We start from the raw sequence: 56,746 nt of genomic DNA, 5'->3' as shown, positions 1-56,746 counted from the left end.
GGCGCCGGTTGCAGGACGATCCCGGTCTGATCGACAGCGCCGTGGAGGAGATCCTGCGCTGGGTCACCCCCGTGGTGGGCTTCCGCCGCACGCCCACATGCCCGGCGTCGATCGGCGACCAGCACGTCGAACGGGGCGACAAGGTGATCGTGTACTACCCGAGCGCGAACCGCGACGAGGAGGTCTTCGACGACGCGCACGTCTTCGACATCGGGCGCGAGCACAATCCGCACGTCGCCTTCGGGGGGACGGGTGTGCACTTCTGTCTCGGGGCACATCTGGCGCGGCTCGAACTGCGGATCATGTTCGAGACCCTCGTTGCCCGTATCGACCGGGTCGAACCGGCCGGCGAACCGCGGCGGTTGCGGTCGAACTTCATCAACGGTGTCAAGTCCATGCCCGTCCGTATCCACCCACGAGAGCACTGAATTCGCCGAATGAACGCGTTGCGGGCATTGCCGCCCCCCTCCAACCGTAGTAATGTCCAGACACGTGTCCAGAAACGTGAATCTCGAATCGACCCGTCGCCGCCTGACCGAGAAGCAGGCCGACACGGTTGCGAGGCTCACGCAGGCCGCGGTCGAGGTGCTCCGCGAGGAGGGATTCACGGGGTTGACGGTGCGTATGGTCGCCGCCCGTGCCGGTGTCGCCCCGGCCACCGCCTACACCTACTTCTCGTCCAAGGAACACCTCGTCGCCGAGGTGTTCTGGCGTCGCTTGGCCAACGCTCCCACGGCCGACGCCGAGAGCACGAGCCGTGCCGATCGGGTGGTCGCGGTGCTGAGGGGAATCGCGCTGCTGTTGGCCGACGAACCCGAACTCGCGGCCGCCGTCACCAGTGCGCTGCTCGGTCACGACCCCGATGTCGAACACCTGCGTGCGCGCATCGGACTCGACATCCGTCACCGGATCTCGGCAGCGCTCGGCGCCGACTCCGATCCCGACGAACTCGAAGCACTCGAACTGCTCTACGCCGGCGCGCTGGTCCGGGCCGGTATGGGCTACGGCACCTACGAGAAACTCGCCGACAGGCTGGAGACATCCGCCCGACTTCTATTGGAGTGATCCATGATCCAGGCATCCCCGGGCTCCGCGTCGCACGCAGGGCCCGCTTCGCCCGATCCACCGACGCTCGGCCCCGTGATCTTCAACCCGTACGACTACGCCTTCCACGAAGATCCGTATCCCACCTACCGCCGCCTCCGTGACGAGGAACCGGCCTACCACAACCCCGACCTCGGGTTCTGGGCCCTGTCCCGCCACGCCGACGTCGTCGCGGCCTTCCGCGACAACACCAGGCTCTCGAGCGCCAACGGTGTCTCGCTCGATCCGTCCGCCTACGGGCCCAACGCGCACAAGGTGATGTCCTTCCTCGCGATGGACGACCCGCGCCACATGCGCATGCGTCGGCTCGTCTCCAAGGGATTCACTCCGCGGCGCGTCGCCGACCTCGAGGAACGCATTCTCGAACTGACCCTGCGCTATCTCGAACCCGCGGTGGAGGCAGGGGAATTCGACTGGATCTCGGAGTTCGCGGGCAAGCTGCCCATGGACGTGATCTCCGAACTCATGGGCGTACCCGAATCCGACCGCAGTGAGATCCGCCGCCTCGCCGACCTCGTCGTCCACCGCGAGGAGGGCGTGCTCGACGTGCCGGTCGCCGCGATGGAGGCATCGCTGCACCTCGTCGGCTACTACGCCGACATGCTCGCCGAACGCCGGAAGAAGGACACCTCCGACCTCACGTCGGCGTTGCTGGCCGCCGAGATCGACGGAGACCGGCTCACCGACGACGAGATCATCGGCTTCATGTTCCTCATGGTGGTCGCAGGCAACGAGACCACCACGAAACTCCTCGGCAACGCCCTCTACTGGGGAGCGCACAACAAATCCGAGGTGGCGCAGGTACTCCGCGATCCCGTTCGCGCACCGCAGTGGGTGGAGGAGACCCTCCGCTACGACACTTCGAGCCAGATCGTCGCCCGCACCGCCGTCGCCGACATCGAACTGCACGGCGCCACCATCCGGTCCGGCGACAAGGTACTGCTGCTCATCGGATCCGCCAACCGCGATTCCGACGTCTTCGACACCGCCGACGACTTCCGCATCGGACGCGACAGCTCCCAGAAGATCGCCAGTTTCGGTGGGGGAGTGCACTTCTGTCTCGGCGCACATCTCGCCCGCCTCGAGGCGAACATCGCGCTGGAACAGTTCGCCCGGCGCGTCGCCGACTACGAGATCGACGAGGACCGCTGTGAACGTGTCCATTCCACCAATGTCCGAGGCTTCGCGGCCCTTCCTGTAGAGGTCACCGAACGACATGCCTAGATTCGAACCCCATCCCGAACGCCGTCCCGCGCTGGTCGCCGGAGCCTCCTCCGGAATCGGTACCGCCACCGCCTACGCGCTCGCCGAGGCCGGGCACCCCGTCGCGCTCGGGGCGCGCCGCGTGGAGGAGTGCGCGGCGATCGCGGAGAAGATCCGCGGCGAGGGTGGCGAGGCCTTCGCCCACTTCCTCGACGTGTCGTCCACCGAATCCGTCGACGAGTTCGTCACCGCGGCCGAGGAGGCCCTCGGCCCCGCCGAGATCGTCGTCTCGGGAGCGGGCGACATGGATTTCGCGTTGCCGCACGAGATGGATCCCGACCGGTTCGCCTTCCAGGTGAACGTGCACCTGATGGGCACACAACGTCTGGCCCATCGTGTGCTGCCCGGCATGATCGACCGGAAACGCGGCGACTTCGTCGTGATCGGATCCGACTGTGCCGTGCTTCCCCGGCCCTGGATGGGTGCCTACAACGCCGCCAAGACCGGCCTCGAAGCGCTCGTCCGCGAAATGCGGATGGAACTCGAGGGTACGGGTGTCCGCGCATCGGTCGTGCGCCCAGGGCCGACGCAGACCGGTGCCGGCATGACCGCGCCGGCGGAGGTCCTCGAACCGATGCTCGAGGACTGGGGCACATGGGGTTTCGCCCGACACCCCTACTTCCTTCGTGCATCCGACATCGCCGCGGCCGCGCTCTCGGTCGTCTCGGCCCCCCGCGGCGCCCACATCGTGCTCATCGAGGTTCAACCCGAAGCGCCCCTGCGGAAGGACAATCCATGACCACACTCGTCGAGCCCCGGCGTGTGTCCGGCGGCGAACACGAACACGGCCACCTCGAGGAACTGCGCACCGATCCCATCGCGCTCATGCGCCGGGTGCGCGAGGAGTGCGGCGACGTCGGGGTCTTCCAGCTCGCCGACAAGAAGGTCGTACTACTCTCCGGTGCGGAGGCCAACGAGTTCTTCTTCCGTGCCGCGGACGAGGATCTCGACCAGCAGGCCGCCTATCCGTTCATGAAGCCGGTCTTCGGTGAGGGCGTCGTCTTCGACGCCAGCCCCGAACGCCGCAAGGAGATGCTGCACAACTCGGCGCTGCGTGGCGAACAGATGCGGGGCCACGCGGCGACCATCGACCGCGAGGTGCAGGACATGGTCGCCGGCTGGGGCGACGAAGGCGAGATCGACCTGCTCGAATTCTTCGCCGAAATGACGATCTACACGTCGTCGGCCTGCCTGATCGGCAAGAAGTTCCGCGACCAGCTCGACGGACGATTCGCCCACCTCTACCACGATCTCGAGAAGGGCACCGACGCACTGGCCTTCGTCGATCCCTACGCGCCGATCGAGAGTTTCCGGCGACGCGACGAGGCCCGCCGCGGACTCGTGGCACTCGTGCAGGAGATCATGGACGGACGCATCGCGAACCCGCCGCAGGGCAAGGAGGACCGCGACATGCTCGACGTCCTCGTCTCCATCAAGGACGAGGACGGCAAGGAACGGTTCAGTGCCGACGAGATCACCGGCATCTTCATCTCGATGATGTTCGCCGGCCACCACACCACCTCCGGCACGGCGGCCTGGGCGCTCATCGAACTGCTGCGCAACCCCGAGTACATGCAGCAGGTCACGGCAGAACTCGACGTCCTGTACTCCGACGGTGAGAGCGTGAGCTTCCATGCACTGCGGCAGATCCCGGTGCTCGAAGCGGTGCTCAAGGAGACACTACGCCTGCACCCGCCGCTGATCCTGCTTCTTCGGGTCGCGCGCGACGACTTCGAGGTCGCCGGATACCGGATCTCGGAGGGCGATCTCGTGGGTGCGACACCGGCGATCTCCAACCGGATCCCGGAGGACTTCCCGGATCCCGATGCCTTCGATCCCGGCCGCTACATCGACCCCAATCAGGAGGACATCGTCAACCGGTGGACCTGGATTCCGTTCGGGGCGGGTCGGCACCGCTGTGTGGGAGCGGCGTTCGCGCTCATGCAGCTGAAGGCGATATTCTCGGTTCTGCTGCGCGACTTCGAGTTCGAACTGTCCCAGCCGCCCGAGACCTACCGCAACGACCACTCGAAGATGGTGGTCCAGCTCGAACAGCCGTGTGCTGTGCGGTACCGACGTCGCACCCGGGCGGCGTCCGGCACCGGCACAGCGACGCAGGAGTGAGGTTCGGATGAGGATCGAAGCAGATCTCGATCTGTGTCAAGGACACGCGATGTGCTCGATGGAAGCCCCGGACGTCTTCGCCGTCGCCAAACGGGGTGAGGTGGAGGTCCTCCTCGATCCCGTGCCGGAGGAGATGCATGCCGACGTACGAGCAGCTGTGAAGTACTGCCCCACCCAAGCCCTTCGCATCGTCGAAGACTGAGGACCAGGAGACAGGATGGCCACGTTCGATCGTGCCGAGCTCGACGAGATGATCACCCGCTGGGTCGACGCCAACAAGCGCGCCGAGGCCGAAGGCGACTGGAAGCCTTTGGCCGACATGTACACCGAGGACGCCACCTACGGCTGGAACTACGGCCCGAAGGACGAGTTCATGGCCGTGGGACGCGAGGAGATCCGCGACCTCGCGCTGGGCCAGGAGATGGACGGGCTCGAAGGCTGGCAGTATCCCTACCAGCAGTTCGTCGTCGACGACCGCTCCGGCGACGTGATCGGCTTCTGGAAGCAGATCGCCGACAGGACCCGCGAGAACGGCGAGCACTACGCGGTGCACGGTATCGGCGGGAGCTGGTTCCGGTACGGCGGCAACTTCCAGTGGTCGTGGCAGCGCGACTTCTTCGACTTCGGCAACGTCTCGCACCTGTTCCTCGAGATGATCACGGCGAACGCGCTCTCCGACGGCATGCAGAAGCGGATCGAACGGTCTACGGGGAAGAAGCGGCTCCCCGGTTGGTACCGGGTCGGCGAGTCGCCGGTTCCGTTGTGGTGACCGGCGTGGACACCGGCGGATCGTTCGCCGCGCTCTCCCGCACCGCTCTCGCTGTGCTCGTCCCCGAACTGTTGCTGTGCGGTCAGCTCATCGACCGTTCGGGGATGGCGCATCTGATCTCGGCATTCGGTCGGGAGGACATGGCGGAGGTGGCCATCGAGGAATGGCAGGCGTCCTCACCGTGGTACACGCGCCGCATGCAGCGTGCCCTGAAGTTCGAAGGCGACGACGTCGTCACGATCTTCAAGGGCATGCAGCTCGACATCGGGGCGCCCCCGCAGTTCATGGACTTCCGTTATCGCGTCCACGACCGCGACCACGGCGAGTTCTGGCTCGACCACTGCGGGGCGCTGATGGACGTCGAGCCGCTCGGCGACGCCTACGTGACCGCGATGTGCCACGACATCGAGGACCCGACCTTCGACGCCACCGCGCTCGCCACCAATCCGCACGCCCGGGTCCGGCCGATCCATCGGCCGCCCCGTGCGCCGGCCGACCGGCACCCGCACTGCGCGTGGACGGTCACGATCGACTCCTCGTACGACCCACCGGCTGTCGAACCGCACACCGAAGCGCTCGGCCGGACCGCGGCCGTGGCACTCGAGCTGAGCCCGATCGACCACGATGGAGAGGGGAGACACGACTATTCGGGTCCCCTCCTCGCAGACCTCCGGTTCGACGAGTTCTCGAAGCCGGCCCTGGTACGCATCGCCGAGGAGGTGTGCCTGCAGCATCACCTGCTCGCTCTCGGCTTCCTCATGAGTGTGCGCAAACGAACCGACGAGCAGTCTGCGATCGAGCTGACCCGCAAGCAACTCACGGGTATCGCCGGCATCACGTCCGAGCGCATCCGTACCGCGCTGGGATTGCCGCGCTCGTTCGCCGGCCTGTCGGTGGTGCTCGATGTACACCCGATGCTGGCACCGGACCGGTATGTCGATCGGGTGATCTGTTTCGACGACGACGCGCTGGGTCTCCGGATCAATCGGCGAGGTGGCGCCTTCGACGACGGGTCCTGGCCCACCTTGATCGACGCCGAACACCTCGGCCCGCTCGACGCCCTGGTGCGCGGTGTGGACCCGCACTTCACCACCCGCCTGGTCTCTGCGACCGACGAGGCTCTCGTCGTCGAGGTGTTCCGTGACGAATCCCCGGCGAAGGAGTGCGACGAGGTCGCCATCACGCGCTTCAGTACGGGTTCGTCCTTCGTCTTCGAAGATCGGGGAATCCCCCTCCCGCTCACCGTTGTCTGACCACGCTCCAGGAGAGCCCTTCGTGAATAGTGCGCTGTCCCGCCGTACCTTCCTGCGGGGAACCGTCGTCGGCGGTGCGGCCGTTGCCGCGTTGTCGTTGTCCCCGATCCCACGCGCACGCGCCGAGGTCACCGAGGAGCGCCATCGGGCAGTCGTCGTGGGCAGCGGATTCGGCGGTGCGATCACCGCGCTGCATCTCGGCCGGGCCGGTGTGCAGACGCTCGTCCTCGAACGTGGGATCCGCTGGCCCACCGGGCCGAACGCCGAGACGTTCCCTCACATGCTGCAACCGGACCGGCGGATGTCGTGGTTGTCGCCCGCCCCGGTGATGACCGGTACTCCGCCGATCCCGACCGAACCGTTCACCGGGCTCATCGAACGGGTTCCGGGGAACGGTATGGACGTCATGTGCGGCGCGGGGGTCGGCGGGAGTTCGCTGGCCTATCACGGCATGACCGTGCAACCCGACGGGCAGCGATTCTCCGATTCGGTGTCCTCGCGTATCGACTACGACCTGCTGGCCTCCGACCACTATCGGCGGGTGGCACGGGTGCTGAGGGTCGCGACCATTCCGGACGATCTGCTCGACCACGATCGGTACCGGTCCTCACGCCAGTTCCTGGACCGTGCAGGTTCGCAGGGCTACGACACCTTCAGAGTGCCGATGTGCATCGACTGGGACTTCGCGCGACGGGAGCTGACCGGGGAACTGAAACCGTCCTACACGACGGGCGACGTCATCTACGGAGTCAACAACGGCGGTAAGTTCTCGGTCGACGTCACCTATCTCGCCGAGGCGGAACGCACGGGGCACGTCACGGTCGCGCCGCTGCACCGGGTCGGCGACATCGAGCGTGCTCCGGACGGCACCTGGATCGTGCACGTGGACCGGATCCACACGGACGGAATGGTTCTCGAACGCAAGCGGATCCTCGCACAGTCGCTGTTCCTCGGTGCCGGATCGGCCGGCACGACCCGTCTCCTCGTGAAGGCGAAGGCGAAGGGGCTCGTCCCCGATCTTCCCGACGGCGTCGGAACGGGATGGGGCAACAACGGCGACCGGGTGTTCGCCGTGACGAGCCCGCTCGTCAGTCCCGGCGACCATCAGGGCGGGCCCGCCTGTGTGGGTATGCGCGACTACACCGATCCCGCCGGCCCGTTGATGATCGTCACCGGCCCGGTGCCGTTCCCCGTCGATGTGGGAACGACCACGATGATCGGTCTGGGGATCGTCGACGGCCGAGGAGTCTGGCACTACGACGCCGGCCGCGACGATGCGGTCCTGAACTGGGATCAGGCCTACGACCGGGAACTCACCCGCGCCATCGAGGCCCGCATCCGGCGGATCGCGGGACCGGCCTCGATCGTCGTCGACGTCAACGCCGTCGACATCAACACCTTCCATCCGCTCGGTGGTGCGCCGTTCGGGACGGTGTGCGACGACGCCGGTCGCGTGCACGACCAGCCCGGCCTGTATGTGGTGGACGGCGCGAAGATTCCGGGATCGACCGGGGCGTGCAATCCGTCGATGACGATCGCGGCGCTCGCCGAGTACGGCGCCGATCGGATCGTCTCTCGCGACCTGGATCGCGTGTTCTGACCCGATGGGTGGTTCCGGTGGCCCCGATGGGTGGTTCCGGTGGCCGGGCCACCGGAACCGTTCCGGCTGTCAGCCTTTCGCAGCCGACAGGCCGGCGCGACGCCCGAAGAAGCTTCCGTCGCCCAGCGACGTGCCGCTCGCATACCCCCACGCGCACACACCCGACGTGCAGCGACCCGCAGCGAACAGGCCGGGGATCGGATCGCCGGACACGTGCAGCACCTCCGAGTTCACCGAGGTGCGCAGACCGCCGAGCGTGAAACCTGCTGTGCAGTTGCGCAGATCGAGCGCCGCGATCGGGCTGCCGATGGGCTTGACCCACTCGCTCTTCTTGCCCAGCACCGGATCGCTGCCGTTCTCGGCGTGCCTGTTGTAGACCTCGACGGTCGCCTGCAACGTCCCCACCGGCAGCTCCATGTCGGATTCGAGTTCGGCGACGGTCTCTGCGACCCACTTCGGACGGAACCGGAAGAAGGGCGTCGAACTCGTTGCCGCACAACCCTCCTCGTACGCCTGTTCGTCGATGATCAGATAGGCCTGGTTGTCGTTCTTCAGCAGCGTGAGCTGACCGATACGGCCCGGATAGGTGTCCTCGGGGACGTACCGCTGACCGCGGCCGTTGACGAGGATGCCGCGGGCCATCAATTGCGGGTCGCCGAAGAAGGCGACCTCGGTGGCGTCCATGTGCGCGAGATCGGCGCCGAGTGCCTGCGCCATGCGGATCGCGCGGCCGTCGTGCTCCTCGATCGCCGCACCCGGGCGACCGCTGAGTTGCGGCGCGTACGACTCGACCATCTCCTTGTTGTACGCGAAACTGCCGGTCGCGAGGACGACGCCGCGGCGGGCCCGGATGTGGACGTCCTTGCCGTACTGCTTGGCCGTCAGGCCCACGACACGTCCGTCGCCGTCGACGATCAATCGCTGCACCCGCACGTCGTATTCGGCTCGTACACCGAGGCTTTCGGCGACCTGCGAGAGCGGCTGCATGAGCATGTACCCGCCGCCCTTCTCTCCGGTGCGCTTGTCGGTCATCTGCGGGACGTGCCCGCGCGGGGCGGGCGTGGCGATCTCGTTGAAGGGCGCGGAGTTCTCGCCGCCGGAGTACATCAGGCCGTCGTCACCGGGGATCTCCCACCCGGGTTCGCCCCAGAAGCTCTCCTTGAACACCACACCGTTGTCCACGAGCCACTCGTAGTGTTCGACGCTGCCCTCGCAGTACTCGGTGATCTTCGCTTCATCGGCGCCCGGCCCGAGCGCGGCGAGCATGAACGCCTTCATGTTCTCGGGCGAGTCGTCGAATCCGAGGGCCTTCTGCAGCGGGGTGCCGCCGCCGAGGTAGACGATGCCGCCCGACAGCGAGGCCGCACCGCCCCAACCGCCGGTCCGTTCGAGCACGAGCACGTCGGCACCGGCGCGGGCGGCCTCGATGGACGCCGAGACACCGGCGATGCCGTAACCGGCGACGACGACGTCGGCTTCGTGGTCCCAGGTGGAGACGCTGTCGGCGGGAAGGGGATGGAGATCGGTGCTCATCGGGGTCCGTTCGGGTCGGTGATCAGTGGTCGAGTTTCGAGGCGAGTCGGTCGATGTACGCGACGACGTCGTCCTGGGGACGGTCGGGCAGGCCGAAGATCACCTCGGTGACCCCGGAGTCCTCCCAGATCCTCAGTTGCTCGGCGTCGTGACGGCCTGCCAGGGCGAGGATCTCGGGAGTCCCTGCACGGCCGGCATCGGCCCAGGCCTTGTGGAGGCGCGCGACGTTGTCGACGACGTTGTTCTCCGTGGGTGTGGTGATCCACCCGTCGGTGTGGCGGACGATCCAGTCGAAGTTGCGGTCGGTGGAACCGGCGCCGAGGAAGATCGGGGGCCGTGGCTGCTGCACAGGTTTCGGCCACGCCCAGCTCGGCCCGAACGCGACGAAGTCTCCCTCGTAGGAGGCCTCTTCCTCGGTCCACAGCGCCTGCATCGCTTCGAGATACTGGCGCATCGCGGTGCGCTTCTTCTTCGGCGGTACGCCGTGGTCGGCGAGTTCCTCGGCGTTCCAACCGAATCCGACACCGAAGTTCACCCGGCCGCCGGAAAGGTGATCGAGGCTCGCGATGGTCTTGGCGAGCGTGATGGGGTCGTGCTCGAGGGGCAGTGCGACGGAGGTGCCCAACTTGATCGTCGACGTCACCGCGGCTGCGAGTCCGAGCGCCACCCACGGATCGAGGGTGCGCATGTAGCGGTCGTCGGGAAGGGTCTCGTTGCCCGTTCCCGGATGCGCGGATTCGCGACGGATCGGGATGTGAGTGTGTTCGGGCACATAGAAACTGTCGAAACCGCGACTCTCCGCGGTCGAGGCAGCGACTTCGGGCCGGATTCCCCGGTCGCTCGTGAACAGGGTGATTCCGTGGCGCACAGCAGCCCCTCTCCAGACGGTGACGGAGAAAATGTAACGCGTTCTACATCCGGAGGGAAGAGATTTCCGGACACCTGTCTGATTGTGGCCGGTCGGCGGTACGAAAAGGCAGGCGCACCACGCTGAACTATCCTCGAAACGGGCATGAACGGAAGGTGGCGTGATGACGGAGCAGTCGACGACGGAGACCGCGGGCGAGGAGTCGGCGTCGACGCAGACCTCGCGACCGGCCCTCGGGTCCACCCGGTCGCCCGGTGCGGGCCTGCGGCCGGCGCAGCGGGCGCGGTACATGCGGATCATCGCCTCCGCCGAGGAGCTCGCCTCGGAGGGCGGTTACGACGCCGTGCAGATGCGGGCTGTCGCAGACCGATCCGGTGTCGCTCTCGGTACGGTCTACCGCTACTTCCCGTCGAAGAACCACCTGCTCGTCGTGGCGCTCGTACTCGAATTCGAGACCGCCGCCGAAGCCGTGACCACCGCGGAGATCCCGGGCGGCAGTGCCGCCGAGCGCCTCATGGGCGTGCTGCGCGGGGTGATGCCGCGGCTGTCCGAGAACCCGCTGCGCTACGACGCGCTCGTTCGGGCGGCAATGTTCGCCGATGCGTCCTCGGCGGCCGAACTGGACCACCTCGGGGAGGTGCTCACCCGGCTGTTCGCGCAGGCTGCGGGCCTCGATATCGTCACGGAAGAGGTGCTCAACGCCGTACGGATCATCGCGGACGTGTGGATGTCCTCGCTCGTCTCCTGGGTCGCAGGGCGGCAGAGTGTCGGCGATGTGCTCGCCCACATGGACACCGCCGTCACACTCGTGTTCGACAGGCTGACCGAACTGCAGCGGGCGAGCTGAGGCCCACCCGCTGCATCCGAGCGCCCGGTCAGGGGGCGGGCACGTCCACGATCCCGATCGTGGGCAGGAAGAAGCACGAGGCGGCGCCGTTGCGGACGGTACCGAAGACGGCCGAGAGCACGGTGCCCGAACCCGTCTCGACCGGCGCGACCCGCACCCCACCCATGGGCAGTGTGTCGGCGATGAAGCGCGCGACGGCCTGCTCGACGATCCCGCGGGCCGGTCCGGTGACGGTGTCCGGGATGGCTCCTGCAGCGGCCTCCTCCGGCGTGCCCATCGGCACGAAGCCGCCTTGCAGGGTGTTGATGTTCAGCCACGCGAGCTGTATTCCGGTGGTGTCCGCGTCACCCTCGAGGCCGAGGGGAACGAACGCGAAGAGTGTCTCGGCGGGGTTCACCAGGTTCAGGGGTTCGAGCATCGGAACCGGTCTGTACTCGGGCCACGGGCCTGGCAGCGCACCCGCGACGGCCGGGACGGTGCCCAACGGCAGGTCGCCGTCGGCTGTGCAGAACGGCGCTCCGGTGGGGTAGAGGAACGGTTGGATGCCGAGGCGCCCCAGGAACTCCATGCCGTCCTCGTAGGCGCCGAGCGGTGTCGACTCGGCCGCCTCGACGGCGCTTCCGCGAGCATTTGCGATGGCTTCGGCCGCAGCGAGTGCGGCAGGCTCACCGTCCGGCAGCGCGCGGAGGGCATCGAGAGCGGCCGAAAGTGGGCTCTCGGCGGGCACCTGCGCCGGCACTGCCGGCTGCGCCGGTGCCGGATCGGCGGCGGCAGTCGCGGGCAATGCCAGGCCTGCGGTGAGCGTGAGCGTTGCGGCGACCGAGAAGCGGCTCACGAGGTGGCGGTGTCTGCGGCTCATGTGGGGTTTTCTCCTGGTGTGGGTCGTAGCACCCGGTCGGGCCTCTGCCTAACTCTTAAGTAGAGGTTGAGAGTATGACCCGTACAGAACAACACACGGGCGGCGCTCCGGCCAGAGCGCCGCCCGTGGTGTTACCGAACCGACATCCTCACGAGTCGGTCATCGCGGATCAGTCCGGATCGTCCGGATGCTTGCGCAGATGAAGGATGCTCAGCACCAGGCCACCCCACAGGGTGGTCAGCGCGAGGAGCATCATGACAATGGCTGCGGTACTCACTTGCTACCTCCGGTGGACGACGGATCGGCTCCGGACGAGACGTCATCGGACGATGCGGAGACTGTTGCGGACGCCGGGACGGACCCTGCGAGAGGACGGTTCTCATCGAGTTCGTATTCGAGATCGATTCCCTTGCGCCACGGGATGAACGCCAGGACGACAGCGAGGACGATCACCCCGATCTGTACGCTCCACCCGAACACCGTGACCAAGCTGTCGGGAAGGCCGCCGTATCCGTCGCGGATGCGATCGCGGATCTCGCTGAACAGCATGTAACCGAGGACGAGCGGCGTGATGATGCCCGTGAACACCATCCAGCCCCTTCCCAGCTTGAACGACGACACCGAGTTGAGATGGTCGCGCATCTCGGGCAGTCGACGGTAGATCCACGCGACCACCACGAGCGCGACGAAGGCGACACCGACGATGCCGAACTGATTCGCGAAGCGGTCCACTACGTCGAGGGTGTTCAGCCCGGTCGTCGTGGGGAACAGCAGCAGCGACACGATCGCAGAGACGCCACCGATGGCGAGAACCGCCGGCACCCGGCCGAGACCGGTCTTGTCCTGGAACGCCGAGACGGTCACCTGGATGATGCTGATCATCGATGTGAAACCGGCGAAGACGAGCGAGCCGAAGAACAACACGCCGAAGATCGGGCCACCCGGCATCTCCGAGACGATCGTCGGGAAGGCGATGAATGCGAGACCGATACCGCCCGCAACCACCTCGCCGACCTCGACTCCCTGAGCCTGCGCCATGAAGCCCAGCGCAGAGAACACACCGATGCCGGCGAGTACTTCGAAGCTCGAGTTCGAGAATCCGACTACCAGTCCCGAGCCCGTCAGGTTCGTCTTGCGCTTGAGGTACGACGCGTAGGTCACCATGATGCCGAAGGCGACGGACAGCGAGAAGAAGATCTGCGCGTACGCCGCGATCCACACTCCGGTGTCGGTCAGCGCCGACCAGTTCGGGCTGAAGAACGCGTCGAGACCCGTCGTCGCACCGTCGAGAGTCAGGGCCCGTACCACGAGCGCACCGAACAACACGACCAGCAGCGGCACGAAGATCCGGTTCGCATTGCCGATGCCGCGCTGCACGCCGAGAGCAAGCACTGCGAGCGTCGCGATCCAGACCAGCAGCAGCGGCCACGCGACACCGGGCACGAAGCTCAGCCCGAATGTCGCATCCGCGTCCTGGTTCAGGAACGAACTCATGAAGAAGCCCTCGGGGTCGTCGCCCCACGCTTCGGTGATCGAGAAGAAGGTGTACCGCGCGGCCCACGCCACGATAACGGCGTAGTACACGCCGATGACGAAGCACACCAGTACCTGCCACCAGCCGATGAACTCCGCGCCGCGGCGCAGCCTGCGGAATGCCAACGGCGGCGACCCCCGGAACTTGTGCCCGATCGCATAGTCGAGCAGCAGGAGCGGGATGCCCGCCGTCAGCAGCGCAACCAGATACGGGATCAGGAATGCGCCACCGCCGTTCTCGTAGGCGATGTAGGGAAAGCGCCAGATGTTGCCGAGTCCGACGGCCGACCCGATCGCCGCCATGATGAACACCGACCGGCCTGACCAGACCTCCCGCTTGCGAGTGACCTCTTGCTGTGCCACGGACCTAGTCCTCCATTCATTCGGATGGAGCAACGCTAGCGTCCGAACAGCGTGTGCACGAAGTTTTTGCCTCCCGATCGGTACGAGCAGGCAGCGGTCCGGATCGGCGGACGTGCCTCAGTCGTCGTCCCAGAGCCGGAGGTCTGGGGGAGTCTCGTCCACAGCGTGGGAAGCACCGCGATAGCGGAAGGCGAAGACGATCCAGCCCACGACGGCGACGAGCACGAAACTGATCAACCTGTAGACCACGACCGCGGACAAGGCCTGCGCCCCCGACATCCCGCTCGCGGTGAGGGCCGGCACCAGCACCGCGTCCATGACGCCGAGTCCTGCGGGAAGCAGCGGGATGACGCGGCTGGTGGCGGTTCCGGCCGCATAGGCGACCGCGATACCTGCCAGGCTCGGCGCCCCACCGACCGCGTATGCGGCGAATGCCAGGCACGCCCCGTCGCACGCCCAGTTCGCCAGCGACCAGCCGAAGGCGCGCGCAGCATGCGGGCGGTCCAATTGCACCGCGCTCAATTGGGCGACGATCTTCTTCCATGCGCGCGCGCCGGCCTCCTCGGACTTCTTCCGCATCCGGTTCAGCCCCCGCAGGGCGATCAGGCCGATCGACTCGAACGAACCCGGATTGCCCGCCGCGTACTGGATGAGCACGACCATCAGCAGCAGACCGCCGATAGAGAAGATCAACGAGAACGGGTTGTTGCTGGCGCCGACGAGAAGAGCACCCACGAGACCGAGCAGAGCGAGCCCGGCCGCTTGGAGGAGACCGGCCATGACCAGCTGCCAGGTCGCCACGACCGGCGACGCACCCCAATGGCGCATCTGCCGGTAGGTGAAGGTCGTCCCGACGACCGGCCCGCCCGGAAGGGTCACGCTCATCGAGTTCGCTGCGAGCGTGACCGAAAGTGATTGCCACTGCGAGATCTTCACGTCCGCAGCGGACAGCAGCGCCCGCTGGGCCCGCGCAAACGTCGACATCTCCGCCATCGACGCGCAGACCGCCGCGAGAATCCACCCCCACTGCAGATGGTCGAGGCGGCGGACGCTCTCGGAGAGCTCCGGCCAGACGAGCACGACCTCGACGGTGAGGACCACGACCAGCAATCCGCCGATGATCCACTTGAGGTAGCGACGGCGTTTCGGGGTGAGCCGTCCCGTGCCCTCGTGCGCGGCATTCGCGTGTGCGCCCTCGGGCGCTGCGTTTGCGTGTGCGCTGTCGGGCGCGGGGTCCTGCGGGACGTCGTTGTGTGGCGTACCGTCGTCGTCCGGATGTCCGGGCTTCACCGTCTCGTTCGACATCTATTCGCTGGGCCAGCTCGACAGTGTCCGTCGGTAGAGGTCTTCGACCTCGGCTATGTGCTCAGGGAGATTCTCCCGCGACCAACCGCTGACGTCGATCGGTTCGAGCACGGCAACATCGACGGTACCCGAGCGCAGCAGGGACGAATGCTTCCACAGAATCTCGCCCGCGTTGCGTATCACGACCGGCACGATCGGCACGCCTGCCTGCATCGCGATGTGGAAGGCCCCCTTCTTGAACCTGCCGATCGCCGGGGTCAGCGAGCGTGTGCCTTCCGGGGCGATGACGATCGATGTCCCCTGCCGAAGGGTGTCGACGACCGGGCCGAGCGCAGCGACCGCCCGTTCGGTGTTCGTACGGTCGACGAAGGTGGCTCCGACGAAACGCAGCAGCGGCCCGAAGAGCGGATCGTTGGCCATCTCCTTCTTGGTCACGCCGGTGAAGTCCTGCCGCAGGACCTTGGCCAGCACCACCGGATCGAGCTGACTCTGGTGGTTGAAGATGAACACCGCCGGTCGCGCGGCCCACGCGTTCGCCTCGCCGACGATGCGCACGTTCACTCCCGCGAGAGCCAGGGAGACCTCGGTGCCGATGCTGATGATCGAATCGAGGGCGGTCTTCCGGTTTCGATTGACCAGGCCGAGGCCGAGGCCGGTCCACACGGAACCGAACAGTCCGCCGTATGCGGCTGCAGTTCGGGCGAGTTCCTTCACGCCGGGTGTGCCGCGGGGCCGGAAACGCAGGATCGGCCAGTCGCGTTCGAGCGCGACGCGGGCGAGCGTGCGATCGGGATTTGTGGCCGTGGGATTCCCGGTCAGGGCCAGGAATTCCACGTCCTCACCGCCGTTGGAGTAGGCGTAGCTGCATGCCGTCTCGATGCCGTGGGTCTCGGCGAAATCGCGCGCCGCTTCTGCTTTCCCGCTGCGCCACAGAGTCTTACCGTTCACCCGGCCGGTGAGTACACCGTTCTCGACCTCGAGGGGAGTGAACAGGATGTGCTCGACGCCCAATGCGTCCCCGGCGGCCTGGATCTGGTAGCGGGATGCCGACGAGGCGATCACCACCGTGTGGCCCGCATTCTGGTGCGCGCCGACGAGCTGCCAGGCCTCCGGGTACAGATGCCCGGCAATCGTCGTCATGAACAGACGGCTGCCGATCTCGTAGAGCTCGTCCTCGGTATGTCCGCGCCATGCCTTGAACGCGATCGCGACGAAGCGTTCGAAATCCTCTTCGCTCTCCGTCCCCCGTAGTCCGTTGAGCATCGTCGCAGCAATTTCGGAAACGGAGACCTTGCCGGCGAGCATCCGATCGCGGAAGAAGTGAACACCCGAGAAGCCGTGGACGATCGTGCCGTCGAAATCGAAGAAGGCTGCGATCTCGGGTCCGTGCGGACCCGTGCGCACCCGCTCGAGGGCTTGCTCGATGTTCACCTTTCCACCTTCCTGTTCGACACGTCGAGCGATTCGGCGAGCGCGACCCGACCGGCCAGCGCCGACAGCTCCGTCGCGAATGCACGCCTGCGTTCGCGGACGACATCGGCGTCTTCGTTCCGGTCGAGCAATCCCCGGTTGCGTGCCAGGTCGAGCGCGGACGCGAACAATTCCGACGACACCGATTCGGGTCCGTACAAGCGGCGTTGCAGCAGCATCTGCCGACCCACCGCTACGCACTCGGACAGGAAGGCGGCGCGGTCGACCTCGAGCGCCGGGTCGCGGACGGCGAGGCGTTCGGCCACGACGAGCTGCGCGTCGAAGAACGACCGCAGGGTGCGGTGCGACATGAAGAAACCGGTCTCGATGAGGACGGTGAGGGCATCGTCCTTCGTGGGGGGTGTATCGCCCCAGGAAGGGAAGAGGCCGGCCAGCTCGTCGCGCATCTGCGCCTCGAAGGTGTCGCGGTCCGGGAAGAAGAACTCGAACTTCAACAGGTCACGAAGGTTCCTCACTTCTTCCCACGCGACCCTGGTGGGGTCTTCTCCGGGATTGGCGTGCGCGTAGAGGATCGCCAGTTCCATGATCGACCGGTTCACGAACCAGTGCACTCCGCTGTTGCGGTAGAACGCCGCGACGAGATGCTGGCCCGGCTGGATGGAGTACACCGGTTCCACCCCACCGGCGTAGGTCGTGACGACTCCCGCATGGGTCAGGGACGAGAGCACGTCGTCCAGGCCACCCTCGACGTCGAGCATGTGCACGCCACCCTGCGGAACGCCACGACGGTCGAGGTAACGGCGGACCGGCGCGATCACGGCTCTCACCTCCTCGAGCGTGAGCGATCTGTCGCGTACGCCGAGCAGTGCCAGCGTCACCAGGCAGTTCACCGTCACCGGAGTGTTGCGGTTGATGCCGACCGCGACTTCGAAGGCGACCTTCTGCAGAGCTTTGCGGTGCGCAAGCCGCATCTCTTCGGGGCCTGTCGCCGTGGACTCGCGGGCCATGAGCGCAGGAGCACCCAGGTCGGGATCGCCGCCGGCGACCAGCAGGTCGCGCATAGACAGCGGATCACCGAATCGCACGTACACGTTTCCGGCGCGCTTGCGTTGGTTGCGGGCGTATCTGACGAGCCATGTCAGGCCCTCGGGTTTCTTGGTGGCGCCGGTCTGCTCGGCGGCGACGGCCGCGACCTCGGCGAGCCCCTCGTAGGTGATCGACACCGGTACCAGCATCACGTCCTCGACCCGGCCTCGTCGGATCGCGTTGGCCACGTAGTTGAGCAATCCGTAGCGCGGAGGCCGGAGCTTGCCCGTCCGGGTACGGCCACCCTCGAAATACCACTCCAGGTTGAATCGCTTGCTGAGCAGGAACGCGAAGTACTCCTCGAGGGCGGCCTTGTAGACGTCGTCGTCGGCGAAACTGCGCCGGATGAACACCGTCCCGGTGCGGCGGGCAACGGGGCCGATCGGCCAGAACGTGAGGTTGGCCCCACCCATGATGTGGTTACCGGGAAAGTCGTTCGCCGCCAGGATGTCGCCGAGGACGAGGGCGTCGGCATAGGAGCGATGCGAGGGAAGGAACACCAGGGAATGCCGACGGTTGGACTCTCGTAGCGCACGCAGACCTGATTCGTCGGCGTGTACCGTCCAGGCCGCCGCGTGCAGTGGCCGCATCGCCTGCGTGAACAGGTCGGTGACAAGACGTGACTGCACCGCGACCAGTTCGTCGAGCGAACTGCGCGCCCGCGACTCCACCTCGGCCCGCGACATGCCGTGCTCGGTTGCGATCTCGGCGAGACGGCGCCGGAAGGCCGCCGAGTCCATGATCTGCGCGGCGACGAGCCGCGGGACCTTGTAGCGGTCGCCGATCACGGCGCGTTCGGCCCGTTCGAGGGCGACGACGGCGCGGCGTGTGACGTACCGCGCGAGAGCCTCGTGGTCGGCGTCGCGGTCCTCCTCCGTGAGCGCAGCGCGGAGTTCGGTCAGCCGAGCAGGTTGTGCCACGACGATGCGGTACCGGTCGGCGCCCTTGCGCACCAGCCATTTCTGTACCAGGAGATTCGGATTGCGCGGGTTGGTCAGGGCAAGTACGTCGGAGAACCGCACGCGTCGCGCACCGTCCCGCTCTGCCGGCAGCCACGCGACACGCACGGGCAGGATCAGCGGGTCGTCGGTTCGGGTGACGAGTCGTTCCGCGAGGACCCGGGAGTCGAGATCGTACGCCTCCGGCCGGATCGGGGTGCGGTACTCGGTGGGTACCGCGTCCGAGCGCAGCCATTCCTCGATCATCGTCCGCTCGAGCGTCGTCGTGTACGCGACGACTGCCACCGTGGGCCCGCCGGAGGTGGGCACGGTGCCGCCCGATCGGGCAGTGTCGTCCGTTCCTGCGTGCTGCAGTTCGTGGTTTCTCATCTCACCCCGTCCAGAAGTCGCCCCGGTGTGAAAGTTACCTGTCGTGGCCGGTTCGTTCGGGCGATCCGGACGAGAACGGCAAGGCTGTTCGCAGGTGCACCGGTGCTGTGTCTGAACGACAATGTGGTGGGCGAACGACTCGGGGCCCGCCGACGGCTGGGAGGACGATGTGACCGCAGGTGCCGGAGTGGAAGGTGTCGGTTATGCGGGGCTGAGGGAGACGCACTCCTCGGTGGTCTTCTTCGTCGGCGATCGTGTGCACAAGATGAAGAAGCCGCTCGACCTGGGCTTTCTCGACAATCGCACGCGCGAGGCACGTGAACGGATCTGTCACCGTGAAGTCGAGCTCAACCGCCGTCTCGCGCCGGACGTCTATCTCGGTGTCGCCGATGTGTACGGCCCCGACGGGCAGCTGTGCGAGCACCTCGTCGAGATGGTCCGGTTACCGGACGACCGGCGACTGGCCGAGGCCGTACGACGTGGGGAAGACGTGTCGGCGGTGATCGACGAGGTCGCCCGCCAGGTCGCCGGGTTGCACGCCGCCTCGCCGCACAATCCCGATATCGACCGGTGTGCCTCGGCGGATTTCGTCGCCGGGTTGTGGGAGCTCAGTCTCGATCATCTCGGCCGCTTGGCAGTGGGAGCGGTGCGGGCCGATCGACTGGAACGGATACGGGAGGCCGTGCGGGGATTTCTCGTCGGCCGGCGTGCGTTGTTCGATGCACGTCTTGCCGCGGGCCGGGCCGTGGACGGGCACGGCGATCTGCTCGCCGACGACATCTTCTGCCTCGCCGACGGCCCGCGCATCATCGACTGTCTCGAATTCGACGACGAATTGCGTTTCGGTGACGCGTTGCTCGATCTCGCCTTTCTCGCAATGGATCTCGAACGCCTCGGCGCCGAGGACGCAGCACGGCGATTGCTGGAGCAGTACGGCAACGTCTCGGATGATCGCCCGCCTCCTTCGCTCGTGCATCACTACATCGCCTACCGTGCACTGGTGCGGGCGAAGGTGACCGCCCTGCGCTACGAGCAGGGTGACGCCGGCGCGCGAGAGATGGCGCTGGGTTTCGTCGATCGACTCGAGCGCCATCTCGACCGCGGACGCGTGCGGATGGTGCTCGTCGGGGGTGTCTCCGCGACCGGCAAGACGACGCTCTCGCGGACGATCGCGACGGATCTCCGGGCGCGGCTGTTGCGGAGCGATGTCGTCCGCAAGGAACTGGCGGGCCTGCAACCCACCGACCGCACGGGTGACGGCACGGATGCCGGCCTCTACGCGCCGGCACATTCCACGGCGACCTACCGGGAGCTGCTCCGCCGGGCCGAGACCGCTCTCGCCCAGGGATGGTCCGTCGTGCTGGATGCGACCTGGTTGTCGGCCGGACACCGCGACGCCGCCCGCGAGGTCGCCGAGCGTGCGGCAGTGGACCTGATCGAGATCGAATGCCGGGCCGACAAGGGAATCCTCCTGCAGCGCATGGCATCCCGTGCCGAACGTGGCGATGACGCTTCCGACGCCACGCCCGCGGTACTCGAGGAGCAACTTCGGCGACGGGATCCGTGGCCCGAGGCGGTCGCCCTCGATACGGCGCCGGGGACCGCCGATACCGTCCTGCTCGAGCGTCTGGTCGGTCCCGCCCCGTGGTGAGCACGGCGTGCAGACACGAGCGGGGACCGCTTCCGTGGAAGGGTCCCCGCCGGTGAGTGGTGCGGTCAGGCCGTGCGTGCGATGAGCACCGGGCACGGCGCCTTGTGCAGAAGATTCTGGCTCGTGGATCCGAGCAGTGCGGCACGGAACTGTCCTCGGCCGTGGCTTCCGACCGCAACGAGCTGTGCGTCGTCGAGATGCGCGAGCAGAACCTTCGAGGAGGGACCGCGGTCGATCACCCGCTCGACGGTGACGTCGGGGTAGCGGTCGCTCCAACCGGCCAGAGTCTCGGCGAGAACGGCGGTCTCCGAGGATTCGACGGCATCCCAGTCGACGAGCGCGGCGGTGGCGCCGACGCCGAGTGCGGCATCGCCGATCCACGAATGCACGGCCCGGATCGGAACGTTCAGCACCGACGCGAGCTCGAATGCCCGAGTGACTGCGGCAGCGGACAATTCGCTTCCGTCCACGCCGACGACGATGGGCCGGGAGTCGGGCAGGGGGGTAGCGGTGTCGCCGCGCCACACGACCACCGGGCACGGGGAGTGGTTTGCGACCCGCAGGACGGTGGATCCGAGCAGGAAGTTCTCGAGTGCACCCGCTCCTGTGGCGCCCATGACCACCAGGCGTGCGTCCTCGGCGGCTTCGAGCAACGACTTGGCGGCGGGGCCGGGACCGATGAAGCTCTCGATCTCGAGATCCGGGTGGTCGGCGCGGATCTTCTCGGCGGCCTCGGCGAGGAGCTTCTTTCCGTCCTCCTCGAGCTGCTGGATCATCTGCGACTGCACCAGGACCGCGGCTTCGCTGTAGAAGATGCCCTCCGGGGGCATGGAGTGCACGAGGTGAAGAGGTACCCCGAGACGCGACGCCACGGCGCCGGCCCACCGCGCTGCCGCTACAGCAGTTTCGGAGCCGTCTACGCCTGCGACGACCGCCTTACCGGTGCTCGGTGTGCTCATCGATATCTCCTTCTGGTTGCGGCGCCCGGCTTCCCGTGCGCCGGTCGGCTCGAGGTCACGTTACCGTCCCGTTGCGGCGGCCACTCGTCGTCGACGGTGTTCATGTTCCCGGACCGGGGCGGTCGATACCAGAGGCCTTAGTGCCCGATCAGCTCCACAATCGGCGGGCCGCACGGTAGGACTTCTTCCATCCCTTGTCGAGAAATTGCGCCTGCGCGTCGCCGATCTCGGTCTCGATGCGGAACAGGATCCCGAGCCCGAAACTGGTCTCGGCGATATGGCCCTGCTCGGCAAGCATGTCCAGCAGATGTTCCCGCGCCACGACGGAGTCCTGGAACTCACCGAGCAGATCCTGAAAGTCGTCGAACCGGTCGAGGATCCGGCCGGTGCGTGCCGGTCGCAGCGGTGCGATCACCTCGATGGCGTAACGCATCCGCTTGGCGCCTTTGCGTGCCCGGTGCATCAGTTCGTCGCGTTCGGTGGAGTCGGCGGCGTCGCCGACCTTCGCGACGCGGCGGGAAACCTTCCTCGCGAGTGCTTCGAGCGCGCGGAGAAGTTCCTTCCGTGCCACCTTCGGCCGGGTACCGACCGCCTCCGTCGCGGGAGCGAGATCGGATATCGCCGCCTCGAGACGGGTGAGCAGGTCGACGTACCGATCGGAGTTCAGGGTCTCTACGGCCTCGAGGCGAGCGGCCTCCGACTTGGCCGAGAAGTACTCGTCTATACGGGCTCTGGTTGCTTCCCGGTGCGACTCGACCGGAATGTCGACCACTCGGTCCGCCAGTCGTTTCCATTGGACCTCCAGATCGCGGGAGGGGCTGAGACGTCTTCCGAGCCAGCGCAATTCGTCGACGATTGTGGGATCCACGGTGATTTCGCCGGAATAGGTCTGCAGGGCGCTGCGTAACCTCCGCGCCGCCTTGCGCATGCCGTGTACCGATGCGGGCGCATCGCGGCGCACCGCGATGTCCGACAACTCGAGGGTGTGCAGTTCGGTTGCCAGATAGTCGCGTATCGGGACCAGACCCTTCGCGAGCGGAGGGCGGGTGGGGATCAGGTCGCCGAGCACGCGATGGAGCTTCGACGGGCTCTCCGAACGGATGATCCCGGCAGCAGCGAAACGCTCCTCCAGCGCCGAGAGGAAATCGGTGATCGTCTCCTCGCCGAGATCGGAGTTCCATTCGACCTCTATCTCCCGCCAGCAGGTCCGGGATCCGTCCGCCTCGCGCACGGCATCCACGTCGTCGACGACCACCTCGGCGACGAGGGTGCCGTCGGCGGCGCGAAGCCGGTGCCGACGGCGTTCTGTATCGAGCAGCGCGGCCAGGCCCACCGGGGAGCCGCGGACGATCCCGCGCAGCAGGCCGGACAGGTCGGCCGGGGTGTCCTCGGCCGAATCGTCACCGAGTGGAAAATGCAGTTCGGTACGGGTATCGAGGCCGGACGGGAGTTTGAGATGCCACCCCGCGTCGTCACCGCCCTCACGCCGCCGCAGTGTGATCTTCGAACGCAGCAGGTTCAGATCGGCGGTGTCGAAGTACTGGGCCGACAGCCCGATCCGGTCGACATCGACCGTGTCGACGGAGGGCAGCCCCGCCAGATCCGGAAGCGGCTGGTCGGCGGCGGCGGCGTACTTGCGTTCGGCCTCGTCCGCGATGGTCAAGGACGGTGTGCTCGGCATCCATCTCTCCTTCTCGATACGCGTCACCCTCCACCTTGCCACGGCGTCCGATATGCGGCGATCGTCCGAGTGTGATCTGCCGATACCGGGCAAAGGGCACTTCGACCCTGGTCAAGGCAGGCTTTCGGGGTGATCATGGTGCGACGCGGGGGGGTGCGGAGGATAGGGATGAAGGTTCTTGTTTCGGTGGCGAGTCGACACGGTTCGACCGAGGAGATCGCCACGGCGCTCGCGGCTGCGATGCGTCACCACGGCGCGCAGGTGGACGTGAGCGCGCCCGAACAGGTCGACGAGGTCGACGTCTACGACGTCGTGGTACTCGGCAGCGCCGTGTACCGCAGCAGGTGGCTGCGGAGTGCTCGCGAATTCGCAGAGCGCCACGCGTCGGCCCTGCGCGGGCGCGACGTCTACCTCTTCTCGTCGGGCCCGGTCGCTACGGGCGGGCGGCAGGTGAATACGTCCTACGACGCGTGCGCCGTCGCCGAACGCACCGGAGCATGCGAGCATCGCACCTTCCCGGGAAAGTTGGATCCGGCGGTGCTCGGCACCGGCGAGCGGATGGTCGTCAAGATGGTCGGCGCCCCCTCCGGGGACTTCCGGGACTGGGACGCGATCGGAGCGTGGGGCGCGCGAATCGTTGCGCGGACGGAGGCCGGAGAGCGCGATCTCGACGGGGTCGGCTCGACTTCCTCACGGCGCGGGATGCATCGGTAGCGACCCGGTTCGAATCGCAGTCCGGGCGTCAGCCGGAGTCGCGGCGATAGTGGGTGCTCAGTTCGGCGGCGCGGTCCCAGCACGACCAGTCCACCGGACGTCCGGCCAACTGGGCCTCGACCACTTCGAATCCGGCATGCCATTCGGCGCCGTGTGCGAGGGCGTCTTCTTCGTCGTCCGTGGTGTGGGTGAGCGTGAGCCAACATCCGCCGGAGCCGTCGGGCGTGAGTTCCCAGTGCAGAACGTCGGCGTCCCAGAGGTATTCCAGCACCCGGCCGACGCGCACCGTGAGCACGCTGCCTGCACTGGTGTGCCCTTCCGGGAGGACGGAACGGCGGGTCTGTTCCTGTGGGCAACGGAATTCGAGCGTAGCGCCGGGGGTGAGCTCGACCTCGACCACAGCGGGGAACCAGTCACGGAGGTGCCGGGGATCGGTGAGAACGCTCCATACCTTCTCGGGAGGGTAGGGGAACGAGCGTTCGAATCGGAGGGCCACCCTCCCGTCATAGGTACGCGAGATGCTGCCGATATCCATGGGAACCTCCAAGACGAGACCCGCCGGTCAGCGGGGTCCTGGTGTGCTGTTACCCCATGCTGCCAGGTTTCGGCGGCTTACGAAGCGGGTCGGCCGACCTGTGATCGGATCGTCGAACGACAGGGACCGGGCAAGGAGCTGCAGTGGGTCCGAATAATCCTGTGGCCCAACCTCGTACACATTCGGGTACAGGTTGTCGCCGATGATCGGCAGGCCTAGCGAGTTCATGTGTACGCGAAGCTGATGCGTCCTGCCGGTGAGCGGTCGCAGACGGTAGCGCGCACGGTTGCCGGCCGTGGCCGTGACGTCGACTCGGGTCACCGCGTTGACGGGGCCGTCGACCTCGCGGGCCTGCAGCACGCCACGCTCCTTGACGATGCGACTGCGGATCTCGAGCGGGAAGTCGAGGTGGGGTGCCGCGTGAGCGATCGCCTCGTACTCCTTCTCCACGAGCCGCTGATCGAACAGCATCTGATAGGCGCGCCGCGCCTCGCGCCGGACGGTGAGCACCAGTACGCCGGCGGTGAGCCGATCGAGCCGGTGGACGGGGGAGAGTTCGGGAAGGTCCAGTTCCCTGCGTAACCGGACGACAGCGCTCTCCGTCACCCACGAGCCGCGCGGCGTGGTCGCCAGGAAGTGCGGCTTGTCGACGACGAGCAGGTTCTCGTCACGATGGAGGATGTCGATCTCGAAGGGAACGCGTGGTTCTGCAGGAGGATCACGATAGAGATACACGAATTCGCGCGGCATGTATCGGGTCGAGCGAGTGATCGGCGTACCGTCCTGTATGACCACTTCGCCGCTTTCGACCTTTTCGGCGATACGTGCTGCATCACCCGGGAAACGTGCCGAAAGAAACTCCGATATGGTGGCCCACCTGCCGTTTTCCGGCAGTCGTAGGCGGGTCGGGTTCAACCCGTCGCGAACGGGGAGCGGAGCTTCGGCCACGGATCGTCAGGCTAGTCCCACCCCCGCAGTCCCGGATCCCGGGACCGGAGATAACGCGGCCGGGCTTTCCCCGATAACGATTGTGTGCAAGCCTGCTCAGAGTTTCTGCACCGTCGATACCCTGGGGCGGAAGCGAAGAATGTTACTGGAGTGCAAGGGGAGCTTTTTGTGACGATTTCGGCGGGATCCGGAAGACGTCGGCGGGGGGAACGCACTCTCGTTCGGCTACTCGTGACAGCGGTGGTGCTGCCGCTGGCGCTGATGTTCAGCGGCCTCGGAGCCGGGACGGCCGCGGCCGATCCGTACACACGGTTCCACGAGGACATGGTTGCCGCGCCGGGTGGGGTCGGTGCGATCAAGGTGCGTATCTGGCGTGCGAACAACGGCAGCAACAAGGCCGTCTATCTGCTCGACGGTCTGCGCGCCACCGACGATGTGAGCGGTTGGGAGCACGAGACCAACGCGGCATGGCTGGCCGACCACGGCGTCAACGTGATCATGCCCGTCGGAGGACAGTCCAGCTTCTACGCGGACTGGTATGCGCCCAGCAATTTCAACGGTCAGCCCTACACCTACAAGTGGGAGACCTTCCTGACCGAGAACCTCCCGGCCCATCTCGCGAACGCCTACGGCATCGACCGCAACAACAACGCGGTGGTCGGCCTGTCGATGGGTGGTAACGCGGCGCTCGTTCTGGCTGCCTACCACCGCGACCAGTTCAAGTTCGCAGGTTCGATGTCGGGTTACCTCAACCTCTCGGCTCCTGGGATGCGGGAAGCGATCCGGCTGGCGATGATCGATGCCGGTGGCTTCAACTCCGATGCGATGTGGGGTCCGCCGTGGGATCGCGCCTGGCTGCGTCACGATCCGTTCGTGGCCGCTCCGAGGATGCGCGGCCTGCCCATGTGGATCTCGGCATCGAGCGGCCTGCCGGGTCGGCACGACCGTCCCAACTCGTTGATCGGGGTGTTCAACACCACGAATGCGATGGGACTCGAGGCTCTCGCCCTGACCCAGAACCGTGCATTCCAGATTCGCCTGCTGACGCTCGGCATCGACTCCGCACACTTCTCGTTCCCGAGCACAGGAACCCACACGTGGTCCTACTGGCAGGACGAACTGTGGGCGATGCTCCCGATGCTGAAGTCCTCGATTGGTGCCTGACGCTGCCACGTCGCTGGTCGGTCGCGTCGTCCTGGTGACGGGAGCGACCAGCGGCGTGGGGGAGTCGACGGCCCACGCCCTCGGTGCCGCGGGTGCCACCGTCATTCTCACCGGGCGCAACATCGACCGCGGACGGGATGTCGCCGCGGCGATCGGTTCCGGAGCCGAGATGCATCGTGTGGACCTCGCCGATCTGTCGTCGATCCGTGCGTTCGTGGACTCGATCGGCGAGCGGCAGATCGACGTGCTCGTCAACAACGCCGGTGTCATGGCGGTTCCGCTGCGACGTACAGTCGACGGATTCGAGATGCAGATGGGGACCAACCATCTCGGCCACTTCGCGCTGACCGGGTTGTTGCTGCCCCGGATCACCGGTCGTGTCGTCACGGTGTCGAGTGCTGCCCACCTGGTGGGCCGCATGGACCTCGCCGACCTCAACTGGGAACGACGACCGTACAACCGTGCCGCGGCGTACGCACAGTCGAAGCTGGCGAACCTGATGTTCAGCCTCGAGCTCGAACGCCGCCTCGCCGAGGCCCGATCGCCCGTGTGCGCGGTCGCCGCACACCCGGGTTACGCGGCGACCGAGGTCGGGAGCCACACCGGCACCTGGTTCGACCGGCTGTTCGGCTTCGGCAAGACGATCCTGCAGCGCACTCCGGACGAGGGCGCGGAATCAGTGGTCGTCGCCGCGTCCGATCCCGGGATCACGGGAGGATTCGTCGGACCGCGATTCCTCCTCTACGGTGCGCCCGGACGGGCCGGTATCGCGCGACGAGCGCGCGACCGGGAGAGCGCCGCGCGCCTGTGGGAACTGTCCGAGGAACTCACCGGAGTGCGGTTCACCCTGGGGCGGCAGGTCTGAGAGGCCGGGGCGTACGGCGCATCGGCACGTGGTCGATGCCCGCCTCGGGGTAGTTCGGACCCGTACGCACGAAACCGAAACGGCCGTACCAGTTCTCCAGGTAGGCCTGAGCGGAGATGTCCACCACCCCGGCGCAGGTCGCGAGCGCTGCGTCGATCAGCTCGCCGGCGAGGCCGCGACCGCGTGCGTGCTTCGCGGTCGCGACGCGACCGATGTGGGTGATGTCCCCGTCGGCGAGCACGCGCAGCGTCGCGACGATCTCCTCGCCGTCCTCCGTCCAGAAAAGCTCGGTGGTCGGCTCGAGGTCGCGCCCGTCGAGTTCGGGTTCGCTCGTGATTCCCTGCTCGTAGACGAAGACGTCGGTGCGTAGCGCCACGATCCGATACAGCGTCTCGGGACGGATGTCTCGTAGGGCGGCGTGATGAACGGACGGCATTCTGCCGATGCTAGGCGGTGCGAACCGAACTTTCAGTCGCCGGTCGTGAAGTCCTCGAGCAGACCCGAATAGCGCTTCTGCGGAGGAGCGGCGAACTCACCTCGCTTACCGGTCGAGAGTCGCATCGTGACCAGCGACTGCACTGTGAGAGTTGCGGCCGCGACGCCGTCGACGACAGGAGCGCCGATGTCGGCGGAGATCTGCGCGCACAGATCCGACATCCCGGCGCAGCCGAGCACCACCACGTCCGAACCGTCCTCGTACAGCGCGTCGAGGCACGCCCCGGTGACGATCTTGCGCGCATCGGGGTCGGTGTCGAGCGCCAGTACCGGTATCTCGCAAGCATGTACGCCGCGACATGCCTCCCGCATGCCGTACCGTCCGGCGAGATCCCAGGCGCGCCCGGTGGTGCGACCGAGTGTGGTGACCACCGAGAAGCCTCGACCGAGCATGCTCGCGGTGTGCATCGCCGCCTCGGCGATTCCCACCACCGGACCCGATGCGATCTCGCGTGCCGCGTCGAGCCCCGGATCCCCGAAGCACGCGATCACGTAGCCGTCGGCACCCTCGCGTTCGCCCTTGCGGATCTCGTCGAGAAGCCCCGGGACGGCGAGTGCCTCGTCGTAGTGACTCTCGATCGAGGCCGGGCCCATCGACGGGCTGACAGCCTCGACCGACGTGCCCGGGCCGGCGACGGCCCGGGCACATGCTCCGATCCTGGCGGTCATCGACCACGTGGTGTTCGGGTTGACGACCTTGATGAGCATTACTGTTGGGCCGCTTCCTGCTCGGGTGCTGCGGGGACGCGAACCGCGAGTCGGGTGCGGGTCGCGAGCACGTAATAGAGGGCGAAGCCGAGGCCACATCCGATGAACCAGCTGTACTGGGCGGCGGTCTGCATGCCGGGAGCGTGGTTGAACAGCACCGGGATCATCGCGATCACCGCGCCGACGACGGTCGCGACGACGGCGGCCGGGTTGTAACCCTTGCTGTAGAAGTACGCGCCCTTCTCGGACATCGTGAACAGATCGTCGACGATCACCTTCTGCTTGCGCACGAGATAGTAGTCGGCGATGAGGATGCCGAAGAGTGGGCCGATGAAGGCACCGAGGGTTTCGAGGGTGTAGTGGATGACCTCGGGATTGTTGTACAGATTCCACGGCGTGATGAGCACCGAGCCCACCGCGGCGATCATGCCACCGGCACGCCAGCTGATCTTCTGGGGACTGACATTGGAGAAATCGAAGGCCGGTGAGATGAAGTTCGCGACGATGTTGATGCCGATGGTCGCGATCGCGAACGTGAGCGCACCGAGAACGATCGCGAAGGTGGAGTCGATGCGGGCGACGGTCTCGACGGGATCGGTGATCAGTTCGCCGTATACCGGCAGGGTGAGCGACGCGGTGATCACCACGAGAAGCGAGAACACCAGGAAGTTGACCGGAAGGCCGAGGAAGTTTCCTTTCCTGACCGCCGCATAGGACTTTCCGTATCGGGAGAAGTCACCGAAGTTGAGCATCGGGCCCGAGAAGTACGACACCACGAGGGCGATCGCGCCCAGCATGACCGGCACCGACGACCACCCCGTATGCGTGACAGCTCCGAGGGTCAGATCGATTGCACCCCAACCTGCCTGGGATATGAGGTAGCCGCAGAGCAGGAACATCACCACGTAGACCGCCGGGCCGCAGAAGTCGATGAACCGGCGGATCGACTCCATTCCGCGCCAGAACACGCACGCCTGCAGCACCCACAGGGTCAGGAAGCTGACCCATCCGAGTGCGGACAAGCCGGCGAATCCGTAATCCTCGACCACCGCATAGGGGGCCAGGGACGGGAACAGCTTGATCAGCACCACGTCGAGCGCTGCCGAGGCGAGGAAGGTCTGGATCCCGTACCACGCCACCGCAATCAGGCCGCGGATGATCGCAGGGATGTTCGCACCGAGTACACCGAACACGCTGCGGCAGATCACCGGGTAGGGGACACCCGTGACCTGGCTGGGCTTCGCGACGAGATTACAGAAGAAGTAGACGATCGTGATTCCGACGAGCAGAGCCACGAGGACCTGCCAGCTGGCCAGGCCGAGGGCGAACAGGCTGCCGGCGGTGACGTAACCACCGACGCTGTGGACGTCGGACATCCAGAACGCGAAAATGTTGTACGACCCCCACCGTTGGTTCTTCAGCGGTGCCAGATCGTCGTTCGTCAGGCGCGGGTCGTAGGAGGGCGGTGCCTGGGGTGACGGGATCGGGGCGCCGCCATCGGCGTGGGGTGTCAGCAGTTCGGTCATGCCTGCTCCTGTGCGAGGGGAGAACACCGTCGTTCCGGCGCGCGGCCGGGCGGGCGGAAACGGAACGAGCGGGAGATCAACGGCGCTGGTGAAATCCGACGTACCGACGCTAACGACGCGATATTGCCGACGAGTTACCCGAACTGTATATCTTCTGCCGACAACAGTCCGGCCTCGGGCGAGAGGGTGGCGATCGCGTCGTCGAGTCGCCGATTGTGGTGCTCGGACGCCGCGAGCAACCGTTCGGGGTCGCGTGCGAGGAAGGCCTCGAGCATGGCTTCGTGTTCGGCGTGGAGTTCGGCGCGTTCGGTATCGCTCACGTGAACCATGGGCTGGACGGGTTCGGTTATGTTCCAGGCGTATTCGAGCATGTGAAGCAGTCGGTGCATGCGCGAGGGGCGAGTGAGAGCCATGTGGAAGGTTCGGCTACCGCGATGATAGGCGCGTGAGTCATGGTCTCGCACAGCACGTTCGAGTAGCAGATGTGCTTCCTCTACGCGCCGGTCGTCTTCCGCGGTGGCATTGCGTACCGCTGCTGCAAGGGACGCCGATTCGAGACTCTCGCGGACGAGATACATCTCGCGCAACTCCGCGACCGTCAACTGCGCGACGATGTACCCGTGGTTCTGCCGGTGGGTCACGAGGCCTTCACCGATGAGGGTCTTCAGTGCTTCCCGGACCGGAATTCGGCTCACCCCGAACAGTTCCGCGACTTCACCGACAGGGATCGGAGTGCCCGGAGGTGCGGCACCGGAGAGGAAAGCGCGCCGCAACTCCTCGAGTATCGCGTCCTGGGGCCGGCCCGGTACGTCGACGTGCAGGCCGTCGAGCAACGCGGATCTGCGGAGACTTGCCACGACGGGTCTCCCTTCGTCGCCGGAACTCGAGTGCTCGACCCTGCGAAATTAGACCGCCGGTGTTACATCCCCGTCTCGGTTGCGTGAAGGGGGCAAGGCGGCGTTCCGCCGGCTTCCTCACCCTCCGCCACGCGGCGGTAGGTACGGGAACGACGGCAGCTCCTTCGGGGTGGTCGGTGCGCGCGATGTGGTCGGCCGGCTCGTCCCGGTGCCGGGCGCATCGTCCGCATCGCCGCGCCGGGGCGGACGACCGTCCTCGTCTTCGTCCTCGTCCTCATGTCCGGGTCCGCCACGCCTGGTGAAGCCTGCGCTGGTCGACGTCGCGGTGGTGGTGGGTGCGGTAGAGGATTCCACTGGCGGGACCGTGGTCGTGGTCCACGTGGATGTCTCGTCGACGAGTTCTTCTGTGGTGGTCTCGACGGATTCCGGCGCGGGGGCGGTCTCGGTTTCGGTCTCGGCCTCCGGTCGAGGCGTGGTGGTCGCCGCCGGATCCGCGCCGAGCGTCGGTTCGGTTGCGGGGCGCGGGATCGGTATGTCGGCAGGCTCGGCTCCGGGGAACACGAGCGATGCACCGACGCCGACAACTACGAACGACGCGATGGTCACAGCAATGATCGGAAGGGTACGTTTCGCCCGGCGATCGCGACGGGGAAAGCCTTCCCGGTCCACCGGGTCGAGTCGTCGGCCGAGGTCGAACAGCTCGGCCTCCGACGGTTGCACCGCCAGCACCCTTCCCCGGAGGTGCCCAGGCAGTGGTGCCGGCGGGAGAAGAGAGAACGTCCCGAGAGCATTCGGCACGCGGGTTACCGCGCGGTCGACGAAGTCCTGCGCGTGGGCGAGGATGCGACCGTCACCCCCGGAGCCGAGCACCGCCTCCGTCTCGTGGGACGTGAAGTGGTGCCGGACCGTGAGATCGACGACCTCGCGGGCAGTTCCGTCGAGCAGATGCACGGCCTCGCGGACCTCGAGCACTTCGGGAGCGGCCTTGTACGCCGGGTCGGTGGCGGGGAGATATTCGAGCGCGGAACCGGTCCGGTTCAGTACACGGATGCATTCGGCGCGCACCACGGCATACAACCAGGCGCGGAACAGGCCCGGATTGCGTAGCGACCGGATACGCGCGGTCGCCGTCCAGACGGAGTCGTTCACCACGTCCGAAGCGGCCGAAACGTCGACGAAGCCGCACGCATATGCGTACAGCTCGCGGGCGAAACGGTCGTATACCGCTGCGGTGGCGTCCGGCGCTCCGCTCCGCAGTGCTGCCACGAGCTCGCGATCCAGACGTCCGGGGTGGTGCCCCATCGATGGAACCTCCGTGTCGTGCATGCGCACCGAGCGCGTGCGGCCGTGAATTCCGAGGCAGTCTACGAGCCGATCCGTCCGACGGCGACGAGGCGATCCAACGAGGACTGTTGCAGCGGGACGCGCGTCCGTATGGTGGCGGACATGGGATGGGAGACGAAGGATATTCCTGATCTTTCGGGGCGGACGGCCGTGGTGACAGGAGCCAACAGCGGCCTCGGAGCAGAGACGGCGCGTGCACTGGCGAGGGCGGGTGCCGACGTCGTGCTGGCCTGTCGCGACGTAGCCAAGGGCGAGGCCGTCGCGGCCGACCTCGGCGACCGTGCCCAGGTTCGCCGCCTGGACCTGGCCGATCTGGCGTCGGTGCGCTCGTTCGCCGAGGAGGTGCGCTCGGCCTACGACCGCATCGATGTCCTCGTCAACAACGCCGGTGTCATGGCGGTGCCCTTGCGGCGAACGGCCGACGGATTCGAGATGCAGATCGGTACCAACCACTTCGGCCACTTCGCGCTCACCGGCCTGCTTCTCGACCGCATCACCGACCGGGTCGTGACGGTCAGCAGCGCGATGCACCGCATCGGCAGAATCGACCTCGAGGACATCAACTGGGAGCGACGCCGGTACGAGCGCTGGCCCGCCTACGGACAGTCGAAACTGGCGAACCTGTTGTTCGCGTACGAACTGCAGCGCCGCCTCACGGCAGCGGGGTCGAGCGTGAGATCGCTTGCCGCACATCCAGGTTATTCGTCCACGAATCTGCAGTACCGCAGCGAGTCCTGGCACGGGAAGATCGTCGAACTCGTCACCCCGATCATCGGGCAATCCGCGCAGGCGGGCGCGCTGCCGACCCTCTACGCGGCGACCTCCCCGGATGCGGAACCCGGCGGCTTCTACGGGCCGGATCGCTTGTTCGAGTCGCGTGGCCACCCGAAACGCGTACAGTCCAACTCGCGCTCGCACGACGAGATGCTCGCCCGCCGGCTGTGGGAGTTGTCGGAGCAGTTGTGTTCGGTCGAATACTCGATACCGTGACCGTCAGGTCAGGGTGAACGAGACCGGCGGCAGTTCGTCCCGCCGGCACAGACCTGTCTGGTCCACGAGATCGAGGGTTCGCAGGTAACGACGGACGAGGTCGCCTGCGGACAGGCCGGCATCCGACGCGGAACGCAGTGCGGACGCGAGTCCGTCTCCACTGGCCCAGCGGTAGATCGAGGGAACGGCGACCGGATCCGGATCCGGCCCCACTTCGAGACCGTGGTGCTCCTCGCGTCCGGCGAGTTCGCTCCACAGCCGCGAGGTGGCGCGCAGAGCCTCCTCGACGGCCGGGGTGGTGCGGCCCGGGGCACCGACGGTTCGCCGACGGGTCTCGCCCAGAGCGCTGGACGCGACGGCGGCGAGTTCGGCAGGCGTCAGTCCCGACCAGACGCCGGTGCGCACACACTCGGCGACGAGAAGATCGTTCGCGCAGTAGATCCTGCCGAGCCGGCGGCCGTCGTCGGTGACGTGGACCGATTCGCCCAGCGGATCTCGGAGCAGATAGCCCCGTTCCTCGAGCAGATCCAGTGTGCGGTCGAAGGTGTCGACGAGGCGGCCGGTGGCCGTGCCGATCTGCGATCTCATACGTTCGGTGTCGCCGTGTAGCGCGCTGCGTCGTGCGGAGAGGGCGAGGCGACGATCCCTGTCGCCGCGCCGATGCGCCGGATGCGAGCGCACCGCTCGTGCGAGCGAGGCGACGAGATCGGCGGTACCGGTCCGGCGCGCCGCGGCAAGTCGGTCGCGCAGATGCCGGTACTCCGTGAACCCCTCGACGTCCCCGAGTTCGGTGTCGAGTTCGCGCAGCGCCACCGCGTTCGCGCGAACCGCGTCGCTGAGGGCGGCAACGGACCGCTCGGCCTGGTACTGCGCGAACGAGCGCCGGAGGAAATCCCTGGAACCGGAGATTCCGCGGGCGGCGACCAGGTTGACCGCCGTGTTGTACCCCACGCGCAGTGAACTGTGCAGCGGATAGGAGCGGGCACCGGCGAGACCGGCAACGGTCGCGGGGGCGGCCTCGGGACTCCACAGCACGACGGCGTGTCCCTCGACATCGATGCCCCGTCGGCCGGCGCGTCCGGTGAGCTGGGTGTACTCGCCCGGGGTCAGGCGCACGGGGCCGTCGGCCGTGGGTTTGACGAGACGCTCGAGGACGACGGTCCGCGCCGGCATGTTCACGCCCACGGCGAGAGTCTCGGTGGCGAACACGACCCGCACGAGACCGCGCGCGAACAGGTCCTCGACGGTGTGCCGGAATGCGGGTATCAGGCCTGCGTGGTGCGCGGCGAAACCTCGTTCGAGCCCTTCGAGCCACTCGGCGTGGCCGACCGCGTCGAGATCGGCGGGTGGCAGAGCGGCGGTGTGCCGGTCGGCGACCGCGCGGATCTCGGCGATGTCGGCTGCCTCGGTGAGACGGAGGGACGAATCGAGACATTCGGCGACCGCATCGTCACAACCGTTGCGACTGAAGCGGAACCAGATTGCAGGTAAGAGCTGTTCGGCCTCGAGACGGGCGACGATGCCGGGCAGGTCGCCGCCGGTGGGCCCGGGCGCCTCGCGCACGCGCCGCCGCCGTCGGCCCCGACCGGTCGAACGACCGGGTGCGGCTTCGACGAGTTGGCGGTGGGCGATGTACCGCTCGAGGGTCTCGTCGACCGTGCCGGAGGGCGACAGCAGATCGAACAGACGCCCGCCGGCGAGCATGTGCTGGGTGAGTGGCACGGGCCGGGTCTCCTCGAGGACGACCGCGAGGTCTCCCCGGATTCCGCGCAGCCACCCGCCGAACTCCTCGGCATTGCTCACCGTGGCGGACAGGCTCGTCAGGCGCACGTCGTCGGGGAGCGAGAGGATTGTTTCCTCCCAGACCGCGCCGCGCTCGCGGTCGGCGAGATAGTGCACCTCGTCCATGACCACGTGGGTGAGGCCGCGCAGTAGTGGGGAGTTGCCGTGCAGCATGCTGCGCAGGACTTCGGTGGTCATGACGACGACGGGTGCGTGGGGGTCGAGCGAGATGTCGCCGGTGAGCAGGCCGACGTGATCGTCACCGAAGCGACGCGACAGGTCGAGGTATTTCTGATTGCTCAGTGCCTTGATGGGGGTGGTGTAGAAGCACCGCCCCGCAGATCCGAGCGCGAGCCGAGCGGCGAATTCGCCGACGACGGTCTTGCCGGCTCCGGTGGGCGCACACACCAGCACGTCCCGGCCGTCCTCGAGAGCGCTGCAGGCCTCGATCTGGAAGTCGTCGAGAGGAAAATCGAGTTCGGTCGCGAACATCGTGAGCTGCGACCGGTCCTGCGTGCGCACGTGTCCACGTTACGGGGCCGCGTGGACACGTGCGCCGCGGAGCAGTTCGTTCTCGATCACACGAGGAGGGACGTCAGTCCTCGGTCACCTCGAGTACGACGTCGATGTTGCCGCGCGTCGCGTTCGAGTAGGGGCACACCTGGTGAGCCTTCTCGGTGAGTTCGAGTGCCTTCTCGCGGGGAAGATTCGGAAGCGTCACCTCGAGGGTGACGGCAAGACCGAAACCGCCGGCGTCGGTCGGCCCGATACCCACTCGGGCACCGACGGCGGAGTCGCTGACGTCCACCTTCTCCTGCCGGGCGATCATCTGCAGCGCAGAATGGAAGCACGCGGCGTATCCGGCAGCGAAGAGCTGCTCGGGGTTGGTGCCCTTGCCGTCTCCACCCATCTCGGTGGGGAGCGACAGGTCGAGGTCGAGCTTTCCGTCGCTGGTGCGCGCGTGGCCGTCGCGTCCTGCTCCGGTGGCGAGTGCTTCGGCGGTGTAGATGATGTTCACGATGTCCTGCCTTTCTTCAGGGTGCGCCGGGTGCTTCCTGCAACGCGGCGGTCAGGCGGTGGAGCGTTTCGCGTAACGCGACCAGTTCGTCGACGTCGAATCGGCTGTTGCGTGTCACGCAGGCGGGTATTTCCGCGGCCACTGTCCGGAGTGCATCCCCTGATTCGGTGAGCTGGACGACGACACGACGCTCGTCGCTCCGTTGCCGGTGCCGCTCGACGTATCCGGCGTTCTCGAGTCGCTTGAGAAGGGGGGACAGTGTGCCTGTGTCGAGGTCGAGCGCGTCGCACAGTTCCTGCACGCCGCGTGCATCACGTTCCCAGAGGGCCAGCAGTACGAGGTACTGCGGGTAGGTGATGCCCAGCCGGTCGAGATGCGGCCGGTACGCCGCGGTGACGGTGCGCGACGCGCGGTAGAGCGCGAAGCACACCTGCTGGTCGAGTTCGAGGGGTGACGACACGGGAATGAATGTAGTGCACCTTTATGTTGTGCACAACATTAACGGCCACAATCCATATTGTGCCGCAGATCACATATTTCCGGGAATTGAGGACATCACCGGCACGTTACTTGAGTGAGACTGGCTCAAGTTCTAGAGAAAGGCTTCGGAATGCCGGCATTCTTCGGGCCCGGTGGGCCCGGCCGACTCGATATCACGCGTTTCATGAGCCGTGGTACCCAAGACCTCATGGCACTCGCCGCGCGCTACGCCACCGACCGGGGCGACGCGGAGCTCGACGTGCTGCACCTCCTCCGCGCAATGGCGGAGCAGGATCCGTCCCGTGCCGTCATGACTCGCGCCGGAGCCGACCCCGCAGACGTCGTTGCCGCGGTGGACCAGCGGCTGCCCCACAGTCGTTCGGGCGAGGCCGTCTCGGTGCCCGCAATGACCAGCGCCGTGAAGACCGCGCTCTTCGAAGCGCATCAGCTCTCCCGCGCGCTCGGCTCCACCTACATCGATCCCGAGCATCTGTTCTTCGCGCTCGCGGCCGACCAGACCCGCGCTCCGGGACGACTGCTCGCTTCGCTGGGCGTGACGCCGCAGTCGTTGCAGACGGCTCTGCAGCCCGGCCCTTCGGCCTCCCCGGCCGAGGAATCGCCTACGCCCACGCTCGACAAATTCGGTGTCGACCTCACCGAGCGTGCTCGCGGCGGTGGTGTCGACCCGGTCATCGGCCGTGCAGACGAGATCGAGCAGGCGGTCGAGATCCTTGCCCGGCGCACCAAGAACAATCCGGTGCTGGTCGGCGAGGCCGGCGTCGGCAAGACGGCCATCGTCGAAGGACTCGCCCAGCGCATCGTCGACGGCGACGTGCCGGAGGTTCTGCAGGACAAGCGCATCGTCCAGTTGGATCTGACCGCTATGGTCGCCGGAACCCGTTATCGGGGCGACTTCGAGGAGCGCCTCACCACCGTGCTCGACGAGATCACTGCCCAGCAGGGTCGGCTGATCGTCTTCATCGACGAGATCCACACCGTCGTCGGAGCAGGTGCGGGCAACGAGGGTGCGATGGACGCCGCCAACATCCTCAAGCCCAAACTCGCGCGCGGAGAACTGCATGTGGTCGGTGCGACCACGCTCGACGAGTACCGCAAGCACATCGAGAAGGACCCGGCGCTCGAGCGTCGCTTCCAGCCGGTCAAGGTCGACGAACCTGCCCGGGACGACGCTCTCGCGATCCTGAAGGGGCTCGCCGATCGGTACGCCGAGTTCCACCGCGTCCGCTACACCGACGAGGCGCTCGAAGCCGCCGTCGATCTGTCGATGCGTTATCTGCCCGACCGGAACCTGCCCGACAAGGCCATCGACCTCGTTGACCAGGCCGGTGCGCGCCTGCGACTGCGGGTGCCGCGCACCGATGTGAACGAACTGCGTTCGCGGCTGGCCGAACTCGAAGCGGAGAAGGACCGTGCCGTCGAAGCCGAACAGTACGAGGAGGCCTCCCGTATTCGCGACGAGATCCTCCGCGTCCAGAAGCGGATCGACGGCGGGGGCGGGGTTGCCGAGGACAGCCCGGCCGTCGAGCCGGAACTGATCGCCGAGATCGTCTCGCGCGCCACCGGTGTCCCGGCCTCGCAGATGACCCGCGCGGAGAAGGAGAGGCTGCGCACCCTCGAGGACGAGCTGCACAAGCGCGTCGTCGGTCAGGACGAAGCTGTGCACGCCGTGGCACGCGCCGTGCGGCGCAGTCGTTCCGGAATGAGCGATCCGCGTCGTCCCGTGGGCAGTTTCCTGTTCCTCGGTCCCACCGGTGTGGGCAAGACCGAGCTCGCGAAAGCTCTTGCCGAGGTTCTCTTCGGTGACGAGCGCACCATGTTGCGTATCGACATGAGCGAGTTCGGAGAACGGCACACCGTCAGCCGGCTCGTCGGCGCCCCGCCCGGCTACGTCGGATACGGAGAGGCCGGCCAGCTCACGGAGCAGGTGCGCCGTCATCCCTACTCGGTGGTTCTGCTCGACGAGATCGAGAAGGCGCACCCGGATGTCTTCAACACCTTGTTGCAGGTTCTCGACGACGGTCGCCTCACCGACGGTGAGGGACGCACGGTGGACTTCACCAACACCGTCGTCATCATGACCAGCAACCTCGGCTCGGACATCATCTCGAGTCGCGGTGGTGCGCTCGGTTTCACCACGGGCGACGCCGAGGCGGCGGAGAAGCCGCTGCGCGATCGGGTGATGGGTCGGCTGCGCGAATCGATGCGGCCGGAGTTCCTCAACCGCATCGACGAGATCGTGATGTTCCGCAAGCTCGACGACGATCAGCTGCACCGGATCACCGAGCTGCTTCTGGCCGAGAGCCGGAAGAGGCTGCAGAGCAAGGGAATCGACCTGGAGTTCACGGCCGATGCAGTGGCGTGGATCGCTCGGCACGGGCATCAGCCGGAATTCGGCGCCCGGCCGTTGCGCCGTTCGATCTCCCGATCGGTGGACGACCGCATCGCCGACATGCTGCTCGACGACGCGCTCGCCGCAGGTGACCGGGTGACGGCGGATGTCGTCGACGGTGAACTGCTCTTGCAGGTGAGCTGACACGAACGATGTGAAGGGGAGAGGCGCGATGCGCCTCTCCCCTTCACCGGTTTCAAGCCGTGACGAGGCGTCGGATCGCGTCGAGCGGCAGGTGCAGCCACGAGGGCCGGTGCCGTGCCTCGTAGACCACCTCGTAGACCGCCTTGTCGAGCTCGTAGCCGCGGAGCAGGGCACCTGATTCCCGCGGATCCGTGCCCGAGGCTGCGGCGTAACCGTCGCAGAAGGCAGCGTAATTGCGTTCTGCCCACTCGCGCGCCCGGAACTCTCGCTGGGAAGCGACGCCCCCTTGTTCGGATTCGCGGATCGAATGGTGCGCTGCGTAGTCGAACGATCGCAACATGCCCGCCACATCCCTGAACGGGCTGTCGGGCTTGCGGCGCTCCTCGAGCGATTTCGCCGGTTCTCCTTCGAAATCGATGAGCAGCCACCGCTCGGGGGTGCGCAGCACCTGACCGAGATGCAGGTCGCCGTGGATGCGGTGCACGGGTATCCGGCCCAGCGCGGCGACCTCGTCGAATCGTTCCCGGATCCCATCGGAGAGTTCGGCGAGTTCGACGACCTCGGCCGCCGCGCTCTCGAGTCGACGTAACATGCCCTCGGCGAGTTCGGAGGCGGCGCGCTCGCCGGTTCCGAGGGCGGATCCGAGATGAGCGTGGACATCCGCGACGGCTGCCCCGATGCGATGGGATTCACCGGCGAAATCGGTCCCGACCTCGTCCGCACGGAGATCCCCTTCGATGAGCAGGTCCCGCACGCTGCCGAGTGCCATCGACCAACCGTCTGCCGAGTTCGCCGCGAAGTCCTGCACCATCGACAGGGTCGTGCGCACCCCGTCGACCTCTGCATCGATCCATGCGCGGATCGGCGCGATCGACCGGCAGCCGGACTCCCCGAGTGCGAGCGGCAACTCGACATCCGGATTGATTCCGAGCGTCAGTCGTCGGAACATCTTGAGCAGCAGCTTCTCTCCGAGGACTACGGAGGTATTGGACTGCTCCGCGCCCAGCGCCCGCCCTCGTAACCCGGGTTCGATGACCGACCCCGGGACGGTGTGGAGATCGACGGGGCCCTGGCCCGTAGGAGCGCCGCTCGCCAGATTCCGGGAGTAGCGGTCGAGGATCTCCTGATCGCGCAGTCCGTCGTAGACGTAGACACCCCGATTGCGGGAATCGTCCGGGCCGACCACGCTCCACGACTGCAACTCGTCGGGCAGGTGCGGTCGGTAACCCAAGGGAACCTGGTAGATCTGATCGGCCGTCGACTCGAACGAGACCTTCACCAGTAGATGATCGACTCCGAAACCGGGCTCCTCCACGAGCGGATCACGCAGGACCACAGCGATTCCGGTGATGTTCTGGCCCTTCGCTGCAAACCACCGCTGGTGCGGCATCCACACGCGCAGATCGTGAACCAGTTGCTCGTTCGGGTAGAGCTCGAGGTTGGGTGTGGTCATCGCCGCACCGCCGCTTCCGCCTCACTGCTCACCGGATGGTCGCCCGGTCCCTCCTTTTCCGGATCGGGTTGCAGTGCAAACCAGAAGAATCCGTGGCCGGGCAGGGTGATCATGTAGCCCTCCTCCGTGATCGTCGGGAACGGCACGGATCCGGTCAGCTCCACCGGAATCCATCCGCTGAAGCGCGACAGGTCCAGAACGACCGCCTGGGGATAGCGCGACAGGTTGTTCACGCACAGGATGACATCGCTGAAGTTGCGTTCCGGCCCCGGCGGCATCTCGCGCAGATAGGACAGGATTGCCGGGTTGGCGCTGCCGAGTTCGGTGAACGACGCCTTCCCGAAGGCCGGATGCTGCTTGCGGACCTGGATCATCCGCCGCGTCCAGTGCAGGAGCGAATTCGTCGAATTCATCTGTGATTCGACGTTCACCGCCTGATAGCCGTAAGTGGCATCCATGATGACCGGCAGATACACCCTGCCCGGGTCCGCTCGGGAGAAGCCCGCGTTGCGGTCGGGGGTCCACTGCATCGGCGTCCGCACCGCATCCCGGTCGCCGAGCCAGATGTTGTCGCCCATGCCGATCTCGTCGCCGTAGTACAGGACGGGGGAGCCGGGCAGGCTGAGCAGCAGCGCGGTGAAGAGTTCGAGTTGGTTGCGGTCGTTCTCGAGCAACGGCGCCAAGCGGCGGCGGATCCCGATGTTCGCGCGCATCCGAGGATCGGTGACGTACTCGGCGTACATGTAGTCGCGTTCCTCGTCGGTGACCATCTCGAGGGTCAGCTCGTCGTGATTGCGGAGGAAGATGCCCCACTGGGCAGTCTTGGGGATCGGCGGAGTCTGGGCGAGGATCTCGGAGATCGGGAAGCGATTCTGCCGGCGTACCGCCATGAAGATGCGTGGCATCAACGGGAAATGGAACGCCATGTGGCACTCGTCGCCGATCTCGGGTTCGCCGAAGTACTCGACGACGTCCGTGGGCCACTGGTTCGCCTCGGCCAGCATGACCCGGCCCGGATACTCGGCGTCCATCACCGCCCGGCACTTCTTCAGGAAGGCGTGCGTCTCGGGGAGATTCTCACAGTTCGTGCCTTCCCGCTCGAACAGATACGGGACTGCGTCGAGACGGAAGCCGTCGATGCCGAGATCGAGCCAGAACCGCAGGACGTCGAGCATGGCGTCCTGCACCTCGGGGTTGTCGTAGTTCAGATCGGGTTGGTGCGAGAAGAACCGGTGCCAGTAGTACTGCTTGCGCACCGGATCCCACGTCCAGTTGGACGTCTCGGTGTCGACGAAGATGATGCGGGCTTCCTGGTACCGGTCGTCGACATCCGACCACACGTAGAAGTCTCCGTACGGCCCGTCCGGATCCGACCGTGACTCCTGGAACCACGCGTGGGTGTCGGACGTGTGATTCATGACCAGGTCGGTGATGACCCGGATACCACGCTTGTGTGCCTCGTCGAGGAATGTCACGAAGTCGTCCACGCTGCCGAACTCGGGTAACACAGCGCGGAAGTCGCGGATGTCGTATCCGCCGTCGCGCAGCGGGGAATCGTAGAACGGTGGCAGCCAGATGCAATCGGCGCCGAGCCACGCGATGTAATCGAGCCTTTCCGTCAACCCGCGCAGGTCGCCGGTTCCGTCGTTGTTCGAGTCGTTGAATGCGCGCACCAGAACCTCGTAGAAGACCGCAGTCTTGAACCAGTCCGGGTCCACGGGCAGGCTACGCGCATGGGCGAAGTCTCCGGCCTGGGTCTCGACGAGATGTCCGTCGGCGGTATGTTCGTACTCCGGTATTCGGTCGGCCGGATCCGGCATGGCACCTCCGTGCTCGTCGCGTCGCAGGATGACTCGACCCAGAATGCCCCGGTCGGCCGATTTCCACACCCCGAGCGAACCGAACGCTATGTGAGTGCGGGTGTGTGCCGATAGATTGGCGGGCATGATTGCGAACCGGCCCGAAGGGCGGGTGGCCGAGTTGTGCACCCGCATGCGTTCGTTCATCGACGACGAGGTGATACCTCTCGAGCCCGCACTGAGTCGCCACGACGACAAGGCGGCCGAGGCGCTCGCCGGCCTGAAGGCCCGGGCGAAGGAGCTGGGACTGTGGGCTCTCGGGCATCCGGAGGAGATGGGTGGTGGCGGGGTTCCCTTCCTGGACTTCGTCTATCTCAACGAGATCATCGGGCGGTCCGAATACGGGCAGCTGGCGGTCGGGTCGGTGTCCATGCAGGACGCACTGATGATCCAGCGGCACGGCACCGCCGAGCAACGCGAACGCTGGATTCCTGGTCTCGTCTCCGGCGACATCCTGCCGTCTGTCGGTATTACCGAGCCCGAAGTCGCGGGATCCGATCCTGTGCTCGTGCAGACCACCGCCCGGCTCGAGGAGGGCGAATGGGTGATCGACGGGCACAAGTGGTTCACCACCGGGGCCGCGCAGGCCGGATACTGCACGGTCTTCGCCCGCACCGAATCCGAGTCGACGCCGCTGCATCGCAGCATCAGCGCGATCATCGTGCCCATCGACACACCCGGACTCGAGATCGTGCGTTCGATACCCACGATGGGGCACGACCCGAGCGATCACTACGAGGTGCGCTACACCGGCGTGCGGGTTCCCGAGGAGAACGTGCTCGGTGAACGCGGCAACGGCTTCGTCGTCGCGCAGGACCGGCTCGGTCCGGGACGGATCTTCCACTGCATGCGGTGGCTCGGCCAGGCCCAACGAGCCTTCGAACTCATGTGTGCCCGCGCCAACTCCCGCTTCGCCCACGGTTCGTTGCTCGCCGAGAAGGGCGAGATCCAGCGCTACATCGCCGAATCCGCCGCCGACATACAGGCAGCTCGCCTGATGACTCTCGACGCCGCACGGGTCATGGACGCAGGAGGGGACGCCCGGGTCCAGATCGGGCTCATCAAGTTCCGTGGGGCGCAGATGCTGCACGATGTCGTCGACCGCGCTATCCAGGTGCACGGTGCACTCGGGCTCACCGCCGACACGCCGCTCGAGGGCATGTACCGGCGGGCGCGGTACGCCCGCATCTACGACGGTCCCGACGAGGTGCACCGGATGTCCACGGCACGGCGGATGTTGCGTGATCCGGAACGGGTGCCGTGGCGGTAGCAGCACGGTCGGGCACCCTCGCCATGTGACGGGTACTACGTGCTCCTCCCACTAGGGCCTTTCGGCTCCGCGCGGCTTCGATGCAACTATGTGGCGTGGCAGTCGAAGGGGCGGGCAACGCAGCTCGGACGAACGAAGATGTGTCCGACATGCGGTCGCGATGTCCGATCGACGAAGCGGCACGCAGGATGCGCATCGGATGTGCCGGTCTCGAGGACACTCTGCGCGTGATCACCTCGTCGGCCGTCGAGCTGATTCCGGGGGCCGAGCATGCCGGTATCGCCTTGCGCTCGTCCGGCCTCGGTTTCGATACCCGTGCCGCGACCGGCCACCTGCCGACTGCGCTCGACGTCCTTCAGCAGGAGTCCGGTGAGGGACCCTGCGTGCAGTCGATGCGGGACGGAAGAACCGTTCTCGTCGCCGATATGAGACACGAGGCGCGTTGGCCCGCCTTCGCCTCCCTGGCGAATTCCGCGGGTGCCGGCTCCCTTCTGGCGCTGTGCCTGTTCACCGACGTGGTGCACGGAGTTCTTCACGTGCACAGTTCTCGCGGCGGAGCGTTCGGCGCGCGCAGCGTCGAGGTGGGGACGAGCCTGGCCACTCACGCCGCCCTCGCGCTGATCGCTTCTTCCCGGGAGGAACAGTTGCGCACCGCCCTCGCGTCGCGTGATGTCATCGGGCAGGCCAAGGGCATGCTCATGGAGCGCTTCGAAGTGGGCTCCGACGAAGCGTTCGTACTGCTGCGGAAGCTGTCGCAGGAACGCAACGTGCCGCTGCGCAAGATCGCGGGGCACGTGGTCGAGACCGGACGATGACGGCTGCTCGCTCCCGAGCGCACACTCTCACGCCAGTTCGGGAGGGAAACCTCCGGTGGCCACCGGGCCCCACCTGTTCGGCGTGATCCGGATCAGCGACTTGCCCTGATCGCGCATGGCCTGCCGGTACTCGTCCCAGTCGGAGTGCTCACCGGCGATGTTGCGGAAGTACTCGACGAACGGTTCGACGTCGTCGTGGGCGTCGAGTACCTCGGCCGTTCCGTCGACCTGCACCCACGCGTCGTTCCAGTCGTCCGAGAGCACGACGACGCCGACCTCGGGGCGGACGCGGGCGTTGCGGGTCTTGGCGCGCCGTGGATAGGTGGCGATCACGATTCGCCCACTGTCGTCCACGCCGCCGGTGACGGGTGAAGCCTGCGGTGTGCCGTCGTCGCGCTGCGTCATCAGGATCATCCGGTGCCGGGGGCGGACGAAGTCGAGCAGTTCGTCGAGGCCGACGGCGGTGTTCGTGGCGATCTTGCGGGCCATGCACAGTCTCCTGTTCCTGAAGTGTCACGACTCGAGGAGCGCTGCGAGTCGCGCGAGGTCCTCTTCCACCATGCCTGTGTCGCGGTCGAACTCCTCGTCGGTCTGTTCGATCCGGCGAACGGTGAATACGAACTCGGCGCCGTCCGGATGCGGGAGCACGCGCATGGGGTTGTACACGCTCGTGCCGGACGGCATCGTCACCTCGTGATCGAGGACCCCGTAATCGTTGGCGGCGAACCGGTAGACCCGCTCCGGTGCGCACCGGACGACCCGAGCGATATGGCGACTGCGGACGAGCTGTGTGCTCACCTCGAGAACACTAGAACGCTCGCGCGTCGCGTGGGGACTCTTCGGCGGAGGCGGCGGAGAAGGAAGGATTTCGGAGATCGGTCGTGCGTATCGGAAGTGACTGCCGAGAAAGGTTTTTCGTTCGGGGGCCGATCGATCGGTCGCGCATTCGAAGGTGCAGGCTGGCACAGCCGTCCGTATTGCTGGTACAGTCCGCAACCATGCAGCGTGCATATTTTTGGTTTAGCAGGCCGGCCCGGGGTGGGTCGGTCGGCGTGACCGCGCGCTGACTTCTCCACCTACGAGCCGGACCAAGACCGGCTCGTAGGGATCACAGGTTCTCTCGGGTCGGACTCCGAACCACCGAGAACAGGAACCATCGATGAGCACCACCACCGGAATCTCCACGTCGAATCTCGACGAACAGCGCACAGTCAAGGTCAGTCCTCTCGTCGCGCCGTCCGAGATCCGCGCAGAATACGCACCCGATGCCGTCGTCGCAGCTACCGTCCGCTCGGGCCGTGCCGGCACTGTCGACATCCTGAACGGCACCGATGACCGTCTCGTCGTCGTCGTCGGTCCCTGCTCTGTGCACGACCCCGCCGCCGCCATGGACTACGCGCGCCGTCTGGCAGCCAAGGCCGAGGAACTGCGCGACGACCTGCACGTCGTGATGCGGGTGTACTTCGAGAAGCCGCGCACCACACTCGGGTGGAAGGGCCTGCTCAACGACCCGCACCTCGACGGCACCTTCGACATCAACACCGGCCTGCGCATCGGCCGTAAGCTGCTGCTCGACGTCTCCGGGCTCGGTCTTCCCGTCGGTTGCGAGTTCCTCGACCCGATCCTGCCGCAGTACTACGCAGACCTGGTCACCTACGGTGCCATCGGCGCACGCACCGCCGCGAGCCAGGTGCATCGCCAGCTGTGCAGCGCATTGTCCATGCCCGTCGGTATCAAGAACTCGACCGAAGGCGACGTGCAGGTCGCAGTGGACGGTACCCGGGCCGCGGCGGCCAGCCATGTCTTCCCCGGCACCGACCTCGACGGCCAGGCCGCGCTGATCGAGACCGTGGGCAACCCCGACTGCCACGTCATCCTGCGCGGTGGCAGCGCCGGCCCGAACTACGACGCCGAGACTGTGGCCGACACGATGGCGCGACTGCGCAAGGCAGGCCTGCCCGAGCGGGTCGTCATCGACGCCAGCCACGGCAACAGCCGTAAGGACCACAACAAGCAGGTCGACGTCGTCACCGATGTCGCCGAGCGGATCGAGGCCGGTGAGAAGGGCATCGTCGGACTGATGCTCGAGAGCTTCATCGAGGCGGGCCGCCAGGATCTGACGCTCGGTGAGGCCGACAAGCTCGACTACGGCAAGTCGATCACCGATGCGTGCATCGACTGGTCCACCACTTCGGCTCAGCTCGATCGCCTCGCACAGGCCGTGCGGGCGCGTCGTAGCTGAAGGCTGTATCCGGCCTGCTCGGGCGAGGGACGGGATGGACTGTCCCCCGGCCGAGCAGGCCGGGTCTGTTCAGCGCAGCGGAGTGAAGTCGCGGCTGCCGAGATAGGACGGACGCGGCTTCGACGCGGCGAAGGGTTCGACGAGCGTGTTCTCGACGCTGTTGAACACGACGAACAGATTCGAGCGCGGGAACGGGGTGATATTGCCGTTCGAGCCGTGCATGCAGTTCGAATCGAAGACCGTCGCCGATCCGGCGGGACCGGTGAAGGTGGCGATGCCGTGCTCGGCGGCCAGGTGGGTGAGGGTGTCCTCGTCGGGTGAACCGGTGGGCGGGACATGGGTGACCAGCGACTCGCGGTAGTAGTCGTCGGGGGTTTCGCCGGCACACGAGACATACGTCTTGTGCGAGCCCGGCATGATCATCAAACCGCCGTTGTAACCGAAGTTCTCGGTGAGGGCGATCGAGATACTCAGAGCGCGCGGCTTGGGCATGCCGTCTTCAGCGTGCCACGTCTCGAAGTCCGAATGCCAGTAGAACGGCCCGCCCCGGAAGCCGGGCTTGACGTTGAGCCGCGACTGATGGACGTACACATCGGATCCCAGCAGTTGTCGTGCCATTCCGACGATCTCGGGCCTGCGGATGATCGAGTCCACGAGACCGCTGAGGCGGTGCACGTCGAAGACCGATCTGACGTCGCCACTGCCCTGTTCGCGGACAACGCGGTCGTCGTCGCCGAGTTCTCGGCCGAGCCGTGAGGTCTCCTCCAGAAGGTTCCCGACGTCGTGTGCTGCGAGAAGCCCTTCGGCGGTGTGGAACCCGCGTCGGTCGTACTCGGCCACGGCTTCCGCGCTGAGCGGGCCGCCGGTGGCCGGCCCCCAGACCGCAGGGTCTTTCCTCTCGACGCACTCGCACGTGGCGCGACCCCGAGTCGGATAGTCGTCGTGAACGATCGTACGCATAGCTCTGAGATCACCCTCTCGAAATTCGATGACGGTCGCTTCCGACGGTCCCATTGAAAATGCACGAATGCAAGCCGCCAGGTGGTATGTCCCCACACGCCGGCGCCCGGAGAAAACTGCTGGTCGAATCGGGTTTCGGGGCGTGTAAGAGCGGGTATCCCGCCCCGCTGCGGGCAGTGTCAGCGTTGCCGGTGGGCAGTGTCAGCGGTGTGCGCGGTAGGCGCGCGGGGTGTTGCCCGTCCACCTCTTGAACGCCCGGCGGAAGGCACTCGGCTCGGAGAATCCGAGACGGGAGGAAATATCTTCGACGGCCTCACCGCGCCGGAGACCCGCGATCGCGAGGTCGCGGAGCACCTCTTCGCGCAACTGTCCGAGAGACGTCCCCTCCTGGCGGAGCAGGCGCCGTAGATGGGGCGGGCTCACCGCGAGCCTGCTTGCGATGTCTTCTGCCGTCGCGGTTCGTCCTTCGATGCCGGATTCGAAGATCCGGCGCACCTGCGCCGACACCGTGGATTCGTAATCACGTTCGGAAAGAATAAGATTCGGAGAATCTCGCAGGTACTCCTCGAGTGACTCCTCGGTCTGCACGAGCGGGGATTTCAATGCGGCGTTGTCGATCTCGAGTGCCGCGCGTCCCGCGCCGAACGTCACCGGCACCCCGAAGATCGCGTCGTAGCTACGGGCCAGCACGGGATCGGGCTCGGTGTACGGCAGGAACACCGATTCGAGGGGCACGCGTCCCCCCACGAGCCACGCGGCGAAACGATGCAGCAGCATCAGAAGGAAATCCACCACCACGCGGGTCTTGTCGTCGACGACGTCCGGCAGTGCCACGTCCAGGTGAGTGGTGTGCTCACCTGGGGTGAGACTCAGTTGCGGCAGCGACCGAATGACGTGGTTCACCTCGATCATCCGTTGCAGTGCGCGATCGAGATCGGGGCGGTGGATGAGCGTCAGGCACATCACGCGGAAGGTGCCCCGAGGCACGGGTGCCGGTGCGATCCCGAACAGCTCGTCGTCGGTGATCTGCCAGACCACCTGGGTGAAGCGGCTGACCTGTGCGGGTGTGAGCCGTGCGTGAGGATGGGCGAGCACGGCGCGGCTGATGCGCGCCGCATCGAGGGCGGGCTGCAGATCGATGCCCTCTTCGGCTCCCACTCGTACGGCTCGCGAAACGAAGTCGGACGGAATGGTCGGTCGCAACATCTAGCGGGCCCCCTGTAATCCGTTCAACCGCGCGGCCGCCTCGGTAAGGACGTCGTCGCGTTTGCAGAATGCGAACCGAACCAGATGGTTCCACGATGCGGTGTCGTCGACGAATACGCTCACCGGCACCGCTGCGACGCCGATCCGTCCAGGGAGTTCCCGGCAGAAGGCGACAGCATCCGACCGGCCGAGCGGAGTGAGATCGGCACATACGAAATATGTTCCGGCAGAGTCGAATACCTTCATTCCGGTGTCGGCGAGGGCGTGCGAGAGGAGCGTTCGCTTGCGCTGCAGGTCGTCGCGCATCGACGCAATCCAATCCTGTTCGTGCATCAGAGCGTGCGCGACCGCCGGCTGGAAGGGGGCACCACCGACGAATGTCATGAACTGCTTGGCAGCGCGCACTCCGTCGATCAGTTCGCGGGGGCCGATCGCCCACCCGATCTTCCAGCCGGTGACGTTGAACGTCTTGGCAGCGCTCGACACCGTGATCGTCCGGTCGGCCATGCCCGGCAACGACGCCAGCGGGATGTGCGTGCGGCCGTCGAAGACCAGGTGCTCGTACACCTCGTCCGACAACACGAGGAGATCGTGTTCGCAGGCCAACTCGGCGAGCGCCGTCAGCGATTCGGAGTCGTAGACGGTGCCGGTGGGATTATGGGGACTGTTGACGACCAGCATGCGGGTGCGGGCCGTGACGCCCGCGCGCAGGGCATCGACGTCGAGCACGAACCCACTCCCCGAACGGGTGAGCGGCACGGTGCGCCGGGTCGCGCCCGCAAGCGCGACCGACGCGGCATACGAGTCGTAGTACGGCTCCGTGAGCAACACCTCGTCACCGGGCTCCACGAGCCCGAGGATCGCGGCGCTGATCGCTTCGGTGGCGCCGACCGTGACGAGCACTTCGGACTCGGGGTCGTACCGGAGACCGTAGCGCGCGGCGCGATCGGCGGCGACGGCTTCGCGCAGCACGGGCATGCCCGACCCCGGTGGGTACTGGTTGACTCCCTCGGCGATGGCGCGACGAGCGATCTCGAGCATGGCGGGCGGCCCGTCGATGTCGGGAAAGCCCTGTCCGAGATTGATCGCGCCGTGCCGAACGGCGAGTTCGGTCATCTCGGCGAAGATCGTGGAGGCGAACGGTCGTAGCCGACAGACCGTACGAACTCGTCCCGAAGTCGTCGAATCAACCATTCCTGCAGCGTAGCGCCCGCGCGGTCACATTCGTGCGGCCTGCCTCGTCTATCCGATGTGACCACCTCGGATCCGGCGGAGATTCCGTCGGCCTCACCGGAAGGAACTGCAATGGCACGACTCGAAGCCGTCGCTCCCGACCATGCGGGTCTGTCGACCCGTGCGATGTATGCGCTGGCCCGCCGAAGGTTCGGTTCGGTGCCCGAACCCTTCGCCGTGTCCGCGCATCATCCCGGACTCATGCGTGCGAGCGGACTCCACGAGATGCTCGCCCAACGCGCGTCCACCGTCCTGCCCGCGGCGGTCCGGGAGATCGCGGTGTATCGCGTCGCCTGGACCGTCGGATGTTCGTGGTGCATCGATTTCGGGACGATGCTGCAACGGTTGGACGGGCTCGACACCGAACGCCTCGCCCATATCGCCGAGTTCGAGACCTCCGATCTCTACAGCGACGACGAGAAGGCGGCAATCGCGTACGCGGACGCGATGACCGGCGACGTGGCGACGGCCGTCACCGATGAGCAGGTCGCCGATCTCGAGCGTCGCTTCGGAGCGGCGGGCGTCGTCGAACTCACCTATCAGATCGCACTCGAGAACCTGCGCGCACGCATGAACTCGGCGCTGGGGATCCACGATCAGGGCTTCAGTACGGACGCCTGTCGGGTGCCGTGGGCCGAGCCGCAGGCGAGCAACCCCGGCGACCGCTACGACGGCTACTCGAAGATTTTGTCGGACAGCAGTATTCCGCGCCTCAACTTCTGGGGATTGGCCATATCGTAGGCGGTCCACACCCGTCCGTCTCGCACGGTCCAGGCGGTCACCCGAGGAGGGAACCCCGGCCGGTCATCCGCGGCCGGGCGTCCCCGATTGAGCAGGCCGAGCTCGCCGTTCACCCGGACCGGCTCGAAGGTCGTCAGCTCCTCCGTGCCGTAGAGGCGCAGCAGACCGAGGAAGAAGCGGGCCACCTTCTCGGCGCCGACCACCACGTTCAGTGCCGTGCGAGTCGTGCCTCCGGCATCCCCGATCATTCGGGCCTCGGGATGAAGCGCTGCGACGATGGCGTCGAGGTCTGCGGCCGCGAACGCGGCGATCAGCCGGCCGACGGCTTCCTCGTGTGCGTCCGGCGAACTCGGTGGTGGCGCAGACGAGACCACCCGCCGGGCTCGCGAAGCCAACTGACGGGCGGTGGGGGTGGCGATGTCGAGGACGCGGGCGATGTCGTCGAACGGGACGTCGAACGCATCGTGGAGGACGAACGCCACACGCTGGGCCGGCGTCAGGCTGTCGAGCACGACGAGCGCGGCCAGACGGTTGTCCTCGTGCTGCACGATCTCGTCGAGCGGATCCGGCGGAGAGACGGAGCCGAGCGGTGCCACGACCGGTTCGGGTAGCCACTGGCCCACATAGGTTTCCCGGCGCACCGCGGCGGAACGTAGTTTGTCGAGACACAACCGGCCCACGACGGTGGTCAGCCACGCACGCAGGTCGCGGATCGCGGCAACGTCCGCACCTGCGAGTCGCAGCCAGGCGTCCTGCACGGCATCCTCGGCGTCGGCGATACTTCCGGTCAGCCGATACGCCACCGCCAGCAGATGGTTCCGGCAGTCCTCGAACGCCTTCTCGGTGCTCTCCTCGAGCATGATGTCGATGTTAGGCGAACGGACCGGCCGATCACGCGTACGGATCGCGTCGGCGGGCATATTCTCGTCCTCGACCGGGAGGGCGCCGTGGACAAATACGACATCAAGCGCGAGTACCGCGAGCTGTATACCTGCTCGGCGGGCGGATTCACGGAGGTACACGTGCCGGAGTTCGGCTTTCTGGCCGTGGACGGAAAGGGCGACCCGAACAGTTCGCCGGAGTACGCCGACGCTGTGGAAGCCATCTACTCGGTGGCATACGCCCTCAAGTTCGCTTCCAAGACGGCCCTCGGCCGCGACTTCGTCGTCGGCCCCCTCGAAGGGCAATGGTGGAGCGAGGACATGACCGCCTTCCACACCCGCGACAAGTCGTCCTGGTCGTGGCGCATGCTGATCGCGCAGCCACCCTGGATCACCGACCATGCGGTGACCGACGCGGTCGCATCGGCCGGAGACAAGGCTCGCGCGAAGAAGAAGCCGGTGCCGTCCCTGCCGCGTGTGCGACCTTTCCGGATGACGGAAGGCAGGTGTCTGCAGACCCTGCACGTCGGCCCGTACGACGACGAAGGGCCCGTACTGCAACGTCTGCACACGCAGGTGATGCCGCAGCGCGGCCTGACGTTTGCGGGCGAGCATCACGAGATATACCTCGGCGATCCTCGCCGGGCGGCGCCGGAGAATCTGAGAACCATTCTGCGTCAGCCGGTTACAGGGATCGGTGAACCATGACGGCTGTCACCAGCGCAGGTCTGCTGTTCTATCGCATCGACGACACCGGTCTGCTCGGTGTGTGGCTGGTCCACCCCGGCGGCCCGTTCTGGAAGGGGAAGGACGAGGCGGCCTGGTCGGTACCGAAGGGCGAGTACGGTCCCGAGGAAGATCCACGAGAGGTCGCGCTGCGTGAGTTCACCGAGGAATGCGGGATCGCGCCGCCGGATGTGCCGTTGTCGTTGCTGGGGCGCTACCGACAGTCGTCGGGAAAGATCGTCAGCATCTACGCGGGGGAGACCACGGACGATCTCACCTTCGCCGGGAGCAACACGTGCGAGATCGAATGGCCTCCACGGTCCGGCAAGCGAATCACGATTCCGGAGGTCGACGAGGCACGCTGGATCGTTGCGGCCGAGGCCGAGACGAAACTGCACAAGGGACAGCGGCCCGTCATGCAGGCACTGCGCGCGCGGCTGGACGAGGCCGGCCGTTACTACCGCATCGACTGATCGTTCGGGAGCACCATCGGAACGAGGAACTGCCGGGCTATCGACACCAGCGCATCTTCGTCGTCCAGATCGACCACCTGGCTCGGTGTGGTGAGGAACGAGGCCGAGATGCGGACGAGCATCTCGGCCACCAGATCGACGTTCAGATCGCCGGCGATCGTCCCGGCTCGCTGTTCGCGCCGAAGTTGGCCCGCGACGAAGCGCCGGACCGCGGCGAGCATCGATCCGTCGTCGCCACCGATCGCCCCGGCGAACAGCACCGGCTCGGTCTCGAGCAGGTTGCCGATCAGCCTGTTGGTGCGAATCGCGCGCAGTGCGCTCACGAACCCGAGCACCACGCGGTCGGCCACCGTGTCGGCATGCGCGATGTCTTCGAGGAACCGCAGGAAGTAGCGCCGGAATTCGCGCAGGATCACCTCGTCGACGAGTGCGTCCTTGGTCTCGAACTTGCGGTAGAGCGTGATCCGGGACAGTTTCGCTCGACGGGCGATCTCTTCCATCGACGAGCGCTGGATACCGGTGCGGCAGAACTGCTCGTAGGCGGCGTCGAGCAAGCGGACGCGCGTCTCGTCGACCTCCGTGCCCATGACGGACTCGTCGGGTAAGAGCAGGGCGTCCTGGAAGGCGCGTTCGAGCAACGACGCCGAGTCCGAGGCGGGCGGCAGGGGGGCGGACGCGGACGATTTCGATTGCGGGAACAGCGACGCAGAATCCACATGTCCTCCTCGAGCCTTCGAGTCTACCGTTTGCGAACCCGCCCCCGACGAAGCCCGTGAAGGTGTGGACGGAACCGTTGTGACCGGGGCCACTCGTGTGGTTCGATGTTACAGAGAAACCCAATCTGTTTCATTGCATCATCGACAAGTCGTAAGGGGAGCGACCATATGGAGAATCCGAGCAGGCGCGACGTTCTGAGGGCCGGAGGCCTCTTGGGTGTAGGTGCCCTGGGGGCGTTCGCGGCGGCAGCCCCGGCCGGTGCGCAGCCATGGCGATGGTCACCGGCCGGATCGATACCGGGTACGGGCAGTGGCGCCGATCCACGCCAGGTGTGGGACACCGAGGCCGATCCGCTCGTTGCTTCCCTGCTCGACCGTGGTGAGGTACCGCGGGTCAACGAACTACTGCGTACCTGGACGAAGAATTCGCAGCCGTTGCCCGAAGGGCTTCCGGCCGACCTGCGCGACTTCATGGAGCATGCCCGGCAGCTTCCGTCCTGGGCAGATCCCGCGAAACTGGCGACGGCCGTGGAATTCAACGAGAAGCGAGGGCTGTATCTCGGCGTCCTGTACGGCTTTGCGAGTGGGATGATGAGCACGGTCATCCCCAAGGAAGCGCTGGCCGTCTATTACTCCAAGGGTGGCGCCGATATGAAGCGCCGCATCTCGAAGACCGCCAAGCTCGGCTACGACATCGGTTCTCGCAACGCCTATCTGGGCGATGGCGAAATGATCGTCACGTCGGTCAAGACGAGGCTCGTGCACGCCGCAGTCCGGCACCTGCTCCCGCAGTCCCCGCACTGGGCTCACGTGGCGCCGGAAGAAGTGCCCATCAGTCAGCACGACATGATGGTTACCTGGCACAGTCTCCCCACCAGTGTGATGCGCACGTTGAAGGCATGGAAGGTTCCGATCCCCGAGGCCGAGGCCACCGGATTCCTGCACTCGTGGCAGGTCAGCGCGCACATGCTCGGCATCGAGGATCAGTACATCCCCGCCACCTGGGACGACGCCGAATCCCAGGCTCAGCAGTCACTCGACCCGATCCTTGCTCCCACCCCCGAGGGCATCAAGCTTGCCGACATGCTGCTCGATCTCGGCAAGGGCCTCGACTTCACGCTGCTGAGCCGGCCGATCCTCGGCGCACTCACCCGTTTCGTTCTCGGCAACGAAATTGCCGACTGGTTGAACATTCCCCGCGAACCCGTCTGGGGCACACTGCTGGACGTCGCATGGGGACCCTTCATCGCGGTGCGCGAAGGGCTGCTTCCGCTTCCGCTGGCGCCGGACGCCTACTGGACGTTCGACGAACTGCTGCGCCAGTTCGTCCTGCTCTACATGTCCGAACTGCGGCCCATCAGTATCGAGATCCCGGAGTTCAACAATCCGAACTATCCCTGACCCGCCCTACGGCGAAGGCCGGCACAGTCGATGTGCCGGCCTTCGCCGTGTGCGTCCTCAGTTCTTCGTGGCGTCCGCTTTCAGGGCGTCGATGGCGGCCCGCAATGCTGCGGTGGCGTCGTCGGCTACCTCCGCGAGCCCCGGCTGATCGGCGACCTGCACCATCATCTGCGGGTTCATCGCGTCGACCACGACCCTCTCCGGGTCGTCCGGGTCGGCGCGCACGACGACATTGCAGGGAAGCAGCAGACCGATCTGCCGGTCGACCGTCACCGCGCGATGCGCCAACGGCGGATTGCAGGCGCCGAGGATCACGTAGTTCTCCATGTCCTCGCCGAGCTTCGCCTTCAGGGTTGCTTGCATATCGATCTCGGTGAGCACACCGAATCCCTGGTCGGACAGGGCCTTGCGAGTGCGCTCGACCGCGTCGGGGAACGAGGTGTGCAGAGTGGCCGATAGTGCGAGTGCCATGGATCAACTGCCTTTCTCGTGAACGGGCCCGATCAGGCCAGGGTGAGGAAGAGCTTCTCGAGCTCGGCCTCCGTCATCGGTTCCTTGCCGTCCTTGCCCGTCTCGGTCAGGCACTCCTTGAGTCCCGTCGCGACGATCTTGAAGCCGGCACGATCCAGTGCGCGCGATACCGCGGCGAGCTGGGTGACGACCTCCTTGCATTCGCGGCCCTGCTCGATCATCGAGATCACTCCGGCGAGCTGGCCTTGAGCGCGGCGCAACCGGTTGAGTACCAATGCGATGCTGTCTTCGTCGCCGACCATGAAGGGTCCTTTCCTGGTTCGTTCCGTCCAGTGTACCCCCGGGGGTATCTGACCGGGGTGTGAGTTGTGTGACCGGATTCTCCGCGGCCCGCCACGAGTGTGACATCCGCGGCGTGGGCCACGGGACAACAGTCGTCTCACGGTGCTGCCGGCGAATGTGGCCGGAATGCCGGTTACCGCGAAGATGCCTGTCGGACGCCACTCGACCTGGTGGGCTCGCACCCTCGCGGAAGTCCGGTTTCGTGCGGTCAGCCCGTTGCCACGGACGTACGGCTGTGCGCTCCGAACCGCTGCAGAGGGCAATGCTCACTGCGGTTGCAGGCGTAGGCAGTGACTCCGGCAATCAATGTGATTGCTGCTGTGGCGATTCCGACACCGGGGTGGATCTCCTGGGCGAGGATGACCGAGGACATTATCAATACGAACCAGCCGAAACTCTTGCGCAGGGTTTCCGGATCCA

At 66.5% G+C, this 56,746-nt stretch carries 55 protein-coding genes (2 of these 55 cut by a window edge); 23 read left to right on the top strand and 32 right to left on the bottom strand.

The features are described from left to right. The 9 genes from ABZ789_RS02930 to ABZ789_RS02890 all read left to right on the top strand — a co-directional run. On the top strand, positions 1-428 hold the final stretch of the coding sequence (locus ABZ789_RS02930; RefSeq protein ID WP_120281487.1) for a cytochrome P450. The gene continues 799 nt to the left of window position 1, outside the view; the window shows 428 of its 1,227 coding nt (coding positions 800-1,227); its start codon lies beyond the left edge, outside the window; its stop codon occupies positions 426-428. 76 nt (positions 429-504) lie between these two features. After that, complete coding sequence (locus ABZ789_RS02925; protein WP_016693012.1) at positions 505-1,065, top strand: TetR/AcrR family transcriptional regulator; 561 nt, start codon at positions 505-507, stop codon at positions 1,063-1,065. A 75-nt stretch (positions 1,066-1,140) separates the two neighbouring features. Next, a complete protein-coding gene (locus ABZ789_RS02920) occupies positions 1,141-2,328 on the top strand; it encodes a cytochrome P450 (RefSeq protein ID WP_358419215.1) in 1,188 nt (395 codons plus the stop codon). After that, complete coding sequence (locus ABZ789_RS02915; protein WP_358418662.1) at positions 2,321-3,106, top strand: SDR family oxidoreductase; 786 nt, start codon at positions 2,321-2,323, stop codon at positions 3,104-3,106. The genes ABZ789_RS02920 and ABZ789_RS02915 overlap by 8 nt, the downstream gene beginning before the upstream one ends. Further along, complete coding sequence (locus tag ABZ789_RS02910) at positions 3,103-4,491, top strand: cytochrome P450 (RefSeq protein WP_159416653.1); 1,389 nt, start codon at positions 3,103-3,105, stop codon at positions 4,489-4,491. Before ABZ789_RS02915 ends, ABZ789_RS02910 begins: the two co-directional genes overlap by 4 nt. 7 nt (positions 4,492-4,498) lie before the next feature. Further along, a complete protein-coding gene (locus tag ABZ789_RS02905; protein WP_120281491.1) occupies positions 4,499-4,693 on the top strand; it encodes a ferredoxin in 195 nt (64 codons plus the stop codon). Between the two features lie 15 nt (positions 4,694-4,708). Continuing rightward, positions 4,709-5,260 (top strand): nuclear transport factor 2 family protein, encoded by a 552-nt coding sequence (locus ABZ789_RS02900; protein WP_120281492.1) that lies wholly within the window; start codon positions 4,709-4,711, stop codon positions 5,258-5,260. Further along, the gene (locus ABZ789_RS02895) at positions 5,254-6,513 is read left to right on the top strand and encodes a hypothetical protein (protein WP_358418657.1); all 1,260 of its coding nucleotides are present in this window, start codon (positions 5,254-5,256) and stop codon (positions 6,511-6,513) included. Before ABZ789_RS02900 ends, ABZ789_RS02895 begins: the two co-directional genes overlap by 7 nt. Positions 6,514-6,535: 22 nt before the next feature. Then, entirely contained in the window at positions 6,536-8,113 is a 1,578-nt protein-coding gene (locus ABZ789_RS02890; RefSeq protein ID WP_159416651.1) for a GMC oxidoreductase, read from the top strand. 69 nt (positions 8,114-8,182) lie between these two features. Here the strand turns inward: ABZ789_RS02890 and ABZ789_RS02885 are convergent, their stop codons facing one another. Both ABZ789_RS02885 and ABZ789_RS02880 read right to left on the bottom strand, forming a co-directional pair. After that, on the bottom strand, positions 8,183-9,646 hold the full coding sequence (locus tag ABZ789_RS02885; protein ID WP_159416650.1) for an FAD-dependent oxidoreductase: 1,464 nt from the start codon (positions 9,644-9,646) through the stop codon (positions 8,183-8,185). 22 nt (positions 9,647-9,668) lie between these two features. Beyond that, positions 9,669-10,514, bottom strand: coding sequence for an LLM class F420-dependent oxidoreductase (locus ABZ789_RS02880; protein ID WP_159416649.1), 846 nt, complete (start codon positions 10,512-10,514; stop codon positions 9,669-9,671). 163 nt (positions 10,515-10,677) lie between these two features. Here ABZ789_RS02880 and ABZ789_RS02875 point away from each other — a divergent pair, with 163 nt between their 5' ends. Further along, positions 10,678-11,361 (top strand): TetR family transcriptional regulator, encoded by a 684-nt coding sequence (locus ABZ789_RS02875; RefSeq protein WP_358418652.1) that lies wholly within the window; start codon positions 10,678-10,680, stop codon positions 11,359-11,361. A gap of 28 nt (positions 11,362-11,389) precedes the next feature. Here the strand turns inward: ABZ789_RS02875 and ABZ789_RS02870 are convergent, their stop codons facing one another. The 6 genes from ABZ789_RS02870 to ABZ789_RS02845 all read right to left on the bottom strand — a co-directional run bounded on the left by ABZ789_RS02870 (position 11,390) and on the right by ABZ789_RS02845 (position 19,266). Continuing rightward, a complete protein-coding gene (locus ABZ789_RS02870; protein ID WP_358418650.1) occupies positions 11,390-12,220 on the bottom strand; it encodes a hypothetical protein in 831 nt (276 codons plus the stop codon). Between the two features lie 169 nt (positions 12,221-12,389). Continuing rightward, positions 12,390-12,497, bottom strand: coding sequence for a methionine/alanine import family NSS transporter small subunit (locus ABZ789_RS02865; protein ID WP_358418647.1), 108 nt, complete (start codon positions 12,495-12,497; stop codon positions 12,390-12,392). Further along, complete coding sequence (locus ABZ789_RS02860) at positions 12,494-14,116, bottom strand: sodium-dependent transporter (RefSeq protein ID WP_358418645.1); 1,623 nt, start codon at positions 14,114-14,116, stop codon at positions 12,494-12,496. Before ABZ789_RS02860 ends, ABZ789_RS02865 begins: the two co-directional genes overlap by 4 nt. Positions 14,117-14,233: 117 nt before the next feature. Beyond that, positions 14,234-15,421 carry a YbhN family protein gene (locus ABZ789_RS02855; RefSeq protein ID WP_358418642.1) on the bottom strand — a complete coding sequence of 396 codons (1,188 nt, stop codon included), beginning with the start codon at positions 15,419-15,421 and terminating at the stop codon, positions 14,234-14,236. Next, on the bottom strand, positions 15,422-16,852 hold the full coding sequence (locus ABZ789_RS02850) for an HAD-IB family hydrolase (RefSeq protein ID WP_358418639.1): 1,431 nt from the start codon (positions 16,850-16,852) through the stop codon (positions 15,422-15,424). It lies immediately after the preceding gene. Then, positions 16,849-19,266: a glycerol-3-phosphate 1-O-acyltransferase gene (locus tag ABZ789_RS02845; RefSeq protein WP_358418636.1), complete on the bottom strand. Its 2,418-nt coding sequence runs from the start codon at positions 19,264-19,266 to the stop codon at positions 16,849-16,851. The genes ABZ789_RS02850 and ABZ789_RS02845 overlap by 4 nt, the downstream gene beginning before the upstream one ends. Positions 19,267-19,435: 169 nt before the next feature. On the opposite strand from ABZ789_RS02845, the gene ABZ789_RS02840 reads away from it, so the two are divergent. Beyond that, positions 19,436-20,917: an AAA family ATPase gene (locus ABZ789_RS02840; protein ID WP_358418633.1), complete on the top strand. Its 1,482-nt coding sequence runs from the start codon at positions 19,436-19,438 to the stop codon at positions 20,915-20,917. Positions 20,918-20,982: 65 nt separating this feature from the next. On the opposite strand, the gene ABZ789_RS02835 is transcribed toward ABZ789_RS02840, so the two are convergent. Both ABZ789_RS02835 and ABZ789_RS02830 read right to left on the bottom strand, forming a co-directional pair. Beyond that, positions 20,983-21,876, bottom strand: a complete 894-nt coding sequence (locus ABZ789_RS02835) for a universal stress protein (RefSeq protein ID WP_358418630.1) — start codon at positions 21,874-21,876, stop codon at positions 20,983-20,985. Between the two features lie 148 nt (positions 21,877-22,024). Beyond that, the gene (locus ABZ789_RS02830; RefSeq protein WP_358418628.1) at positions 22,025-23,557 is read right to left on the bottom strand and encodes a CYTH and CHAD domain-containing protein; all 1,533 of its coding nucleotides are present in this window, start codon (positions 23,555-23,557) and stop codon (positions 22,025-22,027) included. Between the two features lie 168 nt (positions 23,558-23,725). Here ABZ789_RS02830 and ABZ789_RS02825 point away from each other — a divergent pair, with 168 nt between their 5' ends. Then, positions 23,726-24,271, top strand: a complete 546-nt coding sequence (locus tag ABZ789_RS02825) for a flavodoxin domain-containing protein (RefSeq protein WP_358418625.1) — start codon at positions 23,726-23,728, stop codon at positions 24,269-24,271. Positions 24,272-24,299: 28 nt separating this feature from the next. Here the strand turns inward: ABZ789_RS02825 and ABZ789_RS02820 are convergent, their stop codons facing one another. Beyond that, positions 24,300-24,806, bottom strand: a complete 507-nt coding sequence (locus ABZ789_RS02820; protein ID WP_358418622.1) for an SRPBCC family protein — start codon at positions 24,804-24,806, stop codon at positions 24,300-24,302. 27 nt (positions 24,807-24,833) lie between these two features. Next, entirely contained in the window at positions 24,834-25,754 is a 921-nt protein-coding gene (locus tag ABZ789_RS02815; protein ID WP_358418620.1) for a pseudouridine synthase, read from the bottom strand. A 261-nt stretch (positions 25,755-26,015) separates the two neighbouring features. Between ABZ789_RS02815 and ABZ789_RS02810 the strand changes: the two genes are divergently transcribed. Both ABZ789_RS02810 and ABZ789_RS02805 read left to right on the top strand, forming a co-directional pair. Beyond that, positions 26,016-26,918, top strand: coding sequence for an alpha/beta hydrolase family protein (locus ABZ789_RS02810; protein WP_358419213.1), 903 nt, complete (start codon positions 26,016-26,018; stop codon positions 26,916-26,918). After that, complete coding sequence (locus tag ABZ789_RS02805) at positions 26,908-27,783, top strand: oxidoreductase (RefSeq protein WP_358418617.1); 876 nt, start codon at positions 26,908-26,910, stop codon at positions 27,781-27,783. Before ABZ789_RS02810 ends, ABZ789_RS02805 begins: the two co-directional genes overlap by 11 nt. On the opposite strand, the gene ABZ789_RS02800 is transcribed toward ABZ789_RS02805, so the two are convergent. The 5 genes from ABZ789_RS02800 to ABZ789_RS02780 form a co-directional block, all read right to left on the bottom strand. After that, a complete protein-coding gene (locus ABZ789_RS02800) occupies positions 27,761-28,219 on the bottom strand; it encodes a GNAT family N-acetyltransferase (protein WP_358418614.1) in 459 nt (152 codons plus the stop codon). The genes ABZ789_RS02805 and ABZ789_RS02800 overlap by 23 nt on opposite strands. 32 nt (positions 28,220-28,251) lie before the next feature. Next, positions 28,252-28,986, bottom strand: a complete 735-nt coding sequence (locus ABZ789_RS02795; RefSeq protein WP_358418611.1) for an aspartate/glutamate racemase family protein — start codon at positions 28,984-28,986, stop codon at positions 28,252-28,254. Continuing rightward, positions 28,986-30,512, bottom strand: a complete 1,527-nt coding sequence (locus ABZ789_RS02790; protein ID WP_358418608.1) for an NCS1 family nucleobase:cation symporter-1 — start codon at positions 30,510-30,512, stop codon at positions 28,986-28,988. Before ABZ789_RS02790 ends, ABZ789_RS02795 begins: the two co-directional genes overlap by 1 nt. 134 nt (positions 30,513-30,646) lie before the next feature. Continuing rightward, positions 30,647-31,369 (bottom strand): GntR family transcriptional regulator, encoded by a 723-nt coding sequence (locus tag ABZ789_RS02785; RefSeq protein WP_358418605.1) that lies wholly within the window; start codon positions 31,367-31,369, stop codon positions 30,647-30,649. Positions 31,370-31,486: 117 nt separating this feature from the next. After that, positions 31,487-32,671, bottom strand: coding sequence for a sigma-70 family RNA polymerase sigma factor (locus tag ABZ789_RS02780; protein ID WP_358418602.1), 1,185 nt, complete (start codon positions 32,669-32,671; stop codon positions 31,487-31,489). A 144-nt stretch (positions 32,672-32,815) separates the two neighbouring features. Between ABZ789_RS02780 and ABZ789_RS02775 the strand changes: the two genes are divergently transcribed. Then, positions 32,816-33,703 carry an oxidoreductase gene (locus tag ABZ789_RS02775; RefSeq protein WP_358418599.1) on the top strand — a complete coding sequence of 296 codons (888 nt, stop codon included), beginning with the start codon at positions 32,816-32,818 and terminating at the stop codon, positions 33,701-33,703. 3 nt (positions 33,704-33,706) lie between these two features. Here ABZ789_RS02775 and ABZ789_RS02770 read toward each other — a convergent pair whose 3' ends face one another. From ABZ789_RS02770 to ABZ789_RS02760, 3 genes are all read right to left on the bottom strand, one after another. Continuing rightward, the gene (locus tag ABZ789_RS02770; RefSeq protein WP_358418597.1) at positions 33,707-36,007 is read right to left on the bottom strand and encodes a DEAD/DEAH box helicase; all 2,301 of its coding nucleotides are present in this window, start codon (positions 36,005-36,007) and stop codon (positions 33,707-33,709) included. Positions 36,008-36,080: 73 nt separating this feature from the next. Next, positions 36,081-36,503 carry an organic hydroperoxide resistance protein gene (locus ABZ789_RS02765; protein ID WP_358418594.1) on the bottom strand — a complete coding sequence of 141 codons (423 nt, stop codon included), beginning with the start codon at positions 36,501-36,503 and terminating at the stop codon, positions 36,081-36,083. 16 nt (positions 36,504-36,519) lie between these two features. Beyond that, positions 36,520-36,963 carry a MarR family transcriptional regulator gene (locus ABZ789_RS02760; protein WP_358418592.1) on the bottom strand — a complete coding sequence of 148 codons (444 nt, stop codon included), beginning with the start codon at positions 36,961-36,963 and terminating at the stop codon, positions 36,520-36,522. A 150-nt stretch (positions 36,964-37,113) separates the two neighbouring features. Between ABZ789_RS02760 and ABZ789_RS02755 the strand changes: the two genes are divergently transcribed. Then, the gene (locus tag ABZ789_RS02755; protein WP_358418589.1) at positions 37,114-39,537 is read left to right on the top strand and encodes an ATP-dependent Clp protease ATP-binding subunit; all 2,424 of its coding nucleotides are present in this window, start codon (positions 37,114-37,116) and stop codon (positions 39,535-39,537) included. Between the two features lie 52 nt (positions 39,538-39,589). Here ABZ789_RS02755 and ABZ789_RS02750 read toward each other — a convergent pair whose 3' ends face one another. Both ABZ789_RS02750 and treS read right to left on the bottom strand, forming a co-directional pair. Next, positions 39,590-40,990: a hypothetical protein gene (locus tag ABZ789_RS02750; RefSeq protein ID WP_358418586.1), complete on the bottom strand. Its 1,401-nt coding sequence runs from the start codon at positions 40,988-40,990 to the stop codon at positions 39,590-39,592. Then, on the bottom strand, positions 40,987-42,810 hold the full coding sequence (treS, locus tag ABZ789_RS02745) for a maltose alpha-D-glucosyltransferase (RefSeq protein ID WP_358418583.1): 1,824 nt from the start codon (positions 42,808-42,810) through the stop codon (positions 40,987-40,989). The genes ABZ789_RS02750 and treS overlap by 4 nt, the downstream gene beginning before the upstream one ends. Before the next feature lie 124 nt (positions 42,811-42,934). On the opposite strand from treS, the gene ABZ789_RS02740 reads away from it, so the two are divergent. Together ABZ789_RS02740 and ABZ789_RS02735 are read left to right on the top strand one after the other, a co-directional pair. Then, positions 42,935-44,119, top strand: coding sequence for an acyl-CoA dehydrogenase family protein (locus ABZ789_RS02740; RefSeq protein WP_358418580.1), 1,185 nt, complete (start codon positions 42,935-42,937; stop codon positions 44,117-44,119). A 149-nt stretch (positions 44,120-44,268) separates the two neighbouring features. Further along, complete coding sequence (locus ABZ789_RS02735; protein WP_358418577.1) at positions 44,269-44,934, top strand: GAF and ANTAR domain-containing protein; 666 nt, start codon at positions 44,269-44,271, stop codon at positions 44,932-44,934. Positions 44,935-44,961: 27 nt separating this feature from the next. Here ABZ789_RS02735 and ABZ789_RS02730 read toward each other — a convergent pair whose 3' ends face one another. Then, positions 44,962-45,423, bottom strand: a complete 462-nt coding sequence (locus ABZ789_RS02730) for a PPOX class F420-dependent oxidoreductase (protein WP_358418574.1) — start codon at positions 45,421-45,423, stop codon at positions 44,962-44,964. A gap of 24 nt (positions 45,424-45,447) precedes the next feature. Continuing rightward, positions 45,448-45,732: an SRPBCC family protein gene (locus tag ABZ789_RS02725; RefSeq protein ID WP_358418571.1), complete on the bottom strand. Its 285-nt coding sequence runs from the start codon at positions 45,730-45,732 to the stop codon at positions 45,448-45,450. A 361-nt stretch (positions 45,733-46,093) separates the two neighbouring features. Between ABZ789_RS02725 and ABZ789_RS02720 the strand changes: the two genes are divergently transcribed. After that, the gene (locus tag ABZ789_RS02720) at positions 46,094-47,176 is read left to right on the top strand and encodes a 3-deoxy-7-phosphoheptulonate synthase (protein ID WP_358418568.1); all 1,083 of its coding nucleotides are present in this window, start codon (positions 46,094-46,096) and stop codon (positions 47,174-47,176) included. Between the two features lie 69 nt (positions 47,177-47,245). Here the strand turns inward: ABZ789_RS02720 and thpD are convergent, their stop codons facing one another. The 3 genes from thpD to ABZ789_RS02705 all read right to left on the bottom strand — a co-directional run bounded on the left by thpD (position 47,246) and on the right by ABZ789_RS02705 (position 50,536). Beyond that, positions 47,246-48,136, bottom strand: a complete 891-nt coding sequence (gene thpD, locus ABZ789_RS02715) for an ectoine hydroxylase (RefSeq protein WP_358418565.1) — start codon at positions 48,134-48,136, stop codon at positions 47,246-47,248. Positions 48,137-48,337: 201 nt separating this feature from the next. Then, positions 48,338-49,342: an AraC family transcriptional regulator gene (locus ABZ789_RS02710; protein ID WP_358418562.1), complete on the bottom strand. Its 1,005-nt coding sequence runs from the start codon at positions 49,340-49,342 to the stop codon at positions 48,338-48,340. After that, a complete protein-coding gene (locus tag ABZ789_RS02705) occupies positions 49,343-50,536 on the bottom strand; it encodes a pyridoxal phosphate-dependent aminotransferase (RefSeq protein ID WP_358418559.1) in 1,194 nt (397 codons plus the stop codon). It lies immediately after the preceding gene. A gap of 111 nt (positions 50,537-50,647) precedes the next feature. Here ABZ789_RS02705 and ABZ789_RS02700 point away from each other — a divergent pair, with 111 nt between their 5' ends. Next, positions 50,648-51,316, top strand: a complete 669-nt coding sequence (locus tag ABZ789_RS02700) for a carboxymuconolactone decarboxylase family protein (RefSeq protein WP_358418557.1) — start codon at positions 50,648-50,650, stop codon at positions 51,314-51,316. Here the strand turns inward: ABZ789_RS02700 and sigJ are convergent. Beyond that, entirely contained in the window at positions 51,250-52,176 is a 927-nt protein-coding gene (sigJ, locus tag ABZ789_RS02695; protein WP_358418554.1) for an RNA polymerase sigma factor SigJ, read from the bottom strand. The two genes, ABZ789_RS02700 and sigJ, sit on opposite strands and share 67 nt — an antisense overlap. Positions 52,177-52,263: 87 nt before the next feature. On the opposite strand from sigJ, the gene ABZ789_RS02690 reads away from it, so the two are divergent. Next, a complete protein-coding gene (locus ABZ789_RS02690; RefSeq protein WP_358418551.1) occupies positions 52,264-52,905 on the top strand; it encodes a GyrI-like domain-containing protein in 642 nt (213 codons plus the stop codon). Further along, positions 52,902-53,396: an NUDIX domain-containing protein gene (locus ABZ789_RS02685; RefSeq protein WP_358418548.1), complete on the top strand. Its 495-nt coding sequence runs from the start codon at positions 52,902-52,904 to the stop codon at positions 53,394-53,396. Before ABZ789_RS02690 ends, ABZ789_RS02685 begins: the two co-directional genes overlap by 4 nt. On the opposite strand, the gene ABZ789_RS02680 is transcribed toward ABZ789_RS02685, so the two are convergent. Continuing rightward, positions 53,381-53,983, bottom strand: a complete 603-nt coding sequence (locus ABZ789_RS02680) for a helix-turn-helix domain-containing protein (protein ID WP_358419210.1) — start codon at positions 53,981-53,983, stop codon at positions 53,381-53,383. The two genes, ABZ789_RS02685 and ABZ789_RS02680, sit on opposite strands and share 16 nt — an antisense overlap. Before the next feature lie 297 nt (positions 53,984-54,280). On the opposite strand from ABZ789_RS02680, the gene ABZ789_RS02675 reads away from it, so the two are divergent. Beyond that, on the top strand, positions 54,281-55,513 hold the full coding sequence (locus tag ABZ789_RS02675; protein ID WP_358418546.1) for an oxygenase MpaB family protein: 1,233 nt from the start codon (positions 54,281-54,283) through the stop codon (positions 55,511-55,513). Between the two features lie 57 nt (positions 55,514-55,570). Here the strand turns inward: ABZ789_RS02675 and ABZ789_RS02670 are convergent, their stop codons facing one another. The 3 genes from ABZ789_RS02670 to ABZ789_RS02660 all read right to left on the bottom strand — a co-directional run. Continuing rightward, complete coding sequence (locus ABZ789_RS02670; RefSeq protein ID WP_358418543.1) at positions 55,571-55,984, bottom strand: DUF302 domain-containing protein; 414 nt, start codon at positions 55,982-55,984, stop codon at positions 55,571-55,573. Between the two features lie 32 nt (positions 55,985-56,016). Beyond that, positions 56,017-56,286, bottom strand: a complete 270-nt coding sequence (locus ABZ789_RS02665) for a metal-sensitive transcriptional regulator (RefSeq protein WP_358418540.1) — start codon at positions 56,284-56,286, stop codon at positions 56,017-56,019. Between the two features lie 248 nt (positions 56,287-56,534). After that, positions 56,535-56,746 carry the end of a sulfite exporter TauE/SafE family protein gene (locus ABZ789_RS02660; protein ID WP_358418537.1) on the bottom strand. 667 nt of this gene lie beyond the right edge of the window, so 212 of the gene's 879 nt are visible here — the last part of the coding sequence; its start codon lies off the right edge, out of view; the stop codon is at positions 56,535-56,537.

Origin of the sequence: Rhodococcus sp. NPDC047139, assembly GCF_040643435.1 — a bacterium.
Classification (GTDB): Bacteria; Actinomycetota; Actinomycetes; order Mycobacteriales; family Mycobacteriaceae; genus Rhodococcus.
Note: the sequence above shows the minus strand (reverse complement) of the source record. Positions and strands in the feature narration are given on the sequence as shown.

What these genes read in the sequence shown, in the direction of transcription:
- ABZ789_RS02800 (WP_358418614.1), bottom strand. Translation starts at nt 28,219, where the DNA reads ATGCCGTCCGTTCATCACGCCGCCCTACGAGACATCCGTCCCGAGACG.
- ABZ789_RS02780 (WP_358418602.1), bottom strand. Translation starts at nt 32,671, where the DNA reads ATGGGGCACCACCCCGGACGTCTGGATCGCGAGCTCGTGGCAGCACTG.
- sigJ (WP_358418554.1), bottom strand. Translation starts at nt 52,176, where the DNA reads ATGCTCGAGGAGAGCACCGAGAAGGCGTTCGAGGACTGCCGGAACCAT.
- ABZ789_RS02820 (WP_358418622.1), bottom strand. Translation starts at nt 24,806, where the DNA reads ATGGATATCGGCAGCATCTCGCGTACCTATGACGGGAGGGTGGCCCTC.
- ABZ789_RS02700 (WP_358418557.1), top strand. Translation starts at nt 50,648, where the DNA reads ATGGCACGACTCGAAGCCGTCGCTCCCGACCATGCGGGTCTGTCGACC.
- ABZ789_RS02740 (WP_358418580.1), top strand. Translation starts at nt 42,935, where the DNA reads ATGATTGCGAACCGGCCCGAAGGGCGGGTGGCCGAGTTGTGCACCCGC.
- ABZ789_RS02810 (WP_358419213.1), top strand. Translation starts at nt 26,016, where the DNA reads ATGTTCAGCGGCCTCGGAGCCGGGACGGCCGCGGCCGATCCGTACACA.
- ABZ789_RS02680 (WP_358419210.1), bottom strand. Translation starts at nt 53,983, where the DNA reads ATGGGCACGGAGGTCGACGAGACGCGCGTCCGCTTGCTCGACGCCGCC.
- ABZ789_RS02915 (WP_358418662.1), top strand. Translation starts at nt 2,321, where the DNA reads ATGCCTAGATTCGAACCCCATCCCGAACGCCGTCCCGCGCTGGTCGCC.
- ABZ789_RS02845 (WP_358418636.1), bottom strand. Translation starts at nt 19,266, where the DNA reads ATGAGAAACCACGAACTGCAGCACGCAGGAACGGACGACACTGCCCGA.
- ABZ789_RS02750 (WP_358418586.1), bottom strand. Translation starts at nt 40,990, where the DNA reads ATGACCACACCCAACCTCGAGCTCTACCCGAACGAGCAACTGGTTCAC.
- ABZ789_RS02755 (WP_358418589.1), top strand. Translation starts at nt 37,114, where the DNA reads ATGCCGGCATTCTTCGGGCCCGGTGGGCCCGGCCGACTCGATATCACG.
- ABZ789_RS02735 (WP_358418577.1), top strand. Translation starts at nt 44,269, where the DNA reads ATGCGGTCGCGATGTCCGATCGACGAAGCGGCACGCAGGATGCGCATC.
- ABZ789_RS02730 (WP_358418574.1), bottom strand. Translation starts at nt 45,423, where the DNA reads ATGGCCCGCAAGATCGCCACGAACACCGCCGTCGGCCTCGACGAACTG.
- thpD (WP_358418565.1), bottom strand. Translation starts at nt 48,136, where the DNA reads ATGCGTACGATCGTTCACGACGACTATCCGACTCGGGGTCGCGCCACG.
- treS (WP_358418583.1), bottom strand. Translation starts at nt 42,810, where the DNA reads ATGCCGGATCCGGCCGACCGAATACCGGAGTACGAACATACCGCCGAC.
- ABZ789_RS02675 (WP_358418546.1), top strand. Translation starts at nt 54,281, where the DNA reads ATGGAGAATCCGAGCAGGCGCGACGTTCTGAGGGCCGGAGGCCTCTTG.
- ABZ789_RS02685 (WP_358418548.1), top strand. Translation starts at nt 52,902, where the DNA reads ATGACGGCTGTCACCAGCGCAGGTCTGCTGTTCTATCGCATCGACGAC.
- ABZ789_RS02720 (WP_358418568.1), top strand. Translation starts at nt 46,094, where the DNA reads ATGAGCACCACCACCGGAATCTCCACGTCGAATCTCGACGAACAGCGC.
- ABZ789_RS02710 (WP_358418562.1), bottom strand. Translation starts at nt 49,342, where the DNA reads ATGTTGCGACCGACCATTCCGTCCGACTTCGTTTCGCGAGCCGTACGA.
- ABZ789_RS02855 (WP_358418642.1), bottom strand. Translation starts at nt 15,421, where the DNA reads ATGTCGAACGAGACGGTGAAGCCCGGACATCCGGACGACGACGGTACG.
- ABZ789_RS02870 (WP_358418650.1), bottom strand. Translation starts at nt 12,220, where the DNA reads ATGAGCCGCAGACACCGCCACCTCGTGAGCCGCTTCTCGGTCGCCGCA.
- ABZ789_RS02910 (WP_159416653.1), top strand. Translation starts at nt 3,103, where the DNA reads ATGACCACACTCGTCGAGCCCCGGCGTGTGTCCGGCGGCGAACACGAA.
- ABZ789_RS02830 (WP_358418628.1), bottom strand. Translation starts at nt 23,557, where the DNA reads ATGCCGAGCACACCGTCCTTGACCATCGCGGACGAGGCCGAACGCAAG.
- ABZ789_RS02825 (WP_358418625.1), top strand. Translation starts at nt 23,726, where the DNA reads ATGAAGGTTCTTGTTTCGGTGGCGAGTCGACACGGTTCGACCGAGGAG.
- ABZ789_RS02900 (WP_120281492.1), top strand. Translation starts at nt 4,709, where the DNA reads ATGGCCACGTTCGATCGTGCCGAGCTCGACGAGATGATCACCCGCTGG.
- ABZ789_RS02885 (WP_159416650.1), bottom strand. Translation starts at nt 9,646, where the DNA reads ATGAGCACCGATCTCCATCCCCTTCCCGCCGACAGCGTCTCCACCTGG.
- ABZ789_RS02835 (WP_358418630.1), bottom strand. Translation starts at nt 21,876, where the DNA reads ATGAGCACACCGAGCACCGGTAAGGCGGTCGTCGCAGGCGTAGACGGC.
- ABZ789_RS02670 (WP_358418543.1), bottom strand. Translation starts at nt 55,984, where the DNA reads ATGGCACTCGCACTATCGGCCACTCTGCACACCTCGTTCCCCGACGCG.
- ABZ789_RS02795 (WP_358418611.1), bottom strand. Translation starts at nt 28,986, where the DNA reads ATGCTCATCAAGGTCGTCAACCCGAACACCACGTGGTCGATGACCGCC.
- ABZ789_RS02875 (WP_358418652.1), top strand. Translation starts at nt 10,678, where the DNA reads ATGACGGAGCAGTCGACGACGGAGACCGCGGGCGAGGAGTCGGCGTCG.
- ABZ789_RS02905 (WP_120281491.1), top strand. Translation starts at nt 4,499, where the DNA reads ATGAGGATCGAAGCAGATCTCGATCTGTGTCAAGGACACGCGATGTGC.
- ABZ789_RS02775 (WP_358418599.1), top strand. Translation starts at nt 32,816, where the DNA reads ATGGGATGGGAGACGAAGGATATTCCTGATCTTTCGGGGCGGACGGCC.
- ABZ789_RS02705 (WP_358418559.1), bottom strand. Translation starts at nt 50,536, where the DNA reads ATGGTTGATTCGACGACTTCGGGACGAGTTCGTACGGTCTGTCGGCTA.
- ABZ789_RS02665 (WP_358418540.1), bottom strand. Translation starts at nt 56,286, where the DNA reads ATGGTCGGCGACGAAGACAGCATCGCATTGGTACTCAACCGGTTGCGC.
- ABZ789_RS02790 (WP_358418608.1), bottom strand. Translation starts at nt 30,512, where the DNA reads ATGACCGAACTGCTGACACCCCACGCCGATGGCGGCGCCCCGATCCCG.